A 41,543-nucleotide genomic window follows, 5' to 3' on the forward strand; every position below is an offset into this window, starting at 1 on the left:
GACCAACTGCCGCCAGCCATGGCGATGAGGCGCTGGATGGACCTGTTCGGCGACTGGATCGCGACCAAGAACGGCATGCTCGACACACTGCTGGCGATGATCAAGACGGGCGAGATCGCCCACGAGCAGACCCGAATGGAGCTACTGGCGGCCATCACCACAATCCTCGACGCCGGCCGCGCGGTGGAGGGCCTCCGTTGGGACGTCACCGCCGAAGACATAGCCGCGAGCCTTATCGGCATCTTCACGGTGGCCCCGAAGTCCCAGCGGGAAGCCCTCGCCGGTCGCCTGTTGGACCTTCTAATGGATGGACTGCGGTTGCCATCCCGCCGGTAAGCCACCTCCGCAAGAGGCAAAGTTTGTCATGATCTGGCAGTTCAAAGGCGGCAACTGGAAGTTGTCGCGCGTGATCAGCTATGACCACGCGGTTGCCAAGCTGTAAGCAAACCAGCGCTGACCAGTGAACTTGCCCGAAAAGCAGACTTTTCAGGAAGATTGAAAGTGCTACTGGTAAAGTCTCCAGCCGTACAATTTTTTAGGTGAATGCTGGCGCACAAGGCGAACTGGGGGATAGTGCGACGGACAACATAGGCTTGAATTGACTTCCCGCAATTGTGCTGTTAGCTTTAAGCTCTGTCTACGCGCCGTTCGTGCGCTCGGATGAAACCCAATGAGGTTGGGCATTTGAGTGCGAACTGCAGGATGGAAAGCTGGAGCGAGCCGGAATTTTGTTTCCGTGAGTCAATCCGGCCTACTGGCTCAGCGAAGGGATCACGTGATAGACAAGCTATCTGTGCGGAGGCGAGTGCTGCGGCCGCCTCCGACACTCCTTAGAAATAATCGTTAGCGAACATGTTGAGGTGAGTCTTGCCTGTTACGGCATGGACTTGGTCGTGACAGTCGGGGAAATTGCCTTCGATTGTTGTTCGATCGCCCTCAGTTTCAGACACGTTGTAGTGCCGTCGTTCGTCGAGACGGACACCGAATCGAAATAGCCCCCCAATCTCGCAATAAGCGTGATGGGGAACACCGGTCGCAAATTGCGCATGCGTTTCCAGTCCATAAGCAAAGAAGCGCTTCAAATCATCAACGGCGTAAGTGGTCTTGTAGCTTGTCTTTTGACGCGGACGAACACGCGCCCGCAGACCAGCTAGTTGCTGCTCTACATCGTCGCTCAGAGAACCAGATAGAACGGCTTCTCGGCATAATCTAGCAATTTCGTTCAGCTCACTAGCTATGAAGTTCCGAAGGGGCAACGCAAGTAGCTTGGCGTCGTCGCTGCGCCTGAACTTGTTGAGCAGTTGGGCGAAGTTACGCAGCATCCGTGCAGAAATCCCGAAGAAGAAATTTTGGGGGTTTCCGCTTGCGGCCTCGGCCTCGAACGTAACAATGAACGCAGCAGATGTAATGTCTTGGACGTAGTGTTGCCACACTAGATCTACGATCAAGATGCATGCATCGTGGTTTCGTGCGCGGGACAGCAGAAAGCGCTCTAAATCTGCCGAGGAGAACGGAGCTTTGGGCGTCCAAGCGGCAACAGTAGGCTGAGCCTGTTGGTTTGCAAGCGGCCCCCGTTTGAACGCTTCAGCAGGAATGATCCCGTCCTTGCCCCGTCCAAAATGACGCCTTAACTTCCCGTCCGGGGTAATCAGACAAATAAAAAGTTTCATCGTTTCTTGGCTAGCCTTACCAACACCCGCGTCGGGATCACAACACCATCAAGATCTTTCGCTGGGAGCGCAGATAAAGCACCGAGGAAACTGAGCAACGCTGCTCCCTGAACTGACTCTCCGTGAACCGGGCGAGGAGCCGATGCCACTTCTTCATGAACAGCATCCTCAAATTCAAATTGGATACCACTCGGGACGATACCAACTTTCGCTCTTTGGTGCGGGTGCTTCACGACGTGATAGCGACCTTCTCCTGCGGTCCGCTCAACGAATGCTTTCAACCTCTCGCCGTTGAGAATGGCTTGATAGTCGATCTGGGCTTCGACCATGGAGGGGCCCGCAAAGCTTAGAAGATACGGCTTCTGGTCCTTCCAAGCAGCATTAGCCTTATCCTTCAAAAATTCAATGATTGTGTCTTCTGTCCCGCTCATTCAGTTGCCCTCATGTCAATTTCACTAGGCTAGCGCAGTAATTGCCAAAATCATAGGCAAAGGGCACATCGTCGGGAAAACTCGCAGCATCCGTTCTTCTGTGAAACGCTGGTGAAAGCGGCGTACAAAGCGAAGACGAGGCCGAGCACGATCAAGCTCGACGGAATAAAGCGCACCGCTATGTGAAGCCCTAATTGCATCCTTCAGCCTGAGCCAGACATTTTCGGCTCACGAAAACGGGGTTTTGAGCAACCTCGGCCGTCCGCTCTGAGCGGAGAATCGAACTTGCAGAAAACGAGACTTTTGAGGAAGCTCCATTTTTCGCTATGCTTGCGAGTATGAGGGATCTGTTACGGGCAATCGGGCGGTGATGCGTCAGCAGTACTGTCATGTGGTTGTCGGAGGCGTTCGCCTGGCCTACATAGAGCGGGAAGCAGTCGGAGGACAACATGCATCGCCGATCCTGTTGCTTCATGCGTTGCTGGCTACTGCGGAAACGCTGACGGAGCTGATTGCCGGGCTGCCGCCCGACCGTCGGATTGTGGCGATCGACCTCCTTTCGGCGCAGCCTACGGATGAGGAGAAAAAGCTGGATGTTCATCAGGCGAGTCTTACTGGGCTGATCCACGATTTCATGAAGAGCATGGGTCTGGTGCAACCCGTTCTCATCGGGCATTCCCATGGCGGAGCGCTCGCTTTGCGGCTTGCGGCGACGGCTGCAACGGAGTTAAAGGGGCTGGTATTGCTGTCTCCGGCGCATCCTTTTGGCGGCTATAGAAGCCGCGTTGTGAACTTCTATCTTCGACAGCCTGGCCGCATGCTTGCCTTGAGTATTCCACTGGCTCCGAACTGGATGATTCTACGCGCGTACAACGAGGCTGCGGGGTCGAAGAACCGTATCAGGATGCGGCATTTGCGCCCTCATCTCAGGGTGCTGCGCAATCGCAACACTCTGCGCCGAGTACTCGAAATACTGAGGACGTGGGACGAGGATATGGAGGTTCTGCGTGAAGTTTTGGAAAAGGCTGCAATCGCCATTCCAACTCTTTTGATCTGGGGAGAGGAAGACCCGGTCGTCCCAATCGCCAGCGCAGCGGAGCTGGAAGAGCATCTTGCCGTTGGCGAGCGCGTGACGTTGGCGGGGATGGGTCACCTGTTGGCTGAGGAGGCGCCGGAAGAGTGTGCGAGATTGATCGGGGAGTGGCTCGTACGCCTTGATGCGCAAGGTTGCCATATCCCATGACGAGCAGCGCATCTATGTAGTATGCTACTTATAGTGCTGCGATCGCACCACTCTATTGCAATTGGAAGCAAGCTGGGAGAGGAGCCATATGACAGTTGGTGGTATGCCCGATACGGTGATGCTCGCATGGCTGTTTGTAGTGAGCGGAGCTCTAATCGCGTGGTTCTGCATAACGCGGATAGTCGCGGTACGCAGAAAGAATATCGGGAGGAAACCGAAAACCACGGAATGTGTAGTTCTGTCCCTCACCGCATTCATCGCCGTTTTGGCCGCAGTGAGTAGCGGTATAAATGCGGTAATCCTGCATCACGCTCGTGCGTTAGCTCCGGGCAGAATGTATCTGGTCCACGGCTACCGGATGCACATGCACTGCATGGGGAGCGGATCGCCAACACTGATACTGGATGCGGCACCAGGCAATGACAGCTTGATTTGGGGAGGCGTGCAGCCTGTACTCGCGAAGAACACGCGCGTTTGCGCCTACGACCGAGCGGGATGGGGGCTGAGTATGAAAGTACCCGGACCACAGGATGCGAATAATATAGCCGACGAACTGCGCGGATTGCTGGATGCAGCTGGTATTAACGGCTCGGTGGTGCTGATGGGGCATTCCATGGCCGGAATGTACATTCGGGCGTATGCGAGCCGGTATCCGGCTCAGGTCGCGGGGTTGATTTTTGTGGATGCATCGACGCCCCTACAGGATGAGGATCCAGTGCTCGGGGCAAAGATGCCACACGGATCACCGCCCAGGATGAGATTATTCATAGTCAAAGCCGTAATGGCTCTGGGTGTGCCACGCTGGCTGGGCGCGTGCTCGCGGCCTCTGCGCGGATTTTCCCCAGAGGCGCAGCGGCTGCAGGATGCGGATTTCTGCGATTTCCACGTCGATGCGAATATCGGCGAGATGCTGCACTTTCACGAATCGGGCGAGGAGACGGTGCACGACGGCCCTTATGCCGATCTGCCGGTACTGGTGCTCTCCAGCGACCCAGCGAAAGCGCTGGCTGACCACCACTCGCGCGCCGAGGTGGAGGCGTGGGAGCGCATGCAGGAGAACCTGAAATCCCTTTCGCCGCACGGCCGGCGCATCATCGCGAGGGGAAGCCCGCACAATATCCAGCTCGAGCGGCCAGACCTGATCGAGCTGGACGTACCGCTGTTCATAGAGCAGATTCGGGGAACACAGCCACCGCCCAGTACCTATGGAACGAGCACTACTGAGTAGAGTAGATTCACGAGACTCTCCATGATGACAGCGACGCCACTCACCCTAGCATCCTCCGCAACCAGGAATTGAAACATGCCAGGAATGTCTACGATGTTCCGTTGACGGATTGCTGATCTCAACGCGAGCAATCAGGCAGCGTGAGGGTACCGCGCGGATAGCTGCCAGCATTCAGTGTCTGCAGGTTCTTTTTCTGCTGCTCCAGGTCAGGCACGCAGAAGTCGACACGCAGAGAGACCGGCAGAAACGTCTCGTTGAAGGGTTCCTGAGTCCTCCCGCTAAATCGCCCACCGTTGGTGAGGGGGTGCGGTAACTTTGGGTCAAATGGATACTGCGTGCCAAAGATCTGTGGCTGCCCGATCAGCTGAAGATAGCGGTCGAGCGTCGCCGCCGATATCCATTTCGCACGATCGTAGCCCTTCGCCAGGGCATCCAGAGCGAGCACGTGGGCGAACAGGTAATCCGCCGCCGTCTCCCCATGCTGAAAGATATAGGCAGCCTCGTAAAAATCGTTGCCGGACGTGATCTCGCCGCGAGAGACCATGGCACGCACACTGGCGCGCCGCGCAGCCCCCCGTTCATCAAAGGCCTTTGCTGCTTCGGGCGAGGGATTAGTGCGCGGCGTCTGCGTCGGCATATCGTTCTGGTCTTGAAGGTAAAGCTGATGCAGCGTAGCGGGGGCTGGTGCAGTTTGCGTGCGAGCGCAGATGGATGAGAACATCAGCGCGCCTACGACGAAGAGGGGCGGGATACGCATGCAGTGGTAGACACCAGATGGGCGGTCTTTGTTCCAGTTCACACCTCTGCGCCGAAGCGTCAGCCGCCTGACCAAAGCAGCCGGAGAGCACTGCATAAGTAGCCCCAATCGGCTTCTTGGTAGTAAGGGTCCAATAGCTTCTGCTAAACGGGCTTTTGGGCAACTTGCCTCCGTCCAGACAGGCGGGAAGCTGAAGTTGCCGCAAACCGGACTTTAGGGGCACAAGAGGATAACTTTGACCTTGGCTAACATACGGCCAGAACGGATCGGCATTGCTCCATCATCAAATGCTGGTCTTGTCAGTTGCTTAGAACCGACTCGGAGGGGATACTTCGCGGTCTCGTAGTTATGTGCCACACGTAAATTGTGAGGGCAAATTCGAAAGCAACAATAAACAAATAAATGGCCGTTGTGTGATGGACAGTTCGTAGAGTGCGCATACGCTCACCTGGATCGATAAAGCCGAGATACAACCCGCTGAGTGCAATAACAATTGCCTCAGCTGCGAATAATATTGTGGCAAAGGGACGCATCTGCCACAGATATATCGCGCCAAGCAGATCCAGCACGGGTTCTACAAATTTCAACACCTGACGCAGTGGCAGGTGATCCGTTGGGGCCGGAAATGATGCCAACGGAGGAATCACGTGGAGTGCCCGCAACAGGGTAGGCCCTGAAATGATGAGGACGCCTATACAAAGCACACTCGCAAGCATCGGTCTTTTTCTGTTCGAATAGCCCATTTTCATCTCTGGTTTAGGTGTCAGTTGGAGCATAACCTAACCAATCGACGCTCAAGTAGTCCCAATCGGCTTCCCGGTAGTAAGGGTCCAATAGCTCCTGCTAAACGGGGCGGTCTCAACTGGTCGATGCAACACTGAAGGCGTGCTCCACGCATTCGAAATAGACGGCTTCCGCCGGACCGCTAATTCGCTGAAGGGCGCTCGATGTGGTCGATCACCAGGACGGAGACGGGCCCCTTGGCGGGTTCTAATCTGAGGCCGAGCTGTTCCCGGATGGCGCTGAAAATGGACGGGCCGGAGTCTTCGATCGACGTGGAGGGATCGGGCCCAGGCGACGATGCCGCAGGGGTCTCGGGCTCCCAATTCAGTGTGAAATCATAGCCGCCTGGGAGCGCTGTCCTGTCCTCAACGGTGCGGCCCACGATCTGCGTCAGCATCACGGCCAGAGTTGACATGGGAATCGCCTGGCCAGCTAGCCCGTGCTCCGACCAGCGGGTCACGCCTGCGCCCGTGCGGCCGTCGTATGGGTCCTTGAGCCCGTTGGGATAGGTGTCGCCAGGTTTCGCTTCCTTGATCTTGGAACCGTTCTTCGCGACGATAAGATCGTAGACCGGTTGTTCCCTGATCTCTTTGTGAATCCGCAGCTTGAAGCGGTCCGCCAAAAGGGCCTGCAACATCAGGCTATGTTGGTCGGGGTTTAGCCTATGGAGGGTTTCAAGATCGGAAGGGTCAACTTTAGCCTCAATATCGTATTTTTCGGTCTTGGCCCAATCCGGTACTCCGATGAACTTATCGTCGAGAGAGTTAAATAATCCGTAGGCTGCGCGAATGATCATGAGAAGTGATGCGTTCGTTACGATAATTCCTTCGGGAGAGTTGACTGATCGGAACTGATTGGTCGCGGACTTGTTTTGCTTGACCGATACGACAGCAAACGTGGGCAGCTGGACAGCCGCATTTTGGGCTGGCGATGCGGGGCTGACAGACGTGGCGCTTGTCTGGGCAAGTGCCAACGGAAACGCGATCATCAGTGTACCCAGCGCGATTCCCGATAGCACGGGACTGAGAGGGATGCGACGCATGGGCATGGGGAATTGTAGCGCGGCTTGGCCATCAGGTGACGCTTGGCCGGAGTGCCCGGAAAGTCGCGTTTTCGGCAACTTCGTGCCTTAGGTTGCCGCGAACGCTGTTTCAGAGAACTTGCTTGTTTAGCGTGCGGCATGTCCGAATCGGCTAAGTCCTGATACGCTGCGGTGGATGAAGAATCTTTGGCAAGGTTTGCGTATCGTGCTCGAGGTGATCGGAGTTATTGCACTTGTATGGGGTGGCAGTGTGCTATTCCTACGGCACATGTTCAAAGACTTTGCAGGTGGAAATTGCACAGACACGGAACAACGAATCCTTGAATCTCCAGATGGCAAACACAGCGTCAAGAGTTTCCATCGCGTTTGTGGAGACGACAAGCACGCATGGGATTTCATTTATCTGAGCACAGGAAATCCGAATCCTGGATACGAGTACACACCAGTTGTCACAGTGAAGGATGTGGCTCCTGGCGAAACCTCCATAACCTGGGATGGATCCAGCCAAGTCTCCGTGAAATATCCCGCTTCCGCAGAAATCGGGGATGCTTATGCCAAGGTGCTCGACATTCGTGTAGTCCTCAATCCTTCGCTCCCACAGGCCCCTTCAGGCAAGTAAGAAATGGACGAGATCAATCTTCCGCAAAGTCACCTTGTCGGCAACTTGAGGATCAAGGCAGCTCTTCCGGTATCGGCCTCCGAACCTTCGCTATGAGCCATGAGTCCGAAGCGCCAAATACCTTGTAGTTTTCGCGAGCTTGTCGTAGCCCAACTCCATTGGTGCCGCACACAAATTCCAGATCTTCGAAGGTGCCTGGATGATCTTCCCAACCACAAACCTCACAGTTCCAATAGGTGCCGGGAGGCTGCTGGCCTAGAGTCAAATTCCCGCAGCAGGGGTATGGGAAAGCTTTGGGCATAGTTGCAATTTTAGGGGGACGGCTCCATCAAACGGAGCTCTACTCCCGCAAAGTTTGCTTATCGGCACCATCAATCGAGCTGCCTGGTCTGTTTTGTAGCGCAAGTGCCACGGACGCTAACGCAACAATACCCTGGCAATCGCCAGGGCATTGTCATGTATCGAGCCATAACCTACGCATGCGTACGCTGATCGCGATGCACGAAGTGATACGGCGGCCACGGGCCGGAGAGCTGCATGTTGCAGTCCTTCATCTGTTGCGTGGCGGTGCTGTACTTGTTCTGGTAACGCTCCACGGTCTTCTTGTCCACAAGATGCGCGATGTCCAGCAGCATCTTGCCGGAATCCATGCGCTTGCAGGTGATCTCTTCGGCGAGTGGGAGGAACATGCGGTGCATCTGCACCGAAAGCGCCCGTGCGCGCGACTGGCGCTCGCGCTGCCGGCTGGCCGACTCGCGCAGATGCGACAGATATTCCTGCCCGACAGTCGCGGGCTGGTGCCCCATGCCCTTGGTCTCCGGACAGATATCGTCCACCAGAAGCTTGATGTGCATCTCGGCCTTGCCGCGCAGACGCTCGACGTTGGCCAGGAAATGCCGTTGGTTCGACCGGACAGAGCGGCGCAGCGCGTCGTCGTCCTCAAACGTCGTGCCGAAGCGGAACGGCAGAACGGTGGATTTGGCGAAACAATTGGAGATCACTCGACAATGGTCGCGGGCCGCCAGTTGTGCGTCAGCGCCGGCCATGCGGGCGGCGTCCTCGGGAAGATGCTCGGAGACAACAACGGCTAGGTCGGCTGCGGGGAAGAGAAAGGTTTGGTTTCCGAAAAGTCCGGTGGCGCCGGTCAACGGCGTCGGACGACGGTGACGAGCCAACTCGGGAAACGCATTACGTTCGGCGATGCAGTAGGCATACCATGCCATAAAATTTATGTCGCTCCTGGAACGCTGAGGGGTTCTTTGGCCCGGTCAGGTGATTTGTTGTTTTCAAACGTCAAACAGCAAGAACGATCAAACATGCGCAACCTGACGCGTGCCCTGAGAATTGTGCAGTTATCGATTGCGAGCCAGATACTATGCCCAATTTCATACGATTGGCAAGAGGGTAGAAATAGCCACTTGGCGAATGGAAAAGGTTAACTAAAGAGTCAACAGAAAACCCCATAAGAAAAACGTTTGTCTTCTTCCCATTAGGGAAACAAGACCGTGCCGGGGATCGTGGCTAAAACGTCACGACAGGCCAAACTTTTGCGGCACTTCCTTAGCGTCAGCTGTTGCTTTTCTTCCGCCCGTCGACTGCGCTCCCTTTTGTCCACGCCTCAAATAAATTGCCGCCTGCCGCCCACATGGGCGATTATCGCCCAACATGGCTTTCGGCGGCTCTTCTGCGTTTTTATGCTTAACGCACCCCATCCAGAAGACTGCCGGTTTACTGTCGCCTGTTCCCTGTTTCCCGTCTTCGAACTGCTAGACTGGAAGGATGCGTGGGCGGTGGGCCCGGCTATCTCTTGCAGAATGTTTTTAAGGATGGAATTCGAGTGGATAACGCGACCAAGCGTGAATTGAAGAAGCAAGACCAGTTCCACACCATCACCGAGCACGGTGTGGAGTGGGTCAACCACAATCGCCAGACAGCCATCGTTTCGGGCGCTGCCGTTGTCGTGCTGATCCTCGCCATCGTTGGCGGCTACGTGCTGTTCCAGCACCGCTCCACCGCGGCCTCGACGGCCTTTGGCGCAGCGATGCAGACCTACCAGACCCCCGTCGCCATGCCCGGCCAGCCCTTGCCTCCCGGCACAAAAAGCTACGCCACCGTCAGTGAACGCGCGGCAGCGGCCAATGCCCAGTTTCAGAGCGTCGCCCAGCAATATGGGATGACACAGTCGGGCAAGCTCGCGCTCTACTTCACCGGCTTGACCTATATGGAAGAGGGCCAGAATGGCCCTGCGGAAGACGCCTTCAAGAAGACTGCCGGAAGCTGGAGCTCTGATCTCGCCGCTCTCGGCAAGTTCTCACTCGCACAGCTCTATGAGCAGACCGGCCGCGATCCCCAGGCCATTGATCTCTTCAATGAGCTGTCGAATAGCAAGGCTTCAACCGTTCCTGCTGGCCTCGCGCAGATCCAACTCGCCGAGCTGTACAGCGCCGAAGGCAAGGCCGACAAAGCAAAAGAGGTCTACGCCAAGCTGAAAGACAAAGACAAGGACGCCAAGGGCAATCCTGGCGTAGCCGGCTCGATCGCCGCAGAAAAGCTGAATCCGCAACCAACGGGACAGCAGTAAGAGCAGGAAACAGTTAAAAGCAGAGGCCGCCTTCGGGCGGCCTCTTTTGCTGCCTGTTTCCTGTTTGCTGATTCCTGTTTCCTGCTCTTAAAACGGATGCGATTCGTTGTCGTGCAGATGCGACGTCGTCGACCGCGCGCTGATATGCGTCGTCAGGCGATCGGCTATAGCTGCGGGGGTGCGGAGGTTGGCGACCGTTGTCCAGCCGTCGCGCTTGCGCAGGGGGTCGGGCGGTATCGGAGCCCAGAGCGGAAGTTCCAGGCGAAGATAGTCTGCCATAGCGCAGGCATGCGGCTCGTAGAGCTTGCGAATCGCACTGAGCCGTTCGTGAGATTCGACATTGCCGCAGAGCGAAAAACCTGCCGTGGAGAGCATCTCGCAGAGCCGTGCAAACTCGTCATCGTGCAGCCGCACGGGAGGGGAATCCCGGTAGCGCTGCTCTTCCTTCTCCTGCTGAAAGACGTGGCCAAGGTCGACCAGTGTGTGGCGTCCAATGGCGAACGTAAGCTGCGCCTGGCGCGTGCTGGGACCTTCGATCGTAGTAATCAGCAGAGCGCAGGTATCCAGAATGGCGGTAAGCGCGGCGAGCCAACTTTGGTTGTCGTGCTGCGAGCGGTAGTAGCAAAGAAGCGGATAGGAGATGTGTGTCTCGAGCATCTCGGCACACCAGCGTTCCCAATCGGCAAGCAGGAATGTAAGAGCATCATGGCCCCCGCTGAAGTTATGCCGCAGCAGCAGTTCTCCTGCAGCAGGAGGCGAGCCGGCCCGCGCGTCCAACAGGGCGACAGAGACCTCGCGGTGCGAGAACGCGGTGTACAGTACCGGCACGTAACCGATGACCAGCGCAACAAATCCGAGACCGGTCCCGGATTCGAGCACGAGCAACATACGCGCAACATGCGAGGAGGGTTGGACGTCGCCAAGACCGAGCGTGAAGAGGGTTGTTCCACTGACATACACACAACTGCGCAGGCGTTCGAAATGCGTTATCGGATGGGTAGGATCGGCAAACGGCACATGCAGGCCGAAGTAGATGAGCGCATAGGCAAACACCAGCAGCAGTGCCCAGACAACAAACAGCACCAGGAGCGAGAGCGGACCGTAGAAGCTGTAAAGCTGCTCACGGCTCCGGCGCGAAGCCCAGCGATCGATCAGATATCCCCACGGAGACCAGGTGACAAGGATGAAGAACCGCGTGATGCGAAAGCGTCCCACCGGACGACGTGGCAGGATGATGGTCTGAAAGGCGTCCAGCAGGACACCGACCAGAAACACGCAGCCGAAGAGGATTGCAGCAATGTGCATACGGTTTGACTCTAACGGCTCTCTGCTCGTGACAGCAAAAAATATTGCGTAAAGCAGAGTAAACTCGTCTTCACGATGTCCGATTCCGACGACATGCCGAGCCTTGCCAGCCTGCGCCGCGGTGCAGGCCGACGTACACCCCGCGCGAAGAACACGCAGTCAGAACAAGCGCCGTCCCTGTTCGACACGCTGCCTGGGTTCGATACCCCGGAGGAACTGGACGTACCTCCACTCCATGAGGCTGTCACCGCAGCGGACGTGATCGCCGAGCAGTCGCGCAGCCTGAACGCTACGATACGAACCACGCCTCCGGAGCCCCGACCAACGAAACCAGCAGTCACCGCCACTCAAACCGAGGCCCGCGTCTGGACCGTCGGCGACCTGGTGCGCGAGGTGCGCGGCCTCGTCGAACGCAGCTATGGGCAGATCACAGTGGATGGCGAGATCTCCAACTGGCGTCCTGCCGCCAGCGGGCACTGCTACTTCACGTTGAAGGATGGCAATGCCCAGCTCTCCGTCGTGATGTTCCGCCGCCAGGCCTCGCTGCTGCGCTTCAGACCTAAGGATGGCGACGCCGTGCGGCTGCACGGACAGGTCAGCGTATACGAGAGCCGTGGCCAGATGCAGCTCATTGCCGAAACGATGGAAGAGGTTGGCCAGGGCGCGCTGCTCGCCGCCGTGCAACGGCTCAAAGAGCGGCTGCGGCGCGAGGGCATCTTCGACAACGAACGTTCGCTGCCCGCGTTCCCCAAGTGCATCGGCGTAGTGACCAGCCTGCAGGGAGCGGCCTTGCGCGACATCGTAAAGGTCTGCCGTCGTCGCCATGCGGCAGTGAATCTGCTGATCTATCCAGCGGCAGTGCAGGGACCGCGCTGCGCGGAGGAGGTTATCGCCGGCGTGCAGTGGTTCAGCGCCCATCCGCAACATGCCGATGTTTTGATCGTTGCGCGTGGCGGAGGAAGCTGGGAGGACCTGCACGGCTTCGACGATGAAGGCGTGGCACGCGCGATTGCGTCCTGCACGATTCCCGTGATCGCAGGCATCGGCCATGCGACCGACACTACCATCGCGGATGCAGCGGCAGACGTATGCGCTCCGACACCTTCGGCAGCGGCAGAGCTTGTAACCGCGGCGCAATATCGCATCGAAGAACGCGTCGACCGGCTGCGCTCACGCGTTCTGCGCGCGGGCAGTTATGAGGTATTGCGAGCGCGGCAGCGCCTGTCGCGTCTGAGCGCGGAATCAGCACTGCGGAGACTACGTGATGCTCTTGGCCGTCGCGAACAACGCCTGGACGAGCTGGGCTTCCGCGCGGAGTCTGTGATAGCGCGCACGCTGAGACTTCGCAACGAGCGGCTGTCACGCCTGAGCGTGCGGCTGCAACGGCAAGATGTCGCGCTTCGACTCGCCGAGGGCAAGCGGCGCCTGGAGCGGTTGCACGCGCAACTGGAGAGCGTAGGCTCGGCCATGACGATGAGACGCGGCCAACAGATAGAGCGCTGTGCCTCGCGGCTGGAGTCGCTGAGCCCTCTGCGAGTGCTGGAACGAGGCTACGCGCTGGTATACGGGCCCGATGGCAAACTACTGCGCTCGACAGCGAACGTAATGGCGTATGACAACATCGTTGCAAGGCTCGCGGACGGCAGCCTTCGAGCGCGCGTGACCAGCAAAGAATAGCCGCTGATTCATTTTCAGTTCCCAGGCATCCACTCTTCTATGAGCGAAGCTATCCACCCCGAAACCCGTATCGGCCATGTGCATCTACGCGTGGCAAACCTCGAACGTGCCATCGCCTTCTACAACGGTGTGCTCGGCTTCCAGGTGACGGCGCGAATCGGTAACTCTGCAGCATTTCTATCAGCGGGAGGCTATCACCACCACATCGGCCTGAACACCTGGGAGAGCCTCGGCGGCTCGCCTCCGCCTCCAGGAACAACCGGGCTGTATCACCTCGCCATTCTCTATCCGACTCGACACGAGTTGGGCGATGCGTTGAAGCGGCTGATCGCAGCCAAGATCCCGCTCGATGGAACTGCTGATCACGGCGTCAGCGAGGCGCTGTATCTTCACGATCCGGACGGCAACGGTGTCGAACTCTACTGGGATCGTCCGCGCGAAGAGTGGCCCAAGGATGCTGACGGCAACCTCACCATGTACACGCGAGCACTCGACCTGAGCAAACTACTCTAGCGCTCTGCCGCAGACTTCATGCTGGCGAGGTCGCGCTCGAAGTCGCCGCCGATCATCTTGTCCATCGACATGAAGACGCTGAATACCTTGCCGACACGAAGTAGGCTGCCGGGGGCCCCATCCTCGACGCGCGTTCTTTGCGCGGCAGGGTGGGGCACCCGGCAAAAGATAGTTATTCCCGACCACAAACGATAATCACCCTGTCGCATTTTGCTCAAAACATATTGCTGGACATAATATTGGTCTTTCATGACACTACTGCCTGGAGACCGGACAATATGCGCATAAGAGATCTTAGGCCTAGTAAGCCCTTGCTAAGGTTGACTGCGCTCTGCATTGGGCTATCAGGAATCCTCGTCAACTTTAATCCTAGGAGTCAGGCTGCTTTTGCCAAAGAGAAGGTTCATCAATGGCAGAAAGGAATGCTTACTGATGTAAGTTCCCGTGATGCTTCTCGATTGATCGATGGCACATCATACGAGAAATTATTTTGGACCTACACAATCGATGATGGAACGTACATCTGGAAACTACAACGCGACACAAGAAGGCACGATACACCTTTAGACGTTACTGTAAATACGAAGGTCGACTTCGCCATTGACGGTCATGGCGCTTTTCTAAAGGACGAAGGCGGAAAAGAACACAGTCTTTCTGTACAAACGAAAATACTCAAGTTAGCGCAATAGATATCAGCAACAACAAAGGGCGGACTCTTTCGAGTCCGCCCTTTGTTGCATTTGCGCGTAGCGCGTCTCGCTGGACGCGTAGTCCTATTCGGCGGCCAGCTCTTCCTGTTCGCCTTCCATGCGCATCTGTTCGAGCTCGCGCTCTTCGGCTTCGATCGCCGCAGTGACTTCCTGCTGGACCTGGGCTGCCGCTTCTTCCAGCTCCGGAGAGAGCTGAACATTGCGGTAGTACTCCATACCCGTACCGGCGGGGATCAAGCGGCCGACGATGACGTTCTCCTTGAGGCCGCGCAGCGTGTCTACCGAACCGTTGATGCTGGCTTCGGTGAGGACGCGGGTGGTCTCCTGGAAGCTCGCCGCCGAAATGAAGCTGTCGGTCGAGAGCGACGCCTTCGTGATACCCAGCAGCAGCGGACGGCCGATGGCCGGACGGCCACCCTCCATGAGCACGCGCTGGTTCTCGGCGTTGAAGCGGAAGCGATCGATCTGCTGTTCGAGAAGGAAGTTGCTGTCGCCAACCTCTTCGATCTTGACCCAACGCAGCATCTGGCGGACGATCGTCTCGATGTGCTTGTCCGAGATGGACACGCCCTGCAGACGATAGACTTCCTGGATCTCATTGACGAGATACTGCTGCAGCTCGCGCTCGCCCAACACCTCAAGGATGTCATGCGGGTTGCGGGGGCCGTCGATCAGAGCATCGCCGGCGCGCAGGCGTTCACCTTCCTGCACGTTGACGTAGACACCGCGAGGAACGCTGTACTCCTCTTCCTGACCGTTGTCCGCCGTGACGTAGACCTTACGCTGACCCTTCGCGACATCGCCGAAGCGAACCACGCCGTCGATCTTGGAGATGATCGCCGGATCGCGGGGCTTGCGGGCCTCGAAGAGTTCGACCACGCGCGGCAGACCGCCCGTGATGTCCTTCGTACGAGTGGTTTCACGCGGGATCTTCGCGAGGATGTCACCAGGGGTGACTTCGTCGCCATCCTGCAGCATCAAGTGAGCACGGCTGGGCATCAGGTAACGCTTGTTGCCCTTGGCGGACTTGATGATGATGGCCGGCTGGCGCTTCTCATCGGAGGAGTCGGCGACCACCAGGCGCGAAAGGCCGGTGACTTCGTCGATCTCTTCGTTGAGCGTGACACCTTCCTGCAGGTCCTTGAACTGGACCGTGCCGGCGATCTCCGTGAGGATGGAGAAGGTGTACGGGTCCCACTCGCCGATGACATCGCCGAGCTTGACCTGCGTTCCGTCTTCGACCTTCAGCTTGGCGCCGTAGACGATCGCGTAACGCTCCTTCTCGCGGCCCTTCTCGTCGATGATGGCGATGGCGCCGTTACGATTGAACGCTACCAGCCCGCCTTCCTTCGAACGAACGGTGACCAGGTTGATGAAGTGGACCTTACCGGCGTTCTTGGCTTCGAGATGCGAAGCATCCTGCACACGCGACGCTGTTCCGCCGATGTGGAAGGTACGCATGGTGAGCTGAGTTCCAGGCTCACCGATGGACTGCGCCGCGATGACACCGACAGCTTCGCCCATCTCAACCATCTTGCCCGAACCGAGGTTACGGCCGTAGCACAGGATGCAGCAACCGCGCTTGGACTCGCAGGTAAGAACCGAGCGAATCTTGACGCGCTCGATACCCGCTGCCTGAACCGCAGAGGCCTTGTCTTCGTCGATCTCCTCGTTGATTTCAACGATGGTCTTACCCTCGAAGTCCTTGAGGCGCTCGAGCGAGACGCGGCCGATGATACGGTCACGCAAAGGCTCGATGGTCTCACCGGCTTCGATGATCGGCATCACGTAGATGCCTTCGACCGTACCGCAGTCGAGCTCGGAGATGATGACATCCTGCGCGACGTCGACGAGACGGCGAGTCAGATAGCCAGAGTCGGCCGTCTTGAGCGCGGTATCGGCGAGGCCCTTACGAGCGCCGTGCGTCGAGATGAAGTACTGCAGCACGGTGAGGCCTTCACGGAAGTTCGCCGTGATGGGGGTCTCGATGATTTCGCCCGAGGGCTTGGCCATCAGTCCGCGCATACCAGACAGCTGACGAATCTGCTGCTTCGAACCACGAGCACCGGAGTCGGCCATGATGTAGATCGGGTTCATGGCTCCTTCCTTGTCCGCACGCTTCATGTTGTTGAACATGTCGTCCGCAACACGCTCGGTGACGCCAGACCACATCTGGGTGACTTTATTAGACCGCTCCAGGTTGGTGATCGAGCCGTCGAGGTACTGCTGCTGCATCGCGATGACGGTTCTTTCGGCCTCATGCACGATGGTGTACTTCGAGTCCGGGATAACCATGTCGTCCAACCCGACCGAGAGGCCGGACTTGGTCGCGTAGTGGAAGCCCAGTTCCTTGATGCGATCCAGAGCGTGCACCGTTACCTCAAGACCGAGGTTCAGGTACAGGTAGTTGATGAGCTGGCCGATGCCCTTCTTCTTGAGCAGGCCGTTGACGTAGGGCATGCCCTCCGGCAGACGGTCGTTCAGGATGGCGCGGCCGACAGTGGTGTTGATAAACTGCTTGGCGAACTCAACCGGCTCGGTGTGCGTGAGGTCCTGATCGTCGTAGGCAGTGGTCATGTCGAGCACGGGGCCGGTGTAGCGCAGACGGATGGGCGTCAGCGTCTCCACCTGCTTGGCTTCGAGGGCCATCAGCACTTCTTCGATGTTGGCGAACACGCGGCCTTCACCCTTAGCGCCGACCTTGGCCTTGGTCAGGTAGTACAGACCGAGGACGAGATCCTGCGTCGGCACGGTGATCGGCTGACCACTGGCGGGCGAGAGGATGTTGTGCGATGCCAGCATCAGGACCGAAGCTTCAATCTGAGCTTCGGGCGAGAGCGGGATGTGAACGGCCATCTGATCGCCATCGAAGTCGGCGTTGAAGGCGGTGCAGACGAGCGGATGGATCTTGATCGCCTTGCCTTCGACGAGCACGGGCTCAAACGCCTGGATACCCAGACGATGGAGCGTCGGCGCGCGGTTCAAAAGGACCGGGTGATCCTTGATGACCTCTTCGAGGATGTCCCAGACGATCGGGTCCTGCTGCTCAACCATCTCCTTGGCCTGCTTGATGGTGGTGCAGTGGCCGGTCTGTTCGAGACGGTGATAGATGAACGGCTTGAAGAGCTCGAGCGCCATCTTCTTGGGCAGGCCGCACTGGTGCAGCTTGAGTTCGGGACCAACAACGATGACCGACCGGCCCGAGTAGTCGACGCGCTTGCCGAGCAGGTTCTGACGGAAGCGGCCCTGCTTGCCCTTGAGGGTATCGGAGAGCGACTTCAGAGGACGGTTGTTCGCACCACGCAGCACGCGGCCACGGCGGCCGTTATCAAACAGAGCGTCGACAGCCTCCTGCAGCATGCGCTTTTCGTTGCGCACGATGACCTCAGGAGCATGGAGGTCCATGAGCTTCTTGAGGCGGTTGTTACGGTTGATCACGCGGCGATACAGATCGTTGAGATCCGAGGTCGCGAAGCGGCCACCGTCCAGCGGCACCAGGGGGCGCAGCTCAGGCGGGATCACGGGGATCACGTCGAGGATCATCCACTGGGGCTTGTTGTCCGAGCGGCGGAAGGCCTCAACGACCTTGAGACGCTTGGCGTACTTGAGCTTCTTCTGCAGCGAGGTCTCGGTCTTCATGCGCTCGCGCAGTTCGATCGCGAGTTCGGTGATCTCGACGCGCTTGAGCAGTTCCTTGATGGCCTCTGCGCCCATCATGGCCTTGAAGCCGGAGGGGCGGTACTGCTGGTCGAGCTCGCGGAAGCGGTTCTCGTCCTTGATAACCTCGCGCTCCTTGACGGGCGCGTCGCCTGGATCGACGACTACGTAGGACTCGAAGTACAACACTGCTTCGAGCTCACGGAGGCTGATGTCGAGCAGATGCCCAATGCGCGAAGGCAGGCCCTTGAAGAACCAGACGTGCGAGCAAGGGCTGGCGAGCTCGATGTGACCGAGGCGCTCACGGCGAACCTTCGACAGTGTGACTTCAACGCCGCACTTGTCGCAGATCACGCCGCGGTGCTTCATGCGCTTGTACTTGCCGCAGAGGCACTCCCAGTCGGTGATCGGTCCAAAGATGCGCGCGCAGAACAGGCCGTCACGCTCAGGCTTGAACGTGCGGTAGTTGATGGTTTCAGGCTTGGTGACTTCACCATGCGACCACGAGCGGATCTTCTCGGGGCTGGCGAGCTGGATCTTGATGGAGTCGAAGTCGGTGATGGGTCCGGTTAGTTCAAAAGGGCTGGAGCGGAACATAATTTTTCTCTCTCCGTGTGCAGTACTTAGCTCGATGCCAACTTTGTGCTTCACTCTCTTCTTTGCCGAGAGCTTGTGTTGCGAGCTTCGCTGCTGTTTCTGCTGCTATTGCTTTCGCGATGAGTGCCGTGTTCCGCGCTCATCACTTAGTACTTGCGCCGTTGCTGCCAGCTCCTGCCGTTACACAAGCTCGGAGCTGACAGCCAAAGGCGAATTGTTAGTCGGCCACTGCGAGTTCCGGCAGCGCTATGATCTCGGTGTCATCGGTGGTCTTCTTGACCAGCTCGACATCGAGGCAGAGCGACTGCAGCTCGCGGATGAGGACGTTGAACGACTCGGGCACGCCCGGTTCGATCGCCGCTTCACCCTTGACGATGGCCTCGTAGATCTTGGTACGGCCATAGACGTCATCGGACTTCGCGGTGAGCAGCTCCTGCAGGATGTAGGCGGCGCCATAGGCTTCGAGCGCCCAGACCTCCATCTCACCGAAGCGCTGTCCGCCGAACTGTGCCTTACCACCCAGCGGCTGCTGTGTGATGAGGGAGTACGGTCCGATCGAGCGAGCGTGGATCTTGTCGTCGACAAGGTGCGACAGCTTGAGCATGTAGATGTAGCCGACCGTAACGGGCTGTTCAAACTCGTCGCCTGTCATGCCGTCGAACATCGGGCTCTTGCCGGAGCTGGGGAGACCAGCCGCTGCGAGCAGCGCCTTGATCTCGCTTTCCTTCGCACCGTCGAACACTGCCGTGCCGAACCAGATACCGCGCTTCATACCGGCGGCAACGCGCATGGTCTGCTCGTCGTCGAGGTTGAGAAGCTGGTTGAGCGCCGCGGTGTCCTTGAACGCTTCCTTGAAGATCTCGCGAACCTCACCGGCCTTCTGGTGCTGTGCAGCGAGTGCGGCGACCTTTGCGCCGAGCTCGTGTGCAGCCCATCCGAGGTGCGTCTCGAGAATCTGACCGACGTTCATACGCGAAGGCACACCGAGCGGGTTCAGGACGATCTCCACAGGCGTTCCATCGGGGAGGTACGGCATGTCTTCCTCAGGGAGGATACGTGCGATAACACCCTTGTTGCCGTGGCGTCCGGCCATCTTGTCACCGACCGAAAGCTTGCGCTTCATCGCGACATAGACCTTGACCATCTTGATGACACCGGGCGAGAGTTCATCGCCCTTCTGCATCTTGCTGATCTTCTCGTTGGTGATCTTGCGCAGGACGTCGATCTGGCGCGAGGTCATCTCCTCGATCTCGTCGATCTGCTCGTTCACGCGGGGATCCTTGTCGGCGTAGCGAATACGCTTGAGGTTACGCGTGGAGATCAGCTCGATGATGTCGCGGGTCAGAATGTCGCCCTTGCTCAACAGCTTCTTGTTGGTGCGCTCGTCGTGCAGGTCGGCAAGAACTTCCTTGCTGCCAAGAATGCCTTCGAGACGCTTGAGGCGCTCGTCGGTGAGAATACGAATCTCATCGGCGAGGTTACGCTCCAGCTTCTCGACCATCTCCTGCTCGATCTGCAACGCGCGCTGGTCCTTTTCCTGCCCCTTGCGCGAGAAGATGCGAACGTCGACGACGGTGCCTTCGATACCCGGAGGGCACGTCAGCGAGGCGTCGCGAACGTCGCCGGCCTTCTCACCGAAGATGGCGCGAAGCAGCTTCTCTTCTGGAGTGAGCTGAGTCTCGCCCTTCGGCGTGACCTTGCCGACGAGGATGTCGTTATGGCCGATCTTGGCGCCGATGCGGATGATGCCCGACTCGTCCAGATCACGCAGAGCGTGCTCGGAGACGTTGGGGATATCGCGCGTGATCTCTTCCGGTCCCAGCTTCGTGTCGCGGGCTTCGATCTCGAACTCCTCGATGTGGATCGAGGTGTAGTAGTCCTCGCGGACCAGCTTTTCCGAGATGAGGATCGCGTCCTCGAAGTTGTAACCACGCCACGGCATGAAGGCCACGAGAACGTTGCGACCGAGACCAAGCTCGCCCTGCTCCGTGCACGGACCGTCTGCGATCACCTGACCCTTGAGAACGCGGTCGCCCTTGCGAACGATCGGCTTCTGGTTGATGCAGGTGTTCTGGTTGGAGCGCTTGAACTTCGTGAGCTGATAGATGTCCGAACCAACCTCACGCGAAAGCTGCGTGGGGTGATGCTCGCCTTCTACGCGCACGATGATGCGCTCGGAGTCGACCGAGTCAATGATGCCGTTACGCTTGGCCAGGATCACAGCGCCGGAGTCCCGCGCTGTAACGCCTTCCATGCCGGTGCCGACGAAAGGAGCTTCCGCAACGAGCAGGGGAACGGACTGACGCTGCATGTTCGCACCCATCAGGGCGCGGTTCGCATCGTCATGCTCGAGGAACGGAACGAGCGAGGCGGCCACCGACACGAGCTGCTTCGGCGAGACGTCGACGTAATCGACCTCAGCCTTCGGCACCAGGACGAAGTTGCCCTGCTTACGTGCGTTGACGAGGTCCTCAACGATGTTCAGTTCCGCATCGAGTTCGATGTTGGCCTGAGCGATCGTGTGACGGTCCTCTTCCCACGCCGACAGATAGAAGCTGAAAGGCTCCAGGTCCATCGTGCGCTTGCCGTTCTTCTTGAGCTCCTTGTTCTGCTTGACCGACTCGGAGATCTCGAGGAAGTCGCCCTGCCGCAGACCGGACTCGCCGGCGTTGGTGACGGCGACGTAGTCGAGTACGCGGCCATCCTTGACGCGGCGGTACGGGCTCTCAATGAAGCCGTACTCGTTGATGCGAGCAAAGCACGACAGAGAGCTAATGAGGCCGATGTTCGGACCTTCAGGGGTCTCAATCGGGCAGATACGGCCGTAGTGAGTCGGGTGAACGTCGCGGACTTCGAAGCCAGCGCGCTCACGAGACAAACCACCAGGCCCAAGGGCCGACAGGCGGCGTTTGTGCGTGATCTCGGACAGAGGATTGGTCTGATCCATGAACTGCGAGAGCTGTGACGAACCGAAGAACTCGCGGATCGCGGCCATCACAGGCTTGGCGTTGATGAGGTCGTGCGGCATCGCCGTCGACATCTCCTGGTAAACCGACATCTTTTCCTTGATCGCGCGCTCCATGCGAACCAGGCCGATGCGGAACTGGTTCTCCATAAGCTCACCGACTGCGCGGACGCGGCGGTTGCCAAGGTGATCGATGTCGTCCACTACGCCGATGTTCTTGCGCAGCTTGAGGAGGTAGCGGATCGTGCCGTAGAAGTCCTCAGGGGTGAGCGTGCGCTTGTCGAGCCCGCTCGGGTCCTGGTCCTCATACAGCTTGATGTTGAACTTCAGACGGCCGACGCGCGAGAAGTCGTACTTGCGCGGATCGAAGAACATGCCTTCGAAGAGCGCGGTCGCGGTGTCGAGCGTCGGTGGGTCGCCGGGACGCAGCTTGCGGTAAATCTCGATCAACGCCTCTTCCGGCTTGCGCACGGAGTCGCGGCGAAGAGTGTTCGAGATGATGTTGCCCACATCGTCGCGCTCGGGGAAGAAGACCTCGAACGTGGCAACGCCGGACTGAAGGATCTTGTGCAGCTTGTCAGCGGTAAGCTCGGCGTTGGCCTCGTAGAGCAGCTCGCCAGTAGCCATGTCGATGACATCGGCAGCGATCATGGCGCCGTCGAACTCGCTGGTCTCAACCTCAATTGAGGTGACCCCAGCGGCGCGCAGGTGCTTGAGCGCGGATGCGCCGATCTTCTTGCCGGAACCGACGAGCTCCTTGCCGTCCGCACCCGTGAGGGCCGAGGTCGAGCGCGTGCCGACCAGGTGGCTCGGCTTCTCTTCCGAACCAACGGTCCAGGAGAGCTTGCCTTCCTTCACATTGATCGTATCGACCGTGTAGAAGGTCTTGAGGATCTCCTCGTCCGTCCGAAGTCCTAAAGCGCGCAGGAAGATGGTGCCCAGGAACTTGCGCTTGCGATCGATACGAACGTAGAGCGTGTTCTTCTGGTCGTACTCGAACTCAACCCACGAGCCGCGGTACGGGATGATCTTGCCCAGGAAGTAGGTGCGGTTGTTCGCCGTCTCAAAGAAGACGCCGGGCGAACGATGCAACTGGCTGACGATCACACGCTCGGTGCCGTTGACGATGAAGGTGCCGTTCGCCGACATCAGAGGGATGTCTCCGAAGAAGACTTCCTGCTCCTTCATGTCGCGCAGGCTCTTGACACCTGTCTCAGGGTCCTTGTCGTAGATCTTCAGCCGGATGGTGACCTTCAGCGGAGCTGAGTAGGTCATGCCGCGCTCTTCGCACTCGGCCTGATCGTACTTCAGCTGCAAGCCGACGGGGTCGCCGCACTTGGTGCAGAAGTCAGGCGTGTTCTTGTTGTAGGTTCCGCAGAACTTGCAGAGCACGTCGCCCGGATGGAAGGGGTCGGTGATGACCATGTGGCCGCAGTTGGTGCAGGCCGTACGCAGATGGTTCAGGCCCTTGAGGTAACCGCACTTGCACTCCCAGTTGCCGATGGAGTAGTCGACAAATTCAAGCTCGGAGACGTTGCGGAAGTCGGTGATGGGAAACACGGAGGTAAAGACAGACTGGAGGCCGTTGTCCTCGCGCTCCTGGGGGAGCTTGTCCATCTGGAGGAAGCGCTCATAGCTGCGGCGCTGGACCTCGATGAGATTCGGAATCTGAATGCTGGTTGGAATCTTGGAAAAGTCGAGACGGCTGCGGATCGCGCGCATTTCGTTGTTGTTCGAATTCGACATGCTCTCTCCTGTTACTTGACTCGAGGCCTTCTGAAGCTGCCAGCACGGGGGTGACGGCCGTTCGGAAGGGAGCAGACGTGCTGTTTAGCGCGCCTGCTCAGTTGGACTCTTGGTGCGCCTATTCCGGTGTAGCCGCTCCTCGCAGCGACCACTCCTTTAGCGCATAATGCGTGGTACAAAACCCCAGCGAAGCATTCTGCGGGGTGGAAACTTGAGATGGCTCTCGCTTTTGAATTCACCTTTGAATCCACAAGCGAAAAGCTGCTACAAACGACCCACGAGCCGCCAACTAAAGCGGGCAGGCATGGGCCAGAGGGCTAACGGGCGCCGAAAACGGCGAAAACGCCCTGCGGGGCAGTGTGCCCGGAGAGCGCGAATGCGTTCCTGAGTGCTGGATTGGTACACTTGCTGTGGATTGTCGCCGCCCTTTGAGTCCTCGCCCTATCTGGACGGAGCCTCAGCAGATTGCCGCTTGTCGCACGTTTCACCCTGCGGATCCGCCGCTCGAACCGTAAGGTGGCCGGCTCCATAACCTGCTTCGCAGTGCCAGGATGAACCGGTATATAGCTATGGATTACAAGACCGCTACAACGCGTATGAACTAAATTTTGAGGTCCGCCTGCAAAAACGCTGCACACCGAGGCAGCAGCGGATATCCCCATTGAAGAGGATACCGCAATCTGCCTCGGAGTGCAAGCTGAAGCTCGCGGGCTTGCCGAAGCAAGCCCGAAATGCTTCTGGCCAAAGGACTTTTACTTGATCTCGACAGTCGCGACGCCTTCGAACTTCTTGGCGATGGCAGCCGCGTCTTCCTTCGAGACATTCTCCTTCAAGGGCTTGGGAGCGCCGTCGACCAGGTCCTTGGCTTCCTTCAAGCCAAGGGCGGTGACTTCACGCACAGCCTTGATGGTGTTGATCTTGTTCGCGCCGGCATCCTTGAGGATGACGGTGAACTCGGTCTTCTCTTCGACTGGTGCCGCTGCTGCTGCACCGCCGCCCGCAGGGGCTGCTGCAACTGCCGCTGCAGCCGAAACGCCGAGACGCTCTTCGAGCTTCTTTACCAACTCCGAAGCCTCAAGCAGGCTGAGGCTAACGATCTGATCTTCCAACTGCTGAATGTCCGCCATGATTCTCTCCGTTTACTACTAAAATTCACAAAACAAACGTTTTGTTTGATTTTTATACTGCCGATTTGCTTCTCCCAAGGCTGATGTTCTAGCTCGGGCTGCCGCAATCCCTTCGGGTTTCCGTTGCGCCCAGACTGCGCACCCGCTGGATACCACAGCAAAACTTGTGTTTAGCCTTCGGCCGATTCGCTCGAAGCCGCTTCGCCAGCCTGCGAGGCTGTGCCATTCTCCGGCTCTGCCGCACCCGAAGGCTGCTCGCCAGCCGCAGACTCCTCGACATGCGCCGCTGCCACTTCAGCCACCGGAGACTCATCAACCGCAGGAGCCTCCGCTGCCGGCGCTTCCGCGACCGGAGCAGCTTCCACTACAGGAGCCGCAGCCGGTGCGCCGAACTTGCCCTGCTCCGCGGCCATATTGACGACGACGGCGAGGTTGCGGCCAGTAGCGTTGATAACCGTTGCGAGACGCTGCGCGGGCGACTGGATAAGGAAGAGGAGCTTCGAGAAGAGCTCTTCCTTGCCAGGAAGCTTTGCGAGCGAGTCGATTTGAGCAATGTCGATCAGCTTGCCATCGACGATGCCGAGCTTAAAGGTGAACTCTGCGTTGTCCTTTACCCAGGTCGAGAGCGCCTTTGCGAGCGCAACCGGATCGCCAGAGGTATAAGCAACCGAGGACACACCCTTGAGGCCCTGCAGAGCCGCCTCAACCTTGGTGCCTTCAGCCGACTTTGCCGCCAGCTTGTTCTTGACAACATGATAGTTGCCACCCGCTGCGCGGATGATCTTACGGAGCTCGAAGTCCTTCGACGCCGTGAGCCCCTTAAAGGTGCCGATAATGGCCGAGGTCGAGCTTTCGAGCTCGGTCGCCAGCTGTTTTACTTTCTCGTTCTTCTTCGCCTTGGTCAACGCCATGGGGGAACCTAACCTTCGCTGCCGGCCCTACAAATCCGGCTCAAGTCTTATGCGCAATACACCTGCGCGGAAATCTTTATAGAGCAGCCTTACGCCTTGGTCGCAACCTCAGCCACAGCAGCCTCAAGCTCAATACCGGGGCCCATCGTAGAGCTGAGCACGATACGCTTGATGTACTTACCCTTGGCCGCTGAGGGCTTCGCCTTGACGACCGAATTGATAACGGTCAGGGCGTTGTCCTGCAGCTTCTGCGGGTCGAACGAAAGCTTGCCAACAGGCACATGAACCAGCGCCGTCTTGTCGGCGCGGAACTCAACCTTACCGGCCTTGATCTCTTTGATCGCGGCAGCGACGTCGGTGGTGACGGTGCCGGTCTTGGGGTTCGGCATCAGACCACGAGGTCCGAGCACCTTACCGAGACGGCCAACCGAACGCATCATGTCGGGCGTAGCGATGAGGGCATCGAAGTCGGTCCAGTTTTCCTTCTGGATCTTCTCGACCAGCTCTTCGCCGCCGAAGAACTCAGCGCCGGCAGCCTCAGCCTCACGAACCTTTTCGCCCGAAGCGATAACCGCGACAACCTTGGACTTGCCACCCAAACCGTGGGGGAGGATCACCGTTCCGCGGACCATCTGGTCAGCGTGGCGGGTATCGACACCAAGGCGCAGGGTCAGGTCGACGGTCTCGTCGAACTTCGCGTACTTCGCCTTCTGCAATAGAGGAATCGCATCCCCAATGGTGTACGGACGCGGCTCAACAAGGGCGCGCGCCTTCGTCAAATTCTTGGAAAGTTTCTTAGCCATTCAATCCTCGTCTCCCACCCCTACATGCTTTGTTCTGCATGGGCGTGGTCTCGACTAGTCTGCACGGGAGTACAGACAACCCTCTAAGTATGCCGGAAATTCAATCACGATGCAAGAGATGACGAGTGCCAGCAGCAGATCTAAATGAGATGGCATCAGTAAGCGTGGCAAATCGTGGCTGAATCTGATGCTCCACCTTGGCACCCAATATTGTGCGAATATCGCCCAAACAAGGATTGACAGGAATCAGCCCCCAGATTCTCGCCATCTACAGCACAAACCCCGCAACGGGCCGTGGCCTTTGGCCGAGCTTCCACCCTCTATCTACGGCAAAACACCAGGCGCTGGCGTAGCCCGATATGCCATGCCCAGCAGAAAAGGCCCTTCAGTCTGCAGCTGAAAGTGATCCGCCTGCAATTGCTTGTCGAGCCACTCATCGACTTCCACATACTTTCCATCCGTAACCAGAACACTGTGCGGCCCGGAGAGCGCACGGAACTGCTCATACGGAAGCGTATGGAACTGCGGGATAGTTTGCCCGATGTCCTGAGCGAAGTGACTAGCGGCATCGCGGTGAAGCCAACCGTATTCGAGATTCATGGAATAGAGGAGCGTAAAGCGATCGGCAGTAGCAGGCGGCAGATAGAAGTGCGCCAGTAGAAACGATTCAACGCTACGGACGTAGATAGTTTCGACGGGCAGCCCCCTTCCATCTACCAGGGCGGACGGCAGTTGGATCTGCTGGCGAAAGACTGCATACTCCCGGTGGCAGCGTTTGATTTCGCGCACGGCGAGCCCCAGAGATGCCAACAAGACGAGACCCAGTATGGCGTAGTAAGCGGGTTTACGCGTGAGCATCGGAGAGATCGCCAGCGCAACGACGATGGAGAGGCCACCCAGCGCAGGAAGCGTATAGCGCGGTTCAAAGGCATGCGTGGCAAAACGGCTGAGAAAGAAAGCGAAGACCGGCAGCAGCGTGAGCGCGATGGGGGCGGTCCATGCGGAGACAGGAGAATCAGAGACACGTGCGCGAATGACATACCACGCAGAGAGGAAGGCAGACACGCCGACCAAAAGCAGCACCGGTATCGCAATAAAAAGATTGGCCCCAACGATCGCGAGCAGCCATTCGTAGGTCGTCCAGATCACCTGAGGAGTCGGGATCTGTGCGTAGTAGTGGGCTTTGAAGGTAAGCGCCGCTCGCGAAAACGGCACGTCCAACAGAATCGTTGCGCCGCCGCAGAGTAAAGCGGCGATGACAGGCCAGTCGGGACGCCGACGCTCGAAGGTGCGAACCAACTCCGCCAGATACAGCGGCCCTAGAAGCAGCAGGCCATAATAATGGCTCGTGATCGCAAGGCCCAGCGAAACGACCAACCCTAGCAGAGAGAGGACTCGTCGCCTGAGAGGCGTCTGCTGAGTTGCCAGATACCAGCAGAGCAAGGATGAAGTCCCCGTCGCGATAAGGAGTGCATAGCTGCGCCCTTCATCGGCATAGTGCCGTGCGTAGGTAAGCGTTGGAAGCAACAGACCGATAAGTGCTGCCCGATCCCCGGCAAAAGCTCGCACGATGCAGAAGATGCAGTACTGCGCCAGCAGGAAACATAGCATCGAGGGCAGACGCTGCGCCTGGAGTGTCGGCCCCAGAACGGTCTGAAATCCATGCACGATGAGGTGAAAGGTAGGTGGCTCAAGAGAAAAGGGGTGGTGGAGTTGCGTATGCAGGATCGCCCGTACGGGTTGCGTGTCCGTGTAGTACTCCAGCAGCTCGTCGATCCAGATCCGCTTGTAGAGAGACGCCGCAAAAGCCCCCAAAAAGGTGAGCAACAGAAGCACAACCGCCGGCAGCGATGGACGCAGCGATATCTCCAGAGGCATACGAGAGGGAACGGTGTTCTTTTGTGCCGGAATAGTGGAATACTCTGCCATAACCTGCTACCTCTGTGAGATGTTCTGCAACTAACTGGGTAGGATGGTAGTTTTCCTCCCTGGGTCACATGGGTCTGCAGTCTCCCTTTTTGTGCCGCGGTTTCGGTACACTTTGCGCAGGAATAATCGAGGAACATCTTCTTGGATCTGCTTCGCAAGCTCTATCGAGCCATCAAAGTCATCGCACACTTCAGCTACGGGGCAGTAGAACTCGCGATCAAACAGCCTAAGACAAGGGCCACGCGAGCAGCCTGGCTCAGCCACTTCTGTGCACGCTTGGCGCGCTCCATGAATATCAGCCTGGATGTAGAGGGGCCGGTCCCAATGCAGAACGCGGTGATCTCCAACCATCTGACGTATGTCGACATCGTTCTTCACGCGGCGGCACGGCCATGCGTATTTGTCTCGAAGATCGAGCTGCGTTCGACCCCGCTGCTCGGCTGGATGAGCTTGATGAGCGGGACCGTATACGTCGCACGTGGCTTTGGAGGCAGCGCTGCCAAAGCCGCCGAAGGCATGGCCAAAGGCCTTCGCGATGGCCTGCCCGTGGTGTTCTTCCCCGAAGGCACGACCGGCGTCGGCGATGAGCCCACACTTCCCTTTCGCAGCGGTCTGATTGCACAGACACTGGAGGCCGATGTTCCGATCATCGCGGCGTTTATCAGCTATGAGCTTTCGCCGAGGGATGTAGCGTCAGGCAAGACGCTGCGTAACGACGTTCATTGGGGGCCACAGTCGCTGCCTGCACACATATGGAACTTCCTCGGGCTGCATGAGTTGAAGGCGACCATTCGGTTTGCCGAGTCGCCTATCGCGTTTTCCAAAGAGGCGATCGAGCATAGAAAGATTGCGGCGGTTGAGGCACAGGAAGCTGTAGTGGCTCTAAAGGAAGCTTCACAGTTAGTGTGATGACGTCCTTTCAATCATCCCCATACATTGTGATCTAGCGCGCGACCGCCTGGCCTACGATCCAATGCACCAGTTCCTGACCGGCAGCGAAGTTCTGCTCGCCCAGCGGGCTTTTGCGTCCGTCCGTGTACTCGTTGTAAACCCATGGATCAGTATTGGCATAGACCAGGCCTTTGCCTGTGTGCGACACCGCCATAACGACATCGCCCTTATCGACCAACACCGGCTTCGCCGCCCCGGAGACAGTGATCGTGCAGATCTCCTTTTCCAGGGCTTTGTAGCTTTCATGGAAGATGCCGCCCGTGCCCGCCGGTATCTGCACCAGCGTGGTGGAATAGTCACTCCCAATCTCTTGGTTGCGATCGACCGCGTTGTAGTGAATACCGAAGCGCTCACTGAGGATGTTGAAGTGCGCGAACTCCGAGTGGTCGCTGTCGTTCTCCATCAGCATGAGCACACCACCGGACTTGACCCAGGCTTCGATCGCATCGGCGCTCTCCTTGTCCATATAGTGCGGATTCGGGTTGAGCAGAGGGATATCGGGTGAGGGGATGACGTAGACCGAGACACCCTTAAGATCCGCTGCGCGCGGCGCATGGTCGAGCAGCTCGAGTCGCATGCCGTACTGCGAAAACATGTGGCCCAGGAACGAGTAACCGCTGTTGGCGTCGTCAAAGAATTTGTAGTGGAACAACTCCATATGCCCATCGGCAACCTTGCGCTGCTGGGAGTTGAACCAGGCGTCCACCAGGACGGTCTTGCCGCGTGCCTTGCTGAAGAGGTCCCCAGCACGTTCGCGCTGGGTGATCTCGCTAAGTGCCAGCAAATAAGCGCCGACACCTTTGGCATCGTTGTCGCCCACTGGCTCGCCGATGTAATAGTCGTACGTACCGCTGCGATATGGATTTCCACCGAGACCAGCGACCTTCACCGTCCCCGTGAATGTTCCATCGGGCTTGACGAAGTGCGACTGAATGCCTGCCCATCCGCGCTTCACATTGGCCTCATAGCCCAGCGGCAGAACGTCCATGCGTATTCCTTTGGCGAGAGCGTAGACAAACATGCAGCTCGCCGAAGCTTCCAGATAGTTGCCCTTGGCCCCGCCCTTATCCATCACCTGCCACCACAGTCCGGTCGCAGGGTCCTGATAGCGTGCGGCAGTAGTCAGCACGCGGCGCGTAAGGCCTTCGATGGCAGCCCTCTGCGGGTCGCTAGCCGGCATGCGATCCAGCACATCGACGAGTGCCATCGCATACCAGCCCATCGCCCGCGCCCACACCTCGGGACTAAGCCCGGTTTGCTTGTTGGCCCAGTCCATCTTCTTCGACTCATCCCAGCCATGGCGCAGAAGCCCGGTCTGGCGATCGCGCATGTGTTCATCCATCAGGAGAAGCTGTTCGGCCACGCCGTCCATCTCGAGCGGACGATCGAAGGTACGAGCGTAACTGGCGAGAAACGGCTCGGCCATATAGGCGCCGTCGAGCCACATCTGATCGGGATAGATCTGCTTGTGCCAGTAGCCGCCGCTCGCGTTTTTGGGCTGCTGCTGCATCTGGTCGTGCAGAAACTTTGCGGCGAGGTAGTACTTCGGCTGCTGCAGTACGCGATACAGCAGGATCGCACTGCGGCCCATCTCGATGTCATCCATCGAATGCGCATCGGAGGGGAACGACGCACCCTCGTCGAGGTGAATGATGCCGTCCTTGTCCACCGAGCGGTCGACGGCGGCCTTTATGTAGTTGAAGAGTCTGCCGTCACCGGTCACGCGCCATTCGGCGGCGATGCCATCAAGCAGCACACCCTGCTCATAGCCCCACTCTCCCGGATGCTTGACGGTTGCGATGCGGCCCTCGGGCCACTCACGCAGTACGCGTTCGACGACGGGATTCGTTGCCCCATCCTTCGCCGGCGTGGAGCTGGTCTGGGCCTGCGTGCAGACTGCACTCGTCAGCAGAAGAACTCCGGCCAACACACATCGCTTCGATACAAACCGCATGAACTCACCTCAACGCTCACCAGCATACCCGAGCGAAAGTACCAAAAGGAAAGCCTGCGGGCACGATGAAGGATCACGGCTGTTTTTCGCGCAGGACCATCAGTTCATTGGAACTGAAGATCGTGAGATAGAGCGTCGTTCCGTCTGGAGAGACGGTAATATTGCGCGGGAACTCTCCAGTCTTGATCTTCTGCTTCAGCAGAGGCTTGGCTCCATCCGACAAATCAAAGAGCGTCGCATTGCCGGAGCCCCCGGAAAAGCGATTTGAGTTTGCCACCAGCAGCGATTTGCCCCCATTGAAAACCCTGAGGCCGACTGGAGCCTCGCCGCTCGTTGGAATGGCTCTTAGGAACGCATGGCTGCGATCCGTCTCCAGTGCTTTCGTGTCGAACACGAGGACGCGATTGTCGCCCCTTGCCGTGACGTACAGGGTTGCCCCATCGGGCGACACGGACTCTCGCACAGGAGAGCACCCAGCATCCTCCGCAGCGACAACGGACGCGCGAATCTCCTGTGGCGTCGATGCTGAGGTAAGCGCTGTCGCCTTTGCTACGTCGATCACGTACAACGCGCCATTCGGCATAGCCCGGTCAGCCCTGCCTTGAACGCAACCTTCCCGTTCCAGCTCCGGTACGCCATGCCCTGCCAGCAGTTGAGCGACATCCGGCCGAACGACCTCTCCGACGGCATAGACCCGCAGGCCATCCGGTGAAATCGCAACACCCGGCGTAGCGTTCGGCGTTCGGATGTGGGCCAACGGCTCCGGGTCAATATCTCCGGCATCGCCCCGATGCAATGCAATGACTCCAAGGTTGCCGCCGTCGCCATATTCATTGGCAACGAAGAGAAACTGACCATCGGGAGTCGCTGCAAGATATCCCGAACCCGGTCGATCTCCCTGCGGCACCACCCTTACCTTCGCTTTGCCGTGCAGGACTTCGTCCAGAGGAAGAAACGCGACACCAGCGTCCGATAGCCCCACAGCCAGAGTACGAGTATGCGGCAGCAGAACAATGCCCTGCGCCCCTACTGGACCCAATGGTTGAAACGCCACGTGCTCCAGTTTGCTGCCCGTGTCGTGAAATATCTCGATACCGGAAGATTGCGCAGGGGCCCTGGCCTTCATCGACGGTCACCAGCACATACTGACCGTCCGGCGTCCCCAAGGCCTCGGTCGGACGACCTGAGGTTGCATACGTCCGTGTCTCCAGGGTCTGCGCAGAGGTCGCTACGGATATCGCTGCAAATACCGCTAACGCGATGTTTCTCATCCGGCCAATGTACACGCCGCGAAATAACTTTTCGTAATATTTACGGAGAGCCTTACTTCTCCATCACCGGCTCGTCATGCAGCTTCGCAAGCATACGCTCCAGAATGGGCCTCAACGCTAGTTGCAGCAGTGGAGCGGCGATCATTGCGAACCCCAGCCAGACGATAAGCGCATGCCACTCCCAGCGCCACAGGAGACGCGTCGTATCCCAGGGATGCCGTTTAATAGCTCGGAACAAAGCCTCGCGCTCAAGGGGAAGCCCGGGCGAATGAAACAACGCTATTCCCACCCGCAGAAATACCGGAAACAACAGCAGCTCCAGAGGATAGACAAGATGGTTGCCGAGCTGCGACGCCACCAGGTTCAGCCGAAACGCTGACGCTATCGCCAACACGAGCACCGTAGTCGAGCCAAGCAGTGGGTTGATGCCGATGACGACGCCGATCGCAATCGACCATGCCAGCCGCCGCGGAGTCATCCCGATGCGCAACAGTTGCACCATGGGCTCGACCACACGCCGCCGGATAAAACCCGGCTGCTCTACTTTTGCCATTCTCGATCGACTCCGTCCCGCATACAGCGCACCTGTTCAGGAATACCACGCGCCTCCCCTGCTTCTGACTTGCTATCCTACTCATCCGCTTGACCATGGAAGGGGCAGTAGACGACCGCAGAAGAACTCGCGTAGGATTTCCGGCATGAAGAACAGCCCTTCTCTTTCGAATCGCCGTACGTTTCTACGCTCTGGTGCTGCCATCGCCGCTGCCGGCTGTCTGCCAACAGGCGCAGCCTTTGCGCTTGCCGCTCCAACCGCAGCCCCCGACAAACCGTCACCCATCCGGCTCGGACTTACGAGCTACACCTTCCGCACATTGACTCGCGCGCAGCTGATCGCCGCCATGAAAACCCTGAAGCTGACGCTGCTGAACTGCAAGGACGCCAAAGACCATCTGCCGATGTCCTCTCTTGACGAGGAAAAGGCAGCGCTTGCCGACTATGCTGCTGCGGGCATTACGGTGACGGCCGTCGGCGCAGTCTACTTCAGAGAGGACACCGACGAGGCCTTCCGCAAGAACTTCGAATACGCGAAAGCAGCCGGTGTGAAGGTCATTGTGGCCGGCGACCCAGCCCCGACAGCTCTGCCCAGGCTCGAGAAATTCGTGAAAGAGTACGACATCCGGATTGCCATTCACAACCATGGCCCGGAAGACAAACTGTGGCCTTCGCCGCTGACCGTGCTGGACGCCGTGAAAAACCTGGACCCTCGCATCGGATGCTGCATCGATGTGGGACACACGATGCGAGCAGGAACAGATGTTGTCGCGGCTATCCACAAGGTTGGGCCACGCCTGTTCGATGTGCACATGAAAGATCTGGCTCAAGCGGATGCAAAAGACAGCCAGGTCGCAGTAGGTGAAGGCATTATGCCGGTGCGCGGAATCTTCCAGGCGCTCATCGACATTAAATATCCCGGCAACGTCGATCTTGAGTACGAGATCTTTCCCGACAACCCCATACCCGGCGCCACCGAAAGCTTTGCGTATATGCGCGGTGTTCTGGCCGGGATGGGATATAAAGCCTAGAGTATTTCTGCTCCAGAAAAAACCGGCCTTCAGCGAATCTCGCTGAAGGCCGGTTTGCAGTTCGACAAATGCGTGCTTCGACTAGCTCTTCGCAACCGCCGCAATTGCTGGATCGGTCACACTGTCCTTCCCGGTTTCGAGATGACCCGCGATGCGCTGCTCGAAGCTGGAGTCGGTATCGACCTGAATGACAAAGTCGTACCAGCCAAAGCTTTCGACCAGCAGCCAGGTTTTGGTCAGGCTCTGCCCGTGCTCAAAGCGTTGCGAATGGGTCTCCCCGGTATAGACGTTCTGAACGCTCAGCTTGCAGGCCTCTCCGTGGTTATGGAAAGACAGCGTGATTGCGTTGAAAGCCTTGTCAAAGCCGCTCCGGATATCGAAGTTCGCCTTGTCGCTACCGGAGACGCTGCCTTTGAAGCTGCGCTCAAAACCATTCGGGCCGTATACCGAAAGATCGTAAGCACTCTGTCCGTTTGCCGTGATCGGCCAGGTATCGGAGACTTTGTTTTCTCCGCCCACTGTGTAGGTCCAGGGGCCGGTCTGGGTGTTCCCGGAGCGCACCTGAAAGACAACAGCGGACTGGCTCGCGCTTTCGAAGAAGAGCTCAACCGAACCGCTGGCAGAATCCACCACAGCGTGGCTATTCGCCTCGTACGGAACCGCGCGTGCCGGACGTGTCCCCGGCTCTTGCACCGGTAGAGCCTGCTCTGTGGGCGGAGTGGGCACGTAGTCCGGATGGCGTTGATCGTCTGGCGGAAGATACGCAACCGTGCTCGGCAACGGCACCGTGGCATCGTTCGGCGTCTTGAAGTTGAAGACTGAGGTAAGGTCGCCGGCAACCGCTCTCCTCCACGGCGTGATGTTCGACTCCTGCAGACCGGGATACTGTGCGCCGAAACGCTGCTCGATGAAGCGGATGATCGACGTGTGATCGAACAACTCCGAGTTGACCCAGCCGCCTTTGCTCCAGGGAGAGATAACTGTCATCGGAACGCGCATACCCATGCCATAGGGGCCAGCAGGATACTCGGAGTTGCCTTCAAAGACCTCGTTGGCGATGCTGATCGTCGAGAGACCCTGCGTCTGCGTGGCCGGAACCGTCGGCGGCACAGCGTGATCGAAGAACCCGTCATTTTCGTCAAACGTCAGGAAGAAGGCCGTCTTGCTCCACACCTCTGGATTCGCCGTCAGGGCATCCAGGATCTGTGAGATGTACCACGCACCATAGTTCGCCGGCCAGTTCGGATGCTCCGTGTAGGCTTCGGGGGCAACAATCCACGAGACCTGCGGCAGTTTCCCGCTGACAACATCGCTCTTGAACGTATCGAATAACGTGCCCGACACCGAGATATCTGTGCCCGTCTTCGCCCCGTTCGCCAGCGGGCTACCCGCCGCCGCATTCTGATACTGATGGAAGTAGAGCAGCGAGTTGTCGCCGTAGTTGCCAATGTAAGCGTCATCGGTATAGCCCCAGGACTGAGCAGCCGTTAACCCCAGGCCTGCGTCCTGATAGATCTTCCAGGACACGCCAGCCTGTTGCAGGCGTTCCGGAAAGGTCGACCAGCCATACCCGGCCTCGGCATTATCAATGACCGGACCGCCGCCCGAGCCATCGTTGCCCACCCAGCCCGTCCACATGTAATAGCGGTTGGGATCGGTCGGCCCCAGCAGCGAGCAGTGATAGGCATCGCAGATCGTGAACGCATCGGCCAGGGCGTAGTGAAACGGAATATCGCTTCTATTCAGATGCGCCATGGTGGTGGTGCCCTTCTGCGGCACCCACTGGTCGTTATTGCCGTCGTTCCAGGCTGCATGGGTCGTCGTCCAGTCATGCGCCAGATCCTGCAGGAACTGCAACCCAAGATTTGGGGCGCCGGGATGGAACGGCAACACATACCCCGTGTCATGCGGCTGATACCATACCTGTTTGCCGGAAGGGAGCCTGACAGCTCGTGGATCGCCATATCCCCGCACGCCGCGCAGTGTGCCGAAGTAGTGATCGAAGGAACGGTTCTCCTGCATCAGGATCACGATGTGCTCTACATCATTGATCGTGCCGGTACTGTGATTGGCTGGAATCTCCAGCGCTCGGGCAATGCTTGCCGGAAAAGCTGCGGAAAGAGCTCCTGTGCTCAGTAGCTGGAGGAAGGCGCGGCGGTCAAGAGACATGTCAATAAAACCCCATTAGGAAAGTCTGTGGCACATACGTTTCCAGACCATAAGCCCGGTTTATTGCGGAGGCGTGACGATTGCGTTGCAATTCTGCAACCGAGAGGTCCGCGATAGCCAATCGGAAAATCATCGCCAGCCACCCAGGAAATCCAATAGCCAATCAAGAAGTCATCGATTGCCCCTTTGGATCATACGTCGTTCGGTAGACCTCAATCTCTCTCTTGACGAGTTCGCTCCGGGAGCATAATCTCGTCCTCAAGAGGCGAATAAATGGCGAAACTAAAGAACCAGAGCTCCGCCGAACTTTTTCCTATCCTGCCGCACGCTCCGGTGGGCATGGCCCGCTTGGCGGCCGAGGCCGAGCACGCCGACGATGGCCACCTGATTGAATTCAAAGCCATGCACGCGCGATCGATCCTGAACCGATCCACCTCCAAGCGGCTGGACTGGATAAGTTACTCGATCAATCCGTACCGTGGCTGTGAATTCGGCTGCAAGTACTGCTATGCCCGCTACACCCATGAGTTTCTGCAGCCTTCGCCCGTAGCCCAGGTTGAGCCCGGAACCTATGACGTTCCGCAACAGCCCTGGGCATTGGCATTCGAGCGCGAGATTTATCTGAAGGAGAACGCCGCGTGGCTGCTCGAACAGGAGCTCCGCCACGTAGACCCCAACGAAGCAATCGCCCTGGGAACAGCGACGGATCCCTATCAGCCGATCGAACGTCGCATGGGCATCACGCGGAGTCTGCTGGAGGTCTTTGCCAAACGTGAGGGCCATCATCTGAGCATCGTGACGAAGTCGACGCTGATCGAACGCGATGTCGATCTGCTCCATGAGATCGCGCAGCGCAACACGCTCACCGTTCACCTGACCATTACAACCACCGACGCTGCGCTGGCGAGAATGCTGGAGCCGCGTGCGCCACGGCCCGATCTGCGCTTCGAAGCCGTCCGCAAACTGCGCGAGGCTGGTATCAAGACAGGCGTGCTGTGCTCTCCCCTGCTGCCAGGAATCAACGACGGCGAACTCTCGGTAGATGCCGTGGCCAAACGCGCTGCTGAGGCCGGAGCGAGCTTCCTCGGAGCCGGTCCTCTATTTCTGAAAGCGTGTTCTCGGCCAACCTATCTGAACTTCGTTCGCGAACACTTCCCTCACCTGTCCGCCGACTACGATCGCCGCTTTGCGACAGTGGACTTCGCCGCCGCACCCTATCGGCGTCAACTTGCGCAGATGGTGAAACGCGTCTGTGAGAGACATGGGCTAGGAAAACGCTCCATCGAAGAACTGCCGGAACAGGATGCAGAGGCGTCAGAAACTTCGTCCCGCAAAGCTCCTGAGGCTGTTCACGTTGTCGAGTTGCAACAACAGCTCTTTGCCTGAGAACCTGCACAAAAGCATTTTTGCTTTTCCGTCGTCATCCTGAGCCGTAGGCGAAGGCCCCCCGCATCAGTGCTGCCACAAATGCAAAGCAGGACAGAACCGCGTTTGTGGCGCGCTTTGCGTCTGTGCGGCCCCCAATGCGGGGGCCTTCAGCTTCGCTTCAGGATGACGGCGAAAAAACAAACAACGACAACAAGACCTCAAGAGAGATCGATCAAACGATGCGAGTGAGCAACTTGTCGATCTCATGCCTGTGCGGCATCGAAGGCGCCGTGCCTGCTCGCGTCACCGAGATCCCCGCAGTCGCGCAGCCAAAACGTACGGCATCGAGCAGAGGCTGGCCTTCGGCGAGCGCTGTAGCAAAGCCTCCACAGAAGGCATCCCCTGCGCCCGTCGTTTCGAGCACAGGACCTGCGTCGAATGCGGGAACAACCGTCATCCTGCCATCGCTTGTAGCCACCAACGCTCCTCGTGCGCCGAGCGTGAGAATCACGTTACGCGCTCCGCTCGCTAGCAGCGCCGCAGCCGCCAGCTTAGCCTGCTCGACGGTCTCTACAGGCATCCCCGTGAGCAACGCAGCCTCGGTTTCGTTGGGAGTGAGATAGTCGGCCAGCGCAATCAGAGATGCTGGCAGCGGAGTCGCAGGTGCAGGCGCTGGATTCAGAATGGTGGGCACCCCGGCGTTGCGAGCGATCTGCAATCCGCGCTCGACTGTATCGAGCGGAAGCTCGAGCTGTGTGAGGAAGACGCTGGCCGCACCGATCTCCGCGGCGGCGGCATCGACCTCGGCAGGCGTAAGCGTAAAGCAGGCCCCCGGTACAACGATAATGGCGTTCTCGCCCTTCGCGGCGTCGATGAGAATAGCCGCGGCTCCAGTCGCCGCTGTACACGTGGTGACGAGTGAGGCATCGATGCCGGCAGCCTTCCAGGTATCCCGCGCCAACGTGCCGAACGCATCGTCGCCGACTCGCGACATGAACTGCACCTTCACGTTCGAACCCGCAAGAGCGCGTGCAGCAGCAACGGCCTGGTTCGAGCCCTTGCCACCGGGCCCCAGTGCGAAGGTCTCTCCCATAAGCGTCTCGCCCCACGCGGGAAGGCGGGTCATGCGAAACGCAACATCCGCGACGAAGCTGCCAAGTACAAGAACGTTATTGCTCATTCGTCAATCGACTTTCTTTGGAATTTATCTCGAGCATCGGTTCATACAAGCGATTGCTCAATATACAGAAAGCCTGCAAGCCCTGGCAGCAGGTACAGATACTCGAATACTGTTCGAATGCAGCAAAAGCAAGAGGCCACGGGATTCATCCCGTGGCCTCTTGCGGAGTGATCGGTGAAATCTTACGCGACGACGTCGATGCCCATCGAACGCGCGGTGCCGCGGATAGTCTTGGCAGCTGCCTCAACCGTATTCGCGTTCATGTCCGGCATCTTAGCCTTGGCAATCTCGAGAATCTGCTTCTCGGTGACTTTGCCCTTCTTTTCCTTGTTGGGCGTGCCCGAACCCTTATCGATGCCCGCAGCCTTGAGCAGCAACACCGGCGCCGGAGGCGTCTTGGTGATGAAGCTGAACGTACGGTCGGCATACACGGTGATGACGACGGGAACGGTCATACCGGTAACGTTGGGGTCCTTGCTGGTGCGCTCGTTGAACTGCTTGCAGAACTCCATGATGTTGACCTGCGCCTGACCAAGCGCGGGGCCGACTGGGGGAGCCGGAGTTGCTTTGCCGGCAGTGATCTGGAGCTTGACGTAGCCTGTAATTTTCTTCGGTGCCATGTTCGTAATCCTTCTAAATGTTGCGTGTAACCACGCATGATTTTGTGCTGCGGGGAGTTAGAAGGTCCGGTGAAGCGGCCGGGCTGCGACTCCCAAAACTCTACTGCAAAACTTGTGAACTACTCTTCCGACTTCTCAACGTTCGAGAAGGAAACCTCGGTCGGCGTCGGGCGTCCGAAGATGCTGACCATGACCTTGAGCGTCTGCTTGTCTTCGTTGACGTCGTCGACTGCGCCGTTGAAGTTCGCGAACGGGCCTTCGGTGATGCGTACCTGCTCGCCCTTGGCAAACTTGAGCTTGAGCTTGGGCTTCTCCTTGGTCACGTCGGAGCGATTCAGCATCGCGTTGACTTCGGCCTCAGAGAGCGCATTGGGCTGGTCGCCCGTCTGCAAAAATCCAGTGACGCGCGGCGTGTTCTTCACCACATGCCAGAGATCGTTGTCGAGAGCCATCTCGACGAAGACATAGCCGGGAAGGAAGACACGGTCGATGGTGTACTTCTTGCCGTTGCGCAGCTCGGTCGTCGGCTCGGTCGGAATCTCGATGCGGCCGACGCGGTCTTCGAGGTGGTAGGCGGCGACGCGGCTCTGCAGCGACTCCTTCACCTTGCGCTCAAAGCCAGAGTAGGCGTGGATGATGTACCACTTGAAGTTCTCGTTCACCGCAGGCGCAGCAGCTTCCGTCTCGGCCGCAGGTGCAGCTGCTTCGAGGTTCTGCTCGACGTTCTGTTCGTCCGGGTTGACTTGCTCGGCGGTTTGCTCGCCAGTGCTCAACTCTTCTGCCATTGCTGTGCCTTCTTCGCGCATCTATAAATTGCCTGGTATTCCCTGGTGTTGCGACCCGCAGACCTCCGCGGGCGAAATGTCTTGACCGTACCGCTTAGTGCTTGGTGAGGTGAAGGAAGAGCTGATCGATACCCTTGCCGAAGATCACGTCTACGAACTCAAAGTACGCGGCAAAGATAAAGACCGTGGCGATCACGACGATCGTGGTCGTCTGAACCTCGGAACGCGTGGGAGTGACAACCTTGTGCATCTCCTGGCGAACATCCTTGAGAAAGGCGATGAGGCGCTCGGGACCGGAAGCTATCCGCTGAATACCGGGGTTCGTTTCGTTCGTTTCAACTACCGCTGCTTTTGACATTGGTGCTCGCCCTGAACCTTGGTGCATCGCGTTGCGGTGCAAAGTTTGATACTGCTCCGGCTTCAAATTGCCGGGATGATGATGGCAGGGGCGCTCGGATTCGAACCGAGAAGTTCGGTTTTGGAGACCGACAGTTTAACCGTTGAGCTTACGCCCCTGTATTGCGGCAATCGCTTGTGGCGAGCACCGCGACTGTTCCGTCCAAACATTGCGCAAAGCGCTCCGCCTGGACGGCCAGTCCTACTTCGTTTCCTTATGATCCGTGTGCTTGCGGCACGTATTGCAAAACTTGGAGAACTCAAGGCGACCGGTCGTCGTCTTCTTGTTCTTGGTCGTGGAGTAGTTCCGGTTCTTGCAGACCGGGCATTGAAGGGTGATAATTTCGCGCATTTTCGAGTTCTCCTAGTTTGGCCAACCACTTCGGTTGGCAAGCAGCCATCACTCATTCAAGTGACACGCCGCGACGCAGGGCTTATGGGCCCCTGCTGCCCTATTCCTGAAATTGTGGTGCGGGATCAGAGCGGTCAGGCGCACGCTCTTCCTCATCTATTATCCACGAAAAGCCCGTAGAGCGGAAGAGGGCCGCCACTAAACCGGCAGCCCTCCGCGCTTTTGCTTTTCTTTCTGTCATTCCCGCAGGCAATCTGCTTCCCTGCGGGCGACAGAAGCTACTTGATGATCTCGGAGATGGTACCGGCGCCTACAGTGCGACCACCCTCGCGGATGGCGAAGCGCAGGCCCTTCTCCATGGCCACCGGGGTGTGCAGCGTGATCTCGAGCGAGATGTTATCGCCAGGCATCACCATCTCTGTACCCTCGGGCAGCTTTGCCGAGCCCGTTACGTCCGTGGTGCGGAAGTAGAACTGGGGACGGTAGCCGTTGAAGAACGGAGTATGACGTCCGCCCTCTTCCTTGCTCAACACGTACACCTCGCCCTTGAACACCGTGTGCGGCGTGATCGATCCCGGCTTCGCCAGAACCATGCCGCGCTCCACGTCTTCCTTCGCGAT

33 protein-coding genes, 1 tRNA gene and 2 pseudogenes are annotated in these 41,543 nt (G+C 58.3%); 11 read left to right on the forward strand and 25 right to left on the reverse strand.

The genetic code is table 11. The features are described from left to right. Positions 1-336 (forward strand): annotated as a pseudogene (locus tag GSQ91_RS25780) (TetR/AcrR family transcriptional regulator); the annotation flags it as partial. A 494-nt stretch (positions 337-830) separates the two neighbouring features. On the opposite strand, the gene GSQ91_RS23720 reads toward GSQ91_RS25780, so the two are convergent. Together GSQ91_RS23720 and GSQ91_RS23725 are read right to left on the reverse strand one after the other, a co-directional pair. After that, on the reverse strand, positions 831-1,670 hold the full coding sequence (locus GSQ91_RS23720; RefSeq protein ID WP_158824215.1) for a hypothetical protein: 840 nt from the start codon (positions 1,668-1,670) through the stop codon (positions 831-833). After that, entirely contained in the window at positions 1,667-2,101 is a 435-nt protein-coding gene (locus tag GSQ91_RS23725; RefSeq protein WP_158824216.1) for a hypothetical protein, read from the reverse strand. Before GSQ91_RS23725 ends, GSQ91_RS23720 begins: the two co-directional genes overlap by 4 nt. Before the next feature lie 370 nt (positions 2,102-2,471). Between GSQ91_RS23725 and GSQ91_RS23730 the strand changes: the two genes are divergently transcribed. Beyond that, the gene (locus GSQ91_RS23730; RefSeq protein ID WP_158824217.1) at positions 2,472-3,344 is read left to right on the forward strand and encodes an alpha/beta fold hydrolase; all 873 of its coding nucleotides are present in this window, start codon (positions 2,472-2,474) and stop codon (positions 3,342-3,344) included. Between the two features lie 88 nt (positions 3,345-3,432). Further along, the gene (locus tag GSQ91_RS23735) at positions 3,433-4,572 is read left to right on the forward strand and encodes an alpha/beta hydrolase (protein WP_158824218.1); all 1,140 of its coding nucleotides are present in this window, start codon (positions 3,433-3,435) and stop codon (positions 4,570-4,572) included. A 118-nt stretch (positions 4,573-4,690) separates the two neighbouring features. Here the strand turns inward: GSQ91_RS23735 and GSQ91_RS23740 are convergent, their stop codons facing one another. Together GSQ91_RS23740 and GSQ91_RS23745 are read right to left on the reverse strand one after the other, a co-directional pair. Further along, a complete protein-coding gene (locus GSQ91_RS23740) occupies positions 4,691-5,329 on the reverse strand; it encodes a hypothetical protein (protein WP_158824219.1) in 639 nt (212 codons plus the stop codon). 925 nt (positions 5,330-6,254) lie between these two features. Continuing rightward, positions 6,255-7,160: a TIGR03435 family protein gene (locus GSQ91_RS23745; protein WP_158824220.1), complete on the reverse strand. Its 906-nt coding sequence runs from the start codon at positions 7,158-7,160 to the stop codon at positions 6,255-6,257. 169 nt (positions 7,161-7,329) lie between these two features. On the opposite strand from GSQ91_RS23745, the gene GSQ91_RS23750 reads away from it, so the two are divergent. Next, positions 7,330-7,773 (forward strand): hypothetical protein, encoded by a 444-nt coding sequence (locus GSQ91_RS23750; RefSeq protein WP_158824221.1) that lies wholly within the window; start codon positions 7,330-7,332, stop codon positions 7,771-7,773. Positions 7,774-7,825: 52 nt separating this feature from the next. Here the strand turns inward: GSQ91_RS23750 and GSQ91_RS26325 are convergent, their stop codons facing one another. Beyond that, positions 7,826-8,074, reverse strand: a complete 249-nt coding sequence (locus GSQ91_RS26325; protein WP_158824222.1) for a CPCC family cysteine-rich protein — start codon at positions 8,072-8,074, stop codon at positions 7,826-7,828. A 172-nt stretch (positions 8,075-8,246) separates the two neighbouring features. Then, positions 8,247-8,996, reverse strand: a complete 750-nt coding sequence (locus GSQ91_RS23760; RefSeq protein ID WP_158824223.1) for a GvpL/GvpF family gas vesicle protein — start codon at positions 8,994-8,996, stop codon at positions 8,247-8,249. Between the two features lie 614 nt (positions 8,997-9,610). On the opposite strand from GSQ91_RS23760, the gene GSQ91_RS23765 reads away from it, so the two are divergent. Next, positions 9,611-10,354, forward strand: coding sequence for a lipopolysaccharide assembly protein LapB (locus tag GSQ91_RS23765; protein WP_158824224.1), 744 nt, complete (start codon positions 9,611-9,613; stop codon positions 10,352-10,354). A gap of 87 nt (positions 10,355-10,441) precedes the next feature. Here the strand turns inward: GSQ91_RS23765 and GSQ91_RS23770 are convergent, their stop codons facing one another. Continuing rightward, entirely contained in the window at positions 10,442-11,659 is a 1,218-nt protein-coding gene (locus tag GSQ91_RS23770; RefSeq protein ID WP_158824225.1) for an ion channel, read from the reverse strand. A gap of 75 nt (positions 11,660-11,734) precedes the next feature. Here GSQ91_RS23770 and xseA point away from each other — a divergent pair, with 75 nt between their 5' ends. Then, positions 11,735-13,336 carry an exodeoxyribonuclease VII large subunit gene (gene xseA / locus GSQ91_RS23775; RefSeq protein ID WP_158824226.1) on the forward strand — a complete coding sequence of 534 codons (1,602 nt, stop codon included), beginning with the start codon at positions 11,735-11,737 and terminating at the stop codon, positions 13,334-13,336. Positions 13,337-13,375: 39 nt separating this feature from the next. Continuing rightward, on the forward strand, positions 13,376-13,849 hold the full coding sequence (locus GSQ91_RS23780) for a VOC family protein (RefSeq protein ID WP_158824227.1): 474 nt from the start codon (positions 13,376-13,378) through the stop codon (positions 13,847-13,849). Here GSQ91_RS23780 and GSQ91_RS23785 read toward each other — a convergent pair. Then, entirely contained in the window at positions 13,846-14,100 is a 255-nt protein-coding gene (locus GSQ91_RS23785) for a hypothetical protein (protein WP_158824228.1), read from the reverse strand. The two genes, GSQ91_RS23780 and GSQ91_RS23785, sit on opposite strands and share 4 nt — an antisense overlap. 27 nt (positions 14,101-14,127) lie before the next feature. On the opposite strand from GSQ91_RS23785, the gene GSQ91_RS23790 reads away from it, so the two are divergent. After that, positions 14,128-14,538, forward strand: a complete 411-nt coding sequence (locus tag GSQ91_RS23790) for a hypothetical protein (protein WP_158824229.1) — start codon at positions 14,128-14,130, stop codon at positions 14,536-14,538. Positions 14,539-14,622: 84 nt separating this feature from the next. Here the strand turns inward: GSQ91_RS23790 and rpoC are convergent, their stop codons facing one another. From rpoC to GSQ91_RS23820, 6 genes are all read right to left on the reverse strand, one after another. After that, the gene (gene rpoC, locus GSQ91_RS23795; protein WP_158824230.1) at positions 14,623-18,813 is read right to left on the reverse strand and encodes a DNA-directed RNA polymerase subunit beta'; all 4,191 of its coding nucleotides are present in this window, start codon (positions 18,811-18,813) and stop codon (positions 14,623-14,625) included. Positions 18,814-19,030: 217 nt separating this feature from the next. Further along, on the reverse strand, positions 19,031-23,524 hold the full coding sequence (gene rpoB, locus GSQ91_RS23800) for a DNA-directed RNA polymerase subunit beta (RefSeq protein ID WP_158824231.1): 4,494 nt from the start codon (positions 23,522-23,524) through the stop codon (positions 19,031-19,033). Positions 23,525-24,276: 752 nt separating this feature from the next. Beyond that, positions 24,277-24,651 carry a 50S ribosomal protein L7/L12 gene (gene rplL / locus GSQ91_RS23805; RefSeq protein ID WP_158824232.1) on the reverse strand — a complete coding sequence of 125 codons (375 nt, stop codon included), beginning with the start codon at positions 24,649-24,651 and terminating at the stop codon, positions 24,277-24,279. Positions 24,652-24,821: 170 nt separating this feature from the next. Beyond that, positions 24,822-25,562, reverse strand: a complete 741-nt coding sequence (gene rplJ, locus GSQ91_RS23810) for a 50S ribosomal protein L10 (protein WP_158824233.1) — start codon at positions 25,560-25,562, stop codon at positions 24,822-24,824. An 89-nt stretch (positions 25,563-25,651) separates the two neighbouring features. Continuing rightward, complete coding sequence (gene rplA / locus GSQ91_RS23815; RefSeq protein WP_158824234.1) at positions 25,652-26,365, reverse strand: 50S ribosomal protein L1; 714 nt, start codon at positions 26,363-26,365, stop codon at positions 25,652-25,654. 324 nt (positions 26,366-26,689) lie between these two features. After that, entirely contained in the window at positions 26,690-28,294 is a 1,605-nt protein-coding gene (locus GSQ91_RS23820; RefSeq protein WP_158824235.1) for a glycosyltransferase family 39 protein, read from the reverse strand. A gap of 141 nt (positions 28,295-28,435) precedes the next feature. Between GSQ91_RS23820 and GSQ91_RS23825 the strand changes: the two genes are divergently transcribed. Continuing rightward, a complete protein-coding gene (locus GSQ91_RS23825) occupies positions 28,436-29,203 on the forward strand; it encodes a 1-acyl-sn-glycerol-3-phosphate acyltransferase (protein ID WP_158824236.1) in 768 nt (255 codons plus the stop codon). A gap of 34 nt (positions 29,204-29,237) precedes the next feature. Here GSQ91_RS23825 and GSQ91_RS23830 read toward each other — a convergent pair whose 3' ends face one another. From GSQ91_RS23830 to GSQ91_RS23840, 3 genes are all read right to left on the reverse strand, one after another. Beyond that, on the reverse strand, positions 29,238-31,199 hold the full coding sequence (locus GSQ91_RS23830; protein WP_158824237.1) for a glycoside hydrolase family 88 protein: 1,962 nt from the start codon (positions 31,197-31,199) through the stop codon (positions 29,238-29,240). 73 nt (positions 31,200-31,272) lie between these two features. Then, positions 31,273-32,325: a YncE family protein gene (locus tag GSQ91_RS23835; RefSeq protein WP_158824238.1), complete on the reverse strand. Its 1,053-nt coding sequence runs from the start codon at positions 32,323-32,325 to the stop codon at positions 31,273-31,275. A gap of 197 nt (positions 32,326-32,522) precedes the next feature. Then, a complete protein-coding gene (locus GSQ91_RS23840; protein ID WP_158824239.1) occupies positions 32,523-33,023 on the reverse strand; it encodes a DUF2062 domain-containing protein in 501 nt (166 codons plus the stop codon). A 145-nt stretch (positions 33,024-33,168) separates the two neighbouring features. On the opposite strand from GSQ91_RS23840, the gene GSQ91_RS23845 reads away from it, so the two are divergent. Continuing rightward, a complete protein-coding gene (locus GSQ91_RS23845; protein WP_158824240.1) occupies positions 33,169-34,053 on the forward strand; it encodes a sugar phosphate isomerase/epimerase in 885 nt (294 codons plus the stop codon). A gap of 81 nt (positions 34,054-34,134) precedes the next feature. On the opposite strand, the gene GSQ91_RS23850 is transcribed toward GSQ91_RS23845, so the two are convergent. After that, entirely contained in the window at positions 34,135-36,222 is a 2,088-nt protein-coding gene (locus tag GSQ91_RS23850) for a phosphocholine-specific phospholipase C (RefSeq protein ID WP_158824241.1), read from the reverse strand. 273 nt (positions 36,223-36,495) lie between these two features. Between GSQ91_RS23850 and GSQ91_RS23855 the strand changes: the two genes are divergently transcribed. After that, positions 36,496-37,608: a radical SAM protein gene (locus GSQ91_RS23855; RefSeq protein WP_158824242.1), complete on the forward strand. Its 1,113-nt coding sequence runs from the start codon at positions 36,496-36,498 to the stop codon at positions 37,606-37,608. 214 nt (positions 37,609-37,822) lie between these two features. Here the strand turns inward: GSQ91_RS23855 and rbsK are convergent, their stop codons facing one another. The 7 genes and pseudogenes from rbsK to tuf form a co-directional block, all read right to left on the reverse strand. Then, positions 37,823-38,770, reverse strand: coding sequence for a ribokinase (rbsK, locus tag GSQ91_RS23860; RefSeq protein ID WP_158824243.1), 948 nt, complete (start codon positions 38,768-38,770; stop codon positions 37,823-37,825). A gap of 182 nt (positions 38,771-38,952) precedes the next feature. Further along, positions 38,953-39,390: a 50S ribosomal protein L11 gene (gene rplK, locus GSQ91_RS23865; RefSeq protein WP_158824244.1), complete on the reverse strand. Its 438-nt coding sequence runs from the start codon at positions 39,388-39,390 to the stop codon at positions 38,953-38,955. A 119-nt stretch (positions 39,391-39,509) separates the two neighbouring features. Further along, on the reverse strand, positions 39,510-40,175 hold the full coding sequence (gene nusG / locus GSQ91_RS23870) for a transcription termination/antitermination protein NusG (protein WP_158824245.1): 666 nt from the start codon (positions 40,173-40,175) through the stop codon (positions 39,510-39,512). A gap of 94 nt (positions 40,176-40,269) precedes the next feature. After that, positions 40,270-40,533, reverse strand: coding sequence for a preprotein translocase subunit SecE (gene secE, locus GSQ91_RS23875; RefSeq protein WP_158824246.1), 264 nt, complete (start codon positions 40,531-40,533; stop codon positions 40,270-40,272). Between the two features lie 82 nt (positions 40,534-40,615). After that, positions 40,616-40,691, reverse strand: a tRNA-Trp gene (locus GSQ91_RS23880). Between the two features lie 82 nt (positions 40,692-40,773). Continuing rightward, the gene (gene rpmG / locus GSQ91_RS23885) at positions 40,774-40,923 is read right to left on the reverse strand and encodes a 50S ribosomal protein L33 (protein ID WP_158824247.1); all 150 of its coding nucleotides are present in this window, start codon (positions 40,921-40,923) and stop codon (positions 40,774-40,776) included. Between the two features lie 278 nt (positions 40,924-41,201). Further along, positions 41,202-41,543: pseudogene (tuf, locus tag GSQ91_RS26010) on the reverse strand (elongation factor Tu); the annotation flags it as partial.

Source organism: Granulicella sp. S156, assembly GCF_009766105.1.
Taxonomy (GTDB): Bacteria; Acidobacteriota; Terriglobia; order Terriglobales; family Acidobacteriaceae; genus Granulicella.

Excerpts from the sequence above, each read along its gene's own strand:
- GSQ91_RS23720 (WP_158824215.1), bottom strand. The coding sequence starts at position 1,670 with ATGAAACTTTTTATTTGTCTGATTACCCCGGACGGGAAGTTAAGGCGT.
- GSQ91_RS23725 (WP_158824216.1), bottom strand. The coding sequence starts at position 2,101 with ATGAGCGGGACAGAAGACACAATCATTGAATTTTTGAAGGATAAGGCT.
- GSQ91_RS23730 (WP_158824217.1), top strand. The coding sequence starts at position 2,472 with ATGCGTCAGCAGTACTGTCATGTGGTTGTCGGAGGCGTTCGCCTGGCC.
- GSQ91_RS23735 (WP_158824218.1), top strand. The coding sequence starts at position 3,433 with ATGACAGTTGGTGGTATGCCCGATACGGTGATGCTCGCATGGCTGTTT.
- GSQ91_RS23740 (WP_158824219.1), bottom strand. The coding sequence starts at position 5,329 with ATGCGTATCCCGCCCCTCTTCGTCGTAGGCGCGCTGATGTTCTCATCC.
- GSQ91_RS23745 (WP_158824220.1), bottom strand. The coding sequence starts at position 7,160 with ATGCCCATGCGTCGCATCCCTCTCAGTCCCGTGCTATCGGGAATCGCG.
- GSQ91_RS23750 (WP_158824221.1), top strand. The coding sequence starts at position 7,330 with ATGAAGAATCTTTGGCAAGGTTTGCGTATCGTGCTCGAGGTGATCGGA.
- GSQ91_RS26325 (WP_158824222.1), bottom strand. The coding sequence starts at position 8,074 with ATGCCCAAAGCTTTCCCATACCCCTGCTGCGGGAATTTGACTCTAGGC.
- GSQ91_RS23760 (WP_158824223.1), bottom strand. The coding sequence starts at position 8,996 with ATGGCATGGTATGCCTACTGCATCGCCGAACGTAATGCGTTTCCCGAG.
- GSQ91_RS23770 (WP_158824225.1), bottom strand. The coding sequence starts at position 11,659 with ATGCACATTGCTGCAATCCTCTTCGGCTGCGTGTTTCTGGTCGGTGTC.
- xseA (WP_158824226.1), top strand. The coding sequence starts at position 11,735 with ATGTCCGATTCCGACGACATGCCGAGCCTTGCCAGCCTGCGCCGCGGT.
- GSQ91_RS23780 (WP_158824227.1), top strand. The coding sequence starts at position 13,376 with ATGAGCGAAGCTATCCACCCCGAAACCCGTATCGGCCATGTGCATCTA.
- GSQ91_RS23785 (WP_158824228.1), bottom strand. The coding sequence starts at position 14,100 with ATGAAAGACCAATATTATGTCCAGCAATATGTTTTGAGCAAAATGCGA.
- GSQ91_RS23790 (WP_158824229.1), top strand. The coding sequence starts at position 14,128 with ATGCGCATAAGAGATCTTAGGCCTAGTAAGCCCTTGCTAAGGTTGACT.
- rpoC (WP_158824230.1), bottom strand. The coding sequence starts at position 18,813 with ATGTTCCGCTCCAGCCCTTTTGAACTAACCGGACCCATCACCGACTTC.
- rpoB (WP_158824231.1), bottom strand. The coding sequence starts at position 23,524 with ATGTCGAATTCGAACAACAACGAAATGCGCGCGATCCGCAGCCGTCTC.
- rplL (WP_158824232.1), bottom strand. The coding sequence starts at position 24,651 with ATGGCGGACATTCAGCAGTTGGAAGATCAGATCGTTAGCCTCAGCCTG.
- rplJ (WP_158824233.1), bottom strand. The coding sequence starts at position 25,562 with ATGGCGTTGACCAAGGCGAAGAAGAACGAGAAAGTAAAACAGCTGGCG.
- rplA (WP_158824234.1), bottom strand. The coding sequence starts at position 26,365 with ATGGCTAAGAAACTTTCCAAGAATTTGACGAAGGCGCGCGCCCTTGTT.
- GSQ91_RS23820 (WP_158824235.1), bottom strand. The coding sequence starts at position 28,294 with ATGGCAGAGTATTCCACTATTCCGGCACAAAAGAACACCGTTCCCTCT.
- GSQ91_RS23830 (WP_158824237.1), bottom strand. The coding sequence starts at position 31,199 with ATGCGGTTTGTATCGAAGCGATGTGTGTTGGCCGGAGTTCTTCTGCTG.
- GSQ91_RS23835 (WP_158824238.1), bottom strand. The coding sequence starts at position 32,325 with ATGAAGGCCAGGGCCCCTGCGCAATCTTCCGGTATCGAGATATTTCAC.
- GSQ91_RS23840 (WP_158824239.1), bottom strand. The coding sequence starts at position 33,023 with ATGGCAAAAGTAGAGCAGCCGGGTTTTATCCGGCGGCGTGTGGTCGAG.
- GSQ91_RS23845 (WP_158824240.1), top strand. The coding sequence starts at position 33,169 with ATGAAGAACAGCCCTTCTCTTTCGAATCGCCGTACGTTTCTACGCTCT.
- GSQ91_RS23850 (WP_158824241.1), bottom strand. The coding sequence starts at position 36,222 with ATGTCTCTTGACCGCCGCGCCTTCCTCCAGCTACTGAGCACAGGAGCT.
- GSQ91_RS23855 (WP_158824242.1), top strand. The coding sequence starts at position 36,496 with ATGGCGAAACTAAAGAACCAGAGCTCCGCCGAACTTTTTCCTATCCTG.
- rbsK (WP_158824243.1), bottom strand. The coding sequence starts at position 38,770 with ATGAGCAATAACGTTCTTGTACTTGGCAGCTTCGTCGCGGATGTTGCG.
- rplK (WP_158824244.1), bottom strand. The coding sequence starts at position 39,390 with ATGGCACCGAAGAAAATTACAGGCTACGTCAAGCTCCAGATCACTGCC.
- nusG (WP_158824245.1), bottom strand. The coding sequence starts at position 40,175 with ATGGCAGAAGAGTTGAGCACTGGCGAGCAAACCGCCGAGCAAGTCAAC.
- secE (WP_158824246.1), bottom strand. The coding sequence starts at position 40,533 with ATGTCAAAAGCAGCGGTAGTTGAAACGAACGAAACGAACCCCGGTATT.
- rpmG (WP_158824247.1), bottom strand. The coding sequence starts at position 40,923 with ATGCGCGAAATTATCACCCTTCAATGCCCGGTCTGCAAGAACCGGAAC.